This window comes from Paraburkholderia dipogonis (assembly GCF_046027395.1).
Classification (GTDB): domain Bacteria; phylum Pseudomonadota; class Gammaproteobacteria; order Burkholderiales; family Burkholderiaceae; genus Paraburkholderia; species Paraburkholderia dipogonis_A.
Genome location: NZ_JAQQEG010000056.1, coordinates 1 through 49287, shown reverse-complemented (window position 1 = coordinate 49287; position 49287 = coordinate 1). Strand labels below are relative to the sequence as shown.

General features: G+C 59.8%; 57 protein-coding genes and 4 tRNA genes. 56 read left to right on the top strand and 5 right to left on the bottom strand.

Annotated features, from left to right (window positions below; genetic code table 11):
- Positions 1 to 134: 134 nt before the first annotated feature.
- From PQR32_RS37745 to rplL, 11 genes are all read left to right on the top strand, one after another.
- Positions 135 to 220, top strand: a tRNA-Tyr gene (locus PQR32_RS37745).
- Positions 221 to 261: 41 nt separating this feature from the next.
- Positions 262 to 335 (top strand) — tRNA-Gly (locus tag PQR32_RS37740).
- Positions 336 to 351: 16 nt separating this feature from the next.
- A tRNA-Thr gene (locus PQR32_RS37735) sits at positions 352 to 426 on the top strand.
- Between the two features lie 63 nt (positions 427 to 489).
- Positions 490 to 1680: an elongation factor Tu gene (gene tuf, locus PQR32_RS37730; protein ID WP_012434572.1), complete on the top strand. Its 1191-nt coding sequence runs from the start codon at positions 490 to 492 to the stop codon at positions 1678 to 1680.
- A gap of 64 nt (positions 1681 to 1744) precedes the next feature.
- Positions 1745 to 1820 (top strand) — tRNA-Trp (locus tag PQR32_RS37725).
- A 36-nt stretch (positions 1821 to 1856) separates the two neighbouring features.
- On the top strand, positions 1857 to 2237 hold the full coding sequence (secE, locus tag PQR32_RS37720; RefSeq protein ID WP_011490062.1) for a preprotein translocase subunit SecE: 381 nt from the start codon (positions 1857 to 1859) through the stop codon (positions 2235 to 2237).
- 1 nt (position 2238) lies between these two features.
- Positions 2239 to 2796 carry a transcription termination/antitermination protein NusG gene (nusG, locus tag PQR32_RS37715; RefSeq protein WP_007180147.1) on the top strand — a complete coding sequence of 186 codons (558 nt, stop codon included), beginning with the start codon at positions 2239 to 2241 and terminating at the stop codon, positions 2794 to 2796.
- 165 nt (positions 2797 to 2961) lie between these two features.
- Entirely contained in the window at positions 2962 to 3393 is a 432-nt protein-coding gene (rplK, locus tag PQR32_RS37710) for a 50S ribosomal protein L11 (protein ID WP_007180146.1), read from the top strand.
- Positions 3394 to 4092, top strand: a complete 699-nt coding sequence (gene rplA / locus PQR32_RS37705; protein WP_007180145.1) for a 50S ribosomal protein L1 — start codon at positions 3394 to 3396, stop codon at positions 4090 to 4092.
- Positions 4093 to 4394: 302 nt separating this feature from the next.
- Positions 4395 to 4898 carry a 50S ribosomal protein L10 gene (rplJ, locus tag PQR32_RS37700; RefSeq protein ID WP_007180144.1) on the top strand — a complete coding sequence of 168 codons (504 nt, stop codon included), beginning with the start codon at positions 4395 to 4397 and terminating at the stop codon, positions 4896 to 4898.
- Between the two features lie 63 nt (positions 4899 to 4961).
- Positions 4962 to 5333 (top strand): 50S ribosomal protein L7/L12, encoded by a 372-nt coding sequence (gene rplL, locus PQR32_RS37695; RefSeq protein ID WP_035554731.1) that lies wholly within the window; start codon positions 4962 to 4964, stop codon positions 5331 to 5333.
- A gap of 3 nt (positions 5334 to 5336) precedes the next feature.
- Here the strand turns inward: rplL and PQR32_RS37690 are convergent, their stop codons facing one another.
- Positions 5337 to 5579 (bottom strand): hypothetical protein, encoded by a 243-nt coding sequence (locus PQR32_RS37690; RefSeq protein WP_408239620.1) that lies wholly within the window; start codon positions 5577 to 5579, stop codon positions 5337 to 5339.
- A 124-nt stretch (positions 5580 to 5703) separates the two neighbouring features.
- Here PQR32_RS37690 and rpoB point away from each other — a divergent pair, with 124 nt between their 5' ends.
- The 39 genes from rpoB to PQR32_RS37495 all read left to right on the top strand — a co-directional run bounded on the left by rpoB (position 5704) and on the right by PQR32_RS37495 (position 38702).
- On the top strand, positions 5704 to 9810 hold the full coding sequence (gene rpoB / locus PQR32_RS37685) for a DNA-directed RNA polymerase subunit beta (RefSeq protein WP_106284137.1): 4107 nt from the start codon (positions 5704 to 5706) through the stop codon (positions 9808 to 9810).
- Positions 9811 to 9831: 21 nt separating this feature from the next.
- Positions 9832 to 14070 carry a DNA-directed RNA polymerase subunit beta' gene (gene rpoC, locus PQR32_RS37680; protein WP_408239617.1) on the top strand — a complete coding sequence of 1413 codons (4239 nt, stop codon included), beginning with the start codon at positions 9832 to 9834 and terminating at the stop codon, positions 14068 to 14070.
- Positions 14071 to 14273: 203 nt separating this feature from the next.
- Positions 14274 to 16121, top strand: a complete 1848-nt coding sequence (gene recQ / locus PQR32_RS37675) for a DNA helicase RecQ (protein ID WP_408239615.1) — start codon at positions 14274 to 14276, stop codon at positions 16119 to 16121.
- A 219-nt stretch (positions 16122 to 16340) separates the two neighbouring features.
- Complete coding sequence (gene rpsL, locus PQR32_RS37670) at positions 16341 to 16721, top strand: 30S ribosomal protein S12 (RefSeq protein WP_006998493.1); 381 nt, start codon at positions 16341 to 16343, stop codon at positions 16719 to 16721.
- A gap of 180 nt (positions 16722 to 16901) precedes the next feature.
- Positions 16902 to 17372, top strand: a complete 471-nt coding sequence (rpsG, locus tag PQR32_RS37665; RefSeq protein ID WP_006053291.1) for a 30S ribosomal protein S7 — start codon at positions 16902 to 16904, stop codon at positions 17370 to 17372.
- 133 nt (positions 17373 to 17505) lie between these two features.
- On the top strand, positions 17506 to 19608 hold the full coding sequence (fusA, locus tag PQR32_RS37660; protein ID WP_007180139.1) for an elongation factor G: 2103 nt from the start codon (positions 17506 to 17508) through the stop codon (positions 19606 to 19608).
- A 47-nt stretch (positions 19609 to 19655) separates the two neighbouring features.
- A complete protein-coding gene (gene tuf / locus PQR32_RS37655; protein WP_012434572.1) occupies positions 19656 to 20846 on the top strand; it encodes an elongation factor Tu in 1191 nt (396 codons plus the stop codon).
- A gap of 130 nt (positions 20847 to 20976) precedes the next feature.
- The gene (rpsJ, locus tag PQR32_RS37650; RefSeq protein ID WP_006998489.1) at positions 20977 to 21288 is read left to right on the top strand and encodes a 30S ribosomal protein S10; all 312 of its coding nucleotides are present in this window, start codon (positions 20977 to 20979) and stop codon (positions 21286 to 21288) included.
- A gap of 201 nt (positions 21289 to 21489) precedes the next feature.
- Positions 21490 to 22149 (top strand): 50S ribosomal protein L3, encoded by a 660-nt coding sequence (rplC, locus tag PQR32_RS37645; RefSeq protein WP_007180137.1) that lies wholly within the window; start codon positions 21490 to 21492, stop codon positions 22147 to 22149.
- Complete coding sequence (rplD, locus tag PQR32_RS37640; RefSeq protein ID WP_007180136.1) at positions 22149 to 22769, top strand: 50S ribosomal protein L4; 621 nt, start codon at positions 22149 to 22151, stop codon at positions 22767 to 22769. Before rplC ends, rplD begins: the two co-directional genes overlap by 1 nt.
- Positions 22766 to 23080, top strand: coding sequence for a 50S ribosomal protein L23 (gene rplW / locus PQR32_RS37635; RefSeq protein ID WP_007180135.1), 315 nt, complete (start codon positions 22766 to 22768; stop codon positions 23078 to 23080). Before rplD ends, rplW begins: the two co-directional genes overlap by 4 nt.
- A 2-nt stretch (positions 23081 to 23082) precedes the next feature.
- On the top strand, positions 23083 to 23910 hold the full coding sequence (gene rplB / locus PQR32_RS37630; protein ID WP_408239611.1) for a 50S ribosomal protein L2: 828 nt from the start codon (positions 23083 to 23085) through the stop codon (positions 23908 to 23910).
- Positions 23911 to 23920: 10 nt separating this feature from the next.
- Positions 23921 to 24196: a 30S ribosomal protein S19 gene (gene rpsS / locus PQR32_RS37625; RefSeq protein WP_004199273.1), complete on the top strand. Its 276-nt coding sequence runs from the start codon at positions 23921 to 23923 to the stop codon at positions 24194 to 24196.
- 7 nt (positions 24197 to 24203) lie between these two features.
- On the top strand, positions 24204 to 24536 hold the full coding sequence (gene rplV, locus PQR32_RS37620; RefSeq protein WP_007180133.1) for a 50S ribosomal protein L22: 333 nt from the start codon (positions 24204 to 24206) through the stop codon (positions 24534 to 24536).
- A gap of 11 nt (positions 24537 to 24547) precedes the next feature.
- The gene (rpsC, locus tag PQR32_RS37615) at positions 24548 to 25354 is read left to right on the top strand and encodes a 30S ribosomal protein S3 (RefSeq protein ID WP_011490053.1); all 807 of its coding nucleotides are present in this window, start codon (positions 24548 to 24550) and stop codon (positions 25352 to 25354) included.
- Positions 25355 to 25356: 2 nt separating this feature from the next.
- Entirely contained in the window at positions 25357 to 25773 is a 417-nt protein-coding gene (gene rplP, locus PQR32_RS37610; protein WP_007180131.1) for a 50S ribosomal protein L16, read from the top strand.
- A gap of 11 nt (positions 25774 to 25784) precedes the next feature.
- A complete protein-coding gene (gene rpmC / locus PQR32_RS37605) occupies positions 25785 to 25979 on the top strand; it encodes a 50S ribosomal protein L29 (protein WP_007180130.1) in 195 nt (64 codons plus the stop codon).
- Positions 25976 to 26248: a 30S ribosomal protein S17 gene (gene rpsQ, locus PQR32_RS37600; RefSeq protein WP_007180129.1), complete on the top strand. Its 273-nt coding sequence runs from the start codon at positions 25976 to 25978 to the stop codon at positions 26246 to 26248. Before rpmC ends, rpsQ begins: the two co-directional genes overlap by 4 nt.
- A 289-nt stretch (positions 26249 to 26537) precedes the next feature.
- Entirely contained in the window at positions 26538 to 26906 is a 369-nt protein-coding gene (gene rplN / locus PQR32_RS37595) for a 50S ribosomal protein L14 (RefSeq protein ID WP_006052212.1), read from the top strand.
- Positions 26907 to 26915: 9 nt separating this feature from the next.
- On the top strand, positions 26916 to 27224 hold the full coding sequence (gene rplX / locus PQR32_RS37590; protein WP_006052213.1) for a 50S ribosomal protein L24: 309 nt from the start codon (positions 26916 to 26918) through the stop codon (positions 27222 to 27224).
- 17 nt (positions 27225 to 27241) lie between these two features.
- Positions 27242 to 27781: a 50S ribosomal protein L5 gene (gene rplE, locus PQR32_RS37585; protein ID WP_006052214.1), complete on the top strand. Its 540-nt coding sequence runs from the start codon at positions 27242 to 27244 to the stop codon at positions 27779 to 27781.
- Between the two features lie 7 nt (positions 27782 to 27788).
- Complete coding sequence (rpsN, locus tag PQR32_RS37580) at positions 27789 to 28094, top strand: 30S ribosomal protein S14 (protein ID WP_408216892.1); 306 nt, start codon at positions 27789 to 27791, stop codon at positions 28092 to 28094.
- Between the two features lie 14 nt (positions 28095 to 28108).
- Positions 28109 to 28504, top strand: a complete 396-nt coding sequence (gene rpsH, locus PQR32_RS37575; RefSeq protein WP_006052216.1) for a 30S ribosomal protein S8 — start codon at positions 28109 to 28111, stop codon at positions 28502 to 28504.
- Positions 28505 to 28522: 18 nt separating this feature from the next.
- Positions 28523 to 29053, top strand: coding sequence for a 50S ribosomal protein L6 (gene rplF / locus PQR32_RS37570; RefSeq protein ID WP_012434569.1), 531 nt, complete (start codon positions 28523 to 28525; stop codon positions 29051 to 29053).
- A gap of 12 nt (positions 29054 to 29065) precedes the next feature.
- The gene (rplR, locus tag PQR32_RS37565) at positions 29066 to 29431 is read left to right on the top strand and encodes a 50S ribosomal protein L18 (protein ID WP_012434568.1); all 366 of its coding nucleotides are present in this window, start codon (positions 29066 to 29068) and stop codon (positions 29429 to 29431) included.
- 14 nt (positions 29432 to 29445) lie between these two features.
- Positions 29446 to 29964, top strand: a complete 519-nt coding sequence (gene rpsE, locus PQR32_RS37560) for a 30S ribosomal protein S5 (protein ID WP_006052219.1) — start codon at positions 29446 to 29448, stop codon at positions 29962 to 29964.
- Positions 29965 to 29974: 10 nt separating this feature from the next.
- The gene (gene rpmD / locus PQR32_RS37555) at positions 29975 to 30157 is read left to right on the top strand and encodes a 50S ribosomal protein L30 (RefSeq protein ID WP_007180126.1); all 183 of its coding nucleotides are present in this window, start codon (positions 29975 to 29977) and stop codon (positions 30155 to 30157) included.
- A 29-nt stretch (positions 30158 to 30186) separates the two neighbouring features.
- Positions 30187 to 30621, top strand: a complete 435-nt coding sequence (gene rplO / locus PQR32_RS37550; protein ID WP_007180125.1) for a 50S ribosomal protein L15 — start codon at positions 30187 to 30189, stop codon at positions 30619 to 30621.
- A gap of 46 nt (positions 30622 to 30667) precedes the next feature.
- On the top strand, positions 30668 to 32014 hold the full coding sequence (gene secY / locus PQR32_RS37545) for a preprotein translocase subunit SecY (protein WP_007180124.1): 1347 nt from the start codon (positions 30668 to 30670) through the stop codon (positions 32012 to 32014).
- A gap of 8 nt (positions 32015 to 32022) precedes the next feature.
- Complete coding sequence (gene infA, locus PQR32_RS37540) at positions 32023 to 32241, top strand: translation initiation factor IF-1 (RefSeq protein ID WP_004521905.1); 219 nt, start codon at positions 32023 to 32025, stop codon at positions 32239 to 32241.
- 20 nt (positions 32242 to 32261) lie between these two features.
- Positions 32262 to 32378 (top strand): 50S ribosomal protein L36, encoded by a 117-nt coding sequence (rpmJ, locus tag PQR32_RS37535; protein WP_004199844.1) that lies wholly within the window; start codon positions 32262 to 32264, stop codon positions 32376 to 32378.
- A gap of 41 nt (positions 32379 to 32419) precedes the next feature.
- On the top strand, positions 32420 to 32785 hold the full coding sequence (gene rpsM, locus PQR32_RS37530) for a 30S ribosomal protein S13 (RefSeq protein WP_012434566.1): 366 nt from the start codon (positions 32420 to 32422) through the stop codon (positions 32783 to 32785).
- A 28-nt stretch (positions 32786 to 32813) separates the two neighbouring features.
- A complete protein-coding gene (gene rpsK, locus PQR32_RS37525; RefSeq protein ID WP_006052224.1) occupies positions 32814 to 33218 on the top strand; it encodes a 30S ribosomal protein S11 in 405 nt (134 codons plus the stop codon).
- 147 nt (positions 33219 to 33365) lie between these two features.
- Positions 33366 to 33989, top strand: coding sequence for a 30S ribosomal protein S4 (gene rpsD / locus PQR32_RS37520; protein ID WP_027800372.1), 624 nt, complete (start codon positions 33366 to 33368; stop codon positions 33987 to 33989).
- Between the two features lie 124 nt (positions 33990 to 34113).
- Positions 34114 to 35091: a DNA-directed RNA polymerase subunit alpha gene (locus tag PQR32_RS37515; RefSeq protein ID WP_006052226.1), complete on the top strand. Its 978-nt coding sequence runs from the start codon at positions 34114 to 34116 to the stop codon at positions 35089 to 35091.
- Between the two features lie 157 nt (positions 35092 to 35248).
- A complete protein-coding gene (gene rplQ, locus PQR32_RS37510) occupies positions 35249 to 35641 on the top strand; it encodes a 50S ribosomal protein L17 (RefSeq protein ID WP_006052227.1) in 393 nt (130 codons plus the stop codon).
- Positions 35642 to 35798: 157 nt separating this feature from the next.
- The gene (cutA, locus tag PQR32_RS37505; RefSeq protein WP_408239604.1) at positions 35799 to 36146 is read left to right on the top strand and encodes a divalent-cation tolerance protein CutA; all 348 of its coding nucleotides are present in this window, start codon (positions 35799 to 35801) and stop codon (positions 36144 to 36146) included.
- Positions 36139 to 38016, top strand: coding sequence for a protein-disulfide reductase DsbD (gene dsbD, locus PQR32_RS37500; RefSeq protein ID WP_408239601.1), 1878 nt, complete (start codon positions 36139 to 36141; stop codon positions 38014 to 38016). Before cutA ends, dsbD begins: the two co-directional genes overlap by 8 nt.
- A gap of 374 nt (positions 38017 to 38390) precedes the next feature.
- The gene (locus PQR32_RS37495; protein ID WP_408239598.1) at positions 38391 to 38702 is read left to right on the top strand and encodes a PDZ domain-containing protein; all 312 of its coding nucleotides are present in this window, start codon (positions 38391 to 38393) and stop codon (positions 38700 to 38702) included.
- Positions 38703 to 38870: 168 nt separating this feature from the next.
- On the opposite strand, the gene hemB is transcribed toward PQR32_RS37495, so the two are convergent.
- Positions 38871 to 39869, bottom strand: coding sequence for a porphobilinogen synthase (gene hemB, locus PQR32_RS37490; protein ID WP_408239595.1), 999 nt, complete (start codon positions 39867 to 39869; stop codon positions 38871 to 38873).
- 248 nt (positions 39870 to 40117) lie between these two features.
- Entirely contained in the window at positions 40118 to 40771 is a 654-nt protein-coding gene (gene yihA / locus PQR32_RS37485) for a ribosome biogenesis GTP-binding protein YihA/YsxC (RefSeq protein ID WP_408239593.1), read from the bottom strand.
- 265 nt (positions 40772 to 41036) lie between these two features.
- Between yihA and PQR32_RS37480 the strand changes: the two genes are divergently transcribed.
- The 5 genes from PQR32_RS37480 to msrQ all read left to right on the top strand — a co-directional run bounded on the left by PQR32_RS37480 (position 41037) and on the right by msrQ (position 47137).
- Entirely contained in the window at positions 41037 to 41690 is a 654-nt protein-coding gene (locus tag PQR32_RS37480) for a c-type cytochrome (RefSeq protein WP_408239590.1), read from the top strand.
- A gap of 116 nt (positions 41691 to 41806) precedes the next feature.
- Positions 41807 to 44029: a cytochrome c biogenesis protein ResB gene (locus tag PQR32_RS37475; RefSeq protein WP_408239587.1), complete on the top strand. Its 2223-nt coding sequence runs from the start codon at positions 41807 to 41809 to the stop codon at positions 44027 to 44029.
- Between the two features lie 4 nt (positions 44030 to 44033).
- The gene (gene ccsB / locus PQR32_RS37470; RefSeq protein ID WP_408239584.1) at positions 44034 to 45239 is read left to right on the top strand and encodes a c-type cytochrome biogenesis protein CcsB; all 1206 of its coding nucleotides are present in this window, start codon (positions 44034 to 44036) and stop codon (positions 45237 to 45239) included.
- A gap of 189 nt (positions 45240 to 45428) precedes the next feature.
- Entirely contained in the window at positions 45429 to 46424 is a 996-nt protein-coding gene (msrP, locus tag PQR32_RS37465) for a protein-methionine-sulfoxide reductase catalytic subunit MsrP (RefSeq protein WP_408239581.1), read from the top strand.
- Positions 46425 to 46435: 11 nt separating this feature from the next.
- Entirely contained in the window at positions 46436 to 47137 is a 702-nt protein-coding gene (msrQ, locus tag PQR32_RS37460; RefSeq protein ID WP_408239578.1) for a protein-methionine-sulfoxide reductase heme-binding subunit MsrQ, read from the top strand.
- Positions 47138 to 47240: 103 nt separating this feature from the next.
- Here the strand turns inward: msrQ and lysA are convergent, their stop codons facing one another.
- Positions 47241 to 48503, bottom strand: coding sequence for a diaminopimelate decarboxylase (gene lysA, locus PQR32_RS37455; RefSeq protein WP_408239575.1), 1263 nt, complete (start codon positions 48501 to 48503; stop codon positions 47241 to 47243).
- 9 nt (positions 48504 to 48512) lie between these two features.
- Complete coding sequence (gene lptM / locus PQR32_RS37450; RefSeq protein WP_408239572.1) at positions 48513 to 48854, bottom strand: LPS translocon maturation chaperone LptM; 342 nt, start codon at positions 48852 to 48854, stop codon at positions 48513 to 48515.
- A gap of 35 nt (positions 48855 to 48889) precedes the next feature.
- On the opposite strand from lptM, the gene cyaY reads away from it, so the two are divergent.
- A complete protein-coding gene (cyaY, locus tag PQR32_RS37445) occupies positions 48890 to 49207 on the top strand; it encodes an iron donor protein CyaY (protein ID WP_011490036.1) in 318 nt (105 codons plus the stop codon).
- Positions 49208 to 49287: the final 80 nt, after the last annotated feature.

The window sequence follows — 49287 nt, the reverse complement described above, 5'->3', positions numbered from 1 at the left end:
CCACCCCACAACGGTGGGGTTTCTGCGTTTACGGCTGCGCTGCGATCACTATATAAGTGAGAGCTTTGGGTTTGGAACAGTCAAGCGAGACTTGACAACAAGCGGTTGTTCCCCCATAATCATCAGTTCTCTGCGGAGGGGTGCCCGAGTGGCTAAAGGGGGCAGACTGTAAATCTGTTGGCTTACGCCTACGTTGGTTCGAATCCAACCTCCTCCACCAGAATGCAGGCTGTAGCAGTTGTTGGGAATCCATGGATCCTTGCGGGTGTAGCTCAATGGTAGAGCAGAAGCCTTCCAAGCTTACGACGAGGGTTCGATTCCCTTCACCCGCTCCAGCAATACAGAAGTAGCGCCCATGTGGCTCAGTGGTAGAGCACTCCCTTGGTAAGGGAGAGGTCGGCAGTTCGATCCTGCCCATGGGCACCAGAAGTACTCGGTGATTGTTTGCGCCCGGCGCAACGTACGGAAAAATCCTCTTAGGAGTCGAAAATGGCCAAGGGTAAGTTTGAGCGGACCAAGCCGCACGTGAACGTCGGCACGATCGGTCACGTTGACCACGGCAAGACCACGCTGACGGCAGCGATCACGACGGTTCTGACGCAGAAGTTTGGCGGCGAAGCGAAGGCATACGACCAGATCGACGCGGCGCCGGAAGAAAAGGCACGTGGTATCACGATCAACACGGCACACGTCGAGTACGAAACGGCTAACCGCCACTATGCACACGTCGACTGCCCGGGCCACGCTGACTATGTGAAGAACATGATCACGGGCGCAGCGCAGATGGACGGCGCGATCCTGGTGTGTTCGGCCGCTGACGGCCCGATGCCGCAAACGCGCGAGCACATCCTGTTGGCGCGTCAGGTTGGCGTGCCGTACATCATCGTGTTCCTGAACAAGTGCGACATGGTGGACGACGCTGAGCTGCTGGAACTGGTCGAGATGGAAGTTCGCGAACTTCTGTCGAAGTACGACTTCCCGGGCGACGACACGCCGATCATCAAGGGTTCGGCCAAACTGGCGCTGGAAGGCGACAAGGGCGAGCTGGGCGAAGTGGCGATCATGAATCTGGCCGACGCGCTGGACACGTACATCCCGACGCCGGAGCGCGCAGTGGACGGTGCGTTCCTGATGCCGGTGGAAGACGTGTTCTCGATCTCGGGTCGCGGCACGGTGGTGACGGGTCGCGTTGAGCGCGGCGTCGTGAAGGTCGGCGAGGAAATCGAAATTGTCGGTATCAAGCCGACGGTGAAGACGACCTGCACGGGCGTGGAAATGTTCCGCAAGCTGTTGGACCAGGGTCAGGCAGGCGACAACGTGGGTATCCTGCTGCGCGGCACGAAGCGTGAAGACGTGGAGCGTGGCCAGGTGCTGGCGAAGCCGGGTTCGATCAACCCGCACACGCACTTCACGGCTGAAGTGTACGTGCTGAGCAAGGACGAAGGTGGCCGTCATACGCCGTTCTTCAACAACTATCGTCCGCAGTTCTACTTCCGTACGACGGACGTGACGGGCTCGATCGAGTTGCCGAAGGACAAGGAAATGGTCATGCCGGGCGACAACGTGTCGATCACGGTGAAGCTGATCAACCCGATCGCGATGGAAGAAGGTCTGCGTTTCGCAATCCGCGAAGGCGGCCGTACGGTCGGTGCAGGTGTGGTTGCCAAGATTCTCGAGTAACGCCAGATAGTTCTCGTTGATCGGTGGTTTCGGGGTTGGCGGTGTCGTCAACCCCAAATGGTTTAGGGGTATAGCTCAACTGGCAGAGCGTCGGTCTCCAAAACCGAAGGTTGGGGGTTCGATTCCCTCTGCCCCTGCCAACTCTCGCGCCGTATGTGGCGCTTCGTTAAGGTGTTATGGCGAATCCTTCCGTCGAAACTGTAAATACATCCGGCGACAAGCTGATGCTCGTCGCGGGCGTATTGTTGGTCTTGGCCGGGTTCGTGGGGTTCTTCTGGCTTAGCGGCCAGGAATGGTACGTCCGCGGAGCCGCCTTGGCTGTTGGTGCGATCGCGGGTGTTGCAGTCGGTCTTCTCTCCGCGCCTGGCAAGGGTTTCATCGCTTTCGCCAAAGATTCGTACAAGGAAGTCCGTAAGGTTGTTTGGCCGACTCGCAAAGAGGCGACGCAAACAACGCTCGTAGTGTTCGGCTTCGTGTTCGTCATGGCGATCTTTCTTTGGGTGAGTGATAAATCCATCGAATGGGCGATTTTCTCGGTGATTCTGGGTTGGAAATGATATGAGTGATACTCCGGCATCCCCGAGCGGCAAGCGTTGGTACGTCGTGCACGCCTACTCCGGCATGGAGAAGAGCGTGCAACGTGCGCTTCAGGAGCGCATCGAACGTGCTGGCATGCAAGACCAGTTTGGTCAAATCCTCGTTCCGACTGAAGAAGTGGTCGAGGTAAAGGGCGGTCACAAATCGGTGACCGAGCGTCGTTTCTTCCCAGGCTATGTGCTCGTGGAGATGGAAATGACTGACGAGACATGGCACCTCGTGAAAAACACGGCAAAGGTGACAGGTTTCGTAGGCGGTGCGCGTAATCGTCCGAGTCCGATTTCCCCGCGGGAAGTCGAGAAGATCATGTCGCAGATGCAGGAAGGCGTAGAAAAGCCGCGTCCGAAGACCCTGTTCGAAGTCGGCGAGATGGTGCGGGTGAAGGACGGTCCGTTCACGGATTTCAACGGCAGCGTCGAAGAAGTGAACTACGAAAAGTCGCGCGTCCGGGTTTCCGTTACAATCTTCGGCCGCGCAACGCCGGTCGAGCTGGAATTCGGCCAGGTCGAAAAGCTGTAATCCAGAATTCTACGGGGCGCACCAGTCGGTGCGTTCCGTATTTCGCGCTTACGGTCCGCGTAATGGCCGTTGAGGAGCGTAAGTACCCAATTTTTCGGCGAACGCGCGCTACTACTCACTGAACGCCCGCATGTACCCATGCGGTGTTCCAAAGAGGTTTTCAACATGGCAAAGAAAATCATCGGCTTTATCAAGCTGCAGATTCCTGCAGGTAAAGCCAATCCGTCGCCGCCGGTCGGTCCGGCACTGGGTCAACGCGGCCTGAACATCATGGAGTTCTGCAAGGCGTTTAACGCGCAGACTCAAGCACTGGAACCGGGTCTGCCGATTCCGGTCGTGATCACCGCATTCGCGGACAAGAGCTTCACGTTCGTTCTGAAGACTCCGCCGGCAACGGTTCTGATCAAGAAGGCAGCGAAGATCGACAAGGGTTCGAGCAAGCCGCATACCGATAAGGTCGGCAAGATCACCCGCGCTCAAGCTGAAGACATCGCCAAGACCAAGATGCCCGATCTGACGGCAGCTGATCTGGACGCAGCGGTTCGTACGATCGCTGGTAGCGCCCGCTCGATGGGCATCACCGTGGAGGGCGTGTAAATGGCTAAGCTTTCAAAGCGTCTGCAAGCATTTGCAGCCAAGGTCGATCGTCAAAAACTGTACGCAATCGACGAAGCTTTGTCGCTCGTGAAGGAATGCGCAAGCGCGAAGTTCGACGAGTCGATCGACGTTGCCGTGCAGCTCGGCATCGACGCAAAGAAGTCGGACCAAGTGGTTCGTGGCTCGGTCGTTCTGCCGGCTGGTACCGGTAAGTCGGTCCGCGTCGCTGTGTTCGCACAAGGCGAAAAGGCTGAGCAAGCCCGCGCAGCCGGCGCAGAAGTCGTCGGTATGGAAGACTTGGCTGAACAAGTCAAGGCCGGCAAGCTGGACTTCGACATCGTGATCGCTTCACCCGACACGATGCGCGTTGTCGGTACGCTCGGTCAGATCCTCGGCCCGCGTGGCCTGATGCCGAACCCGAAGGTCGGTACGGTTACGCCGGACGTCGCAACGGCAGTGAAGAACGCCAAGGCTGGTCAAGTGCAATTCCGTGTCGACAAGGCCGGTATCATCCACGCCACCATTGGCCGCGCTTCGTTCGAGCCGACGGCTCTGCGTAGCAACCTGAACGCTCTCGTCGACGCGCTGCAAAAGGCGAAGCCGGCAACGAGCAAGGGTGTGTACCTGCGCAAAGTTGCGCTGTCGAGCACGATGGGTGTTGGCGTTCGCGTCGACCAGGCATCGATCGCAGCACAGTAAAAGATTTCATCGCCTCGGCGTGAGTCGGGGCGGTTTTATGGGCTTTGGGCGGTCGCAAGATGGCAGTCTGCATCGAACGACCGGTTGTCAAAGACCGTTGGCGGGCACGCAGCAGGTAGGCGAGTCCTTAATGTAAAGCCAACGCAGATGGCGAACCCGAAAAGGTTTTGTAGTGATGAAGCCGGTCGATGTCCGCAGCAATGCGAATGCCGGGCGGTCGAAATACTCCTGACTGGTCGGACGCCGTTATTGAACGCGGTACACAAGGCGCACGCTGCGTGTATCGAATCTGGAGGTTAACCGTGCCACTTAACAAAGAAAGCAAGCAGGCCGTCGTCGCTGAGGTTGCCGCGCAAGTCGCGAAAGCCCAGACCGTGGTTCTGGCTGAGTATCGTGGAATCGCGGTTGGCGATCTGACCAAGCTGCGCGCGAAAGCGCGTGAGCAACAGGTTTATCTTCGAGTGTTGAAAAACACGTTGGCGCGTCGCGCCGTCGAAGGTACCCCGTTTGCTCCGCTGGCAGAGCAGATGACTGGCCCCCTGATCTACGGCATCTCGGAAGATGCAATTGCAGCTGCTAAGGTCGTCAACGACTTCGGCAAAACCAATGACAAGTTGATCATCAAGGCTGGTTCCTACGAAGGCAAGGTGATGGACAAGGCTGGCGTGCAAGCGCTGGCAAACATCCCGAGCCGCGAAGAACTGCTCTCCAAGCTGTTGTACGTTATGCAAGCACCTGTTTCCGGCTTTGCGCGCGCTCTGGCCGCGCTGGCAGAAAAGAAACAAGGCGAAGAAACCGCTGCGTAATGCACTTCAGTCGAGCGTGATTGATCGCTGGCTGTATCCGAATTCAATTTAGGAGTATTTCAAATGGCAATCGCAAAAGAAGACATCCTCGAGGCAGTAAGCTCGATGTCGGTTCTGGAACTGAACGAACTGGTCAAGGCGTTCGAAGAAAAGTTTGGCGTGTCGGCAGCTGCTGTTGCAGTGGCAGGCCCGGCAGGCGCAGCTGCCGCTGTCGCTGAAGAGCAAACCGAATTCACGGTCAACCTGACGGAAGTCGGCGCGAACAAGGTTTCGGTCATTAAGGCTGTTCGTGAACTGACGGGTCTCGGCCTGAAGGAAGCGAAGGACCTGGTCGACGGTGCACCGAAGCCTGTTAAGGAAGCGGTACCGAAGGCTGCTGCTGAAGAAGCCAAGAAGAAGCTGGAAGAAGCCGGCGCGAAAGCTGAAATCAAGTAAGTTTCAGCGCGCTGTGCGAAGGCTGGCGGTTTTCCACCGCCGGCCTTTTTGTGCTTTGTGGGGACCACGTTTTTGCCAGCGAACTTCGGCAAGAATAGAAGCCCCAGAGGCCAAAGAAAACCGCCATTCGGCAACATTGACCGGCGTTTCTCTTTGTCTTCTGAAGCGACTGCAGAAGGCAAGTTTGGTCGGGTAGCGGGCAACATAGGCATCCGCTGCCGTCAGCCAGCGGTTGGTAGCGGCCAACCACCAAGCTTCTAGGCTCGTTCAAGCCATCGGACGGCCATCGGGTCTCAGTCGGTGAACACTCGGGTTGTCTCATCAAGGTATCCTGCCTCGACAACAATGCCCGCCGTGATTCGGAGATCGTATGCAATATTCCTTCACCGAGAAGAAGCGTATTCGCAAGAGTTTTGCGAAGCGCCCCATCGTTCACCAAGTACCTTTCCTGCTGGCTACCCAGCTTGAATCATTCAGCACGTTTCTGCAAGCAGACACGTCGTCTACGCAACGCAAGCCGGAAGGCCTGCAAGCTGCGTTTACCTCCGTTTTCCCGATTGTTTCGCATAACGGGTTCGCTCGTCTAGAGTTCGTCAGCTACATGCTGTCGCCGCCGGCATTCAACATCAAGGAATGTCAGCAGCGCGGTTTGACGTACTGTTCGGCCCTGCGCGCGAAAGTGCGTCTGGTGCTGCTCGACAAGGAATCGCCGAGCAAGCCGGTCGTCAAGGAAGTCAAGGAACAGGAAGTGTACATGGGCGAAATTCCGCTCATGACGCCGACGGGTTCGTTCGTCATCAACGGTACGGAACGTGTGATCGTTTCGCAGCTGCACCGTTCGCCGGGCGTGTTCTTCGAACACGACAAGGGCAAGACGCACAGCTCGGGCAAGCTCCTGTTCTCGGCACGTATCATTCCTTACCGCGGTTCGTGGCTCGATTTCGAGTTTGACCCGAAGGACGTGCTGTACTTCCGCGTCGACCGTCGCCGTAAGATGCCGGTCACGATCCTGCTCAAGGCAATCGGCCTCACGCCGGAACAGATCCTCGCAAACTTCTTCGTGTTCGACAATTTCACGCTGATGCCGGAAGGCGCGCAGATGGAATTCGTGCCGGAGCGTCTGCGTGGTGAAGTCGCGCGTTTCGACATCACGGACCGTGATGGCAACGTGATCGTCCAGAAGGACAAGCGGATCAACGCGAAGCACATTCGCGACCTCGACAACGCCAAGACCAAGTTCATCTCGGTCCCGGAAGACTATCTGCTCGGCCGCGTGCTGGCGAAGAACGTCGTTGACGGCGACACAGGTGAAGTCATCGCTAACGCGAACGACGAAATCACGGAAACTGTGCTCGAGAAGCTGCGCGAGTCGAAGATCAAAGACATCCAGACGCTCTACACGAACGATCTGGATCAAGGTCCGTACATCTCGTCGACGCTGCGTATCGACGAAACCGCGGACAAGATGGCCGCACGCATCGCGATCTACCGCATGATGCGTCCGGGCGAACCGCCGACCGAAGAAGCGGTCGAGGCGTTGTTCAACCGTCTGTTCTATAGCGAAGACGCATACGACCTCTCGAAGGTGGGTCGTATGAAGTTCAATCGCCGTGTCGGCCGCGACGAAATTGTCGGTCCGATGACGCTGCAGGACGACGACATCCTCGCCACGATCAAGATCCTGGTCGAACTGCGTAACGGCAAGGGCGAAGTGGACGACATCGACCACTTGGGCAATCGTCGTGTGCGTTGCGTCGGCGAACTGGCGGAAAACCAGTTCCGCGCAGGTCTCGTGCGTGTCGAACGTGCTGTGAAGGAACGCCTCGGCCAGGCCGAAAGCGAAAACCTGATGCCGCACGACCTGATCAACTCGAAGCCGATTTCGTCGGCGATTCGCGAGTTCTTCGGTTCGTCGCAGCTGTCGCAGTTCATGGACCAAACGAACCCGCTGTCGGAAATCACCCACAAGCGCCGTGTTTCGGCACTTGGCCCGGGCGGTTTGACGCGTGAGCGCGCTGGCTTTGAAGTCCGCGACGTGCACCCGACTCACTACGGTCGTGTGTGCCCGATTGAAACGCCGGAAGGTCCGAACATCGGCCTGATCAACTCGCTCGCTCTGTACGCGCACTTGAACGAATACGGCTTCCTCGAAACGCCGTATCGCAAGGTCGTGGACAGCAAGGTGACCGATCAGATCGACTATCTGTCGGCGATCGAAGAAGGCCGTTACGTGATCGCTCAGGCGAACGCGGCGGTGGCTGAAGACGGCTCGCTGACCGACGAACTGGTGTCGTCGCGTGAAGCAGGCGAAACGCTGATGGTCACGCCGGACCGCATCCAGTACATGGACGTGGCGCCGTCGCAGATCGTGTCGGTGGCAGCATCGCTGATTCCGTTCCTCGAGCACGATGACGCGAACCGCGCATTGATGGGTTCGAACATGCAGCGTCAGGCTGTGCCGTGTCTGCGTCCTGAAAAGGCCGTGGTCGGTACGGGTATCGAGCGCACGGTGGCAGTCGACTCGGGTACGACGGTTCAGGCATTCCGCGGCGGTGTGGTCGATTACGTCGACGCAGGCCGTATGGTGATCCGCGTGAACGACGATGAAGCCGTTGCTGGCGACGTCGGCGTAGACATCTACAACCTGATCAAGTACACGCGTTCGAACCAGAACACGAACATCAACCAGCGCCCGATCGTGAAGGTCGGCGACATCGTGTCGCGTGGCGACGTGCTGGCGGATGGTGCATCGACCGACCTCGGCGAACTGGCGCTCGGCCAGAACATGCTGGTCGCGTTCATGCCGTGGAACGGCTACAACTTCGAAGACTCGATTTTGATCTCGGAGAAGGTGGTTGCCGACGACCGTTACACGTCGATCCACATCGAAGAACTGAACGTCGTTGCTCGCGATACGAAGCTCGGACCGGAAGAAATCACGCGCGACATCTCGAACCTGGCTGAAGTGCAACTCGGCCGTCTCGATGAGTCGGGCATCGTCTACATCGGCGCTGAAGTCGAAGCAGGCGACGTGCTGGTCGGTAAGGTCACGCCGAAGGGCGAAACCCAACTGACGCCGGAAGAAAAGCTGCTGCGCGCGATCTTCGGTGAAAAGGCTTCGGACGTGAAGGACACGTCGCTGCGCGTGCCGTCGGGCATGAGCGGCACCGTGATCGACGTTCAAGTGTTTACGCGTGAAGGTATTCAGCGCGACAAGCGTGCGCAACAGATCATCGACGATGAACTGAAGCGCTATCGCCTCGACCTGAACGACCAGTTGCGTATCGTGGAAGGCGACGCGTTCCAGCGTCTCGCACGTATGCTCGACGGCAAGGTCGCGAACGGCGGTCCGAAGAAACTGGCCAAGGGCACGAAGATCGAACAGGCTTACCTGCAAGATCTGGATCACTACCACTGGTTCGACATCCGCCTCGCGGACGAAGAAGCAGCGGCACAGCTCGAAGCCATCAAGGACTCGATCGAACAGAAGCGTCACCAGTTCGATCTGGCGTTCGAAGAAAAGCGCAAGAAGCTCACGCAAGGCGACGAACTGCCGCCGGGCGTGTTGAAGATGGTCAAGGTGTATCTGGCAGTCAAGCGCCGCCTGCAGCCTGGTGACAAGATGGCCGGCCGTCACGGTAACAAGGGTGTGGTGTCGAAGATTGTTCCGATCGAAGACATGCCGTACATGGCCGACGGCCGTCCGGCTGACGTCGTTCTGAACCCGCTCGGCGTGCCGTCGCGGATGAACGTGGGTCAGGTTCTCGAAGTGCATCTGGGTTGGGCCGCGAAGGGTCTCGGCTGGCGTATCGGCGAAATGCTGCAGCGTCAGGCGAAGATCGCTGAACTGCGCGAATTCCTGACCAAGATCTACAACGAGTCGGGCCGCGCCGAAGAGCTGGACAGCTTCACCGACGACGAAATCGTCGAACTGGCGAAGAACCTGCGCGAAGGCGTGCCGTTCGCTACGCCGGTGTTCGACGGCGCGACGGAAGAAGAAATGTCGCGCGCGCTGGATCTGGCATTCCCGGACGACATCGCGAAGAACCTCGGCATGACGCCGTCGAAGAATCAGGTGCGTCTGTACGACGGCCGCACGGGCGAAATGTTCGAACGTACGGTGACGGTCGGCTACATGCACTACCTGAAGCTGCACCACTTGGTCGACGACAAGATGCACGCGCGTTCCACGGGCCCGTACTCGCTCGTGACGCAGCAGCCGTTGGGCGGTAAGGCGCAATTCGGTGGCCAGCGTTTCGGTGAAATGGAAGTGTGGGCGCTCGAAGCGTACGGCGCATCGTACGTGCTGCAGGAAATGCTGACGGTGAAGTCGGACGACGTGACAGGCCGGACCAAGGTTTATGAAAACCTGGTCAAGGGCGATCACGTGATCGACGCCGGCATGCCGGAATCCTTCAACGTGTTGGTGAAGGAAATCCGCTCGCTCGGTATCGACATCGACCTCGACCGCAACTAATCGGACTACGGAGAGAAAGCAATGAAAGCTCTGCTCGATCTATTCAAGCAAGTCCAACAGCCTGAAGTTTTTGACGCGATCAAGATCGGTCTGGCTTCGCCGGACAAGATCCGTTCGTGGTCGTTCGGTGAAGTCAAGAAGCCGGAAACCATCAACTACCGGACGTTCAAGCCGGAACGCGATGGTTTGTTCTGCGCGAAGATCTTCGGGCCGATCAAAGACTACGAATGCCTTTGCGGCAAGTACAAGCGCCTGAAGCACCGTGGCGTGATCTGCGAGAAGTGCGGCGTCGAAGTGACGCTGGCGAAGGTGCGTCGCGAACGGATGGGCCACATTGAACTGGCCTCGCCAGTTGCGCACATCTGGTTTCTGAAGTCGCTGCCGTCGCGTCTGGGCATGGTGCTCGACATGACGCTGCGCGACATCGAACGCGTGCTGTACTTCGAAGCATATGTGGTGATCGATCCGGGCATGACGCCGCTGAAAGCGCGGCAGATCATGACCGAAGAGGATTACTACAACAAGGTCGAAGAATACGGTGACGAATTCCGTGCCGAGATGGGCGCGGAAGGCGTTCGCGAACTGCTGCGCGCGATCAACATCGACGAACAGGTCGAGATGCTGCGCACCGAACTCAAGAACACGGGTTCGGAAGCGAAGATCAAAAAGTACGCGAAGCGCCTGAAGGTGCTCGAGGCTTTCCAGCGTTCGGGCATCAAGCCTGACTGGATGGTGCTCGAAGTGCTGCCGGTGCTGCCGCCGGAACTGCGTCCGCTGGTGCCGCTGGATGGCGGCCGCTTTGCGACGTCGGACCTGAACGACCTGTATCGCCGCGTTATCAACCGTAACAACCGGTTGAAGCGTCTGCTCGAACTGAAGGCGCCTGAAATCATCGTCCGTAACGAAAAGCGGATGCTGCAGGAAGCCGTCGATTCGCTGCTCGACAACGGCCGTCGCGGTAAGGCCATGACCGGCGCGAACAAGCGTCCGCTGAAGTCGCTCGCTGACATGATCAAGGGTAAGGGCGGTCGTTTCCGTCAGAACTTGCTCGGTAAGCGCGTTGACTATTCGGGCCGTTCGGTGATCGTGGTCGGCCCGACGCTCAAGCTGCATCAGTGCGGTCTGCCGAAGCTGATGGCGCTCGAACTGTTCAAGCCGTTCATCTTCAACAAGCTCGAAGTGATGGGTGTCGCTACCACCATCAAGGCTGCGAAGAAGGAAGTCGAGAACCAGACGCCGGTGGTGTGGGACATTCTCGAAGAAGTCATTCGCGAACATCCGGTGATGCTGAACCGTGCACCTACGCTGCACCGTCTTGGCATTCAGGCTTTTGAGCCGGTGCTGATCGAAGGTAAGGCAATCCAGCTGCATCCGCTCGTTTGTGCGGCGTTCAACGCCGACTTCGACGGTGACCAGATGGCTGTTCACGTGCCGCTGTCGCTGGAAGCGCAGATGGAAGCGCGCACGCTGATGCTGGCGTCGAACAACGTCCTGTTCCCGGCCAACGGCGATCCGTCGATCGTGCCGTCGCAGGATATCGTGCTCGGTTTGTACTACGCGACTCGTGAAGCCGTGAACGCAAAGGGCGAAGGCCTGACGTTCACCGGCGTTTCGGAAGCGCTGCGTGCCTACGAGAACAAGGAAGTCGAGCTCGCCTCGCGCGTCAACGTGCGGATCACCGAAATGGTCCACAACGAAGACAAGTCGGAAGGTGCGCCGGCGTTCGTGCCGAAGATCACGCTGTACCCGACCACCGTCGGCCGTGCAATCCTGTCGGAAATTCTTCCGCCGGGCCTGCCGTTCTCGGTGCTCAACAAGCCGCTGAAGAAGAAGGAAATCTCGCGCCTCATCAACACCGCATTCCGCAAGTGCGGTCTGCGTGAAACGGTGATTTTCGCCGACCAGTTGATGCAGTCGGGTTTCCGTCTGGCAACGCGCGCTGGTATCTCGATTTGCGTCGACGACATGCTCGTGCCGCCGCAGAAGGAAACCATCGTCGGCGACGCCGCGAAGAAGGTGAAGGAATACGACCGTCAGTACATGTCGGGTCTCGTCACGTCGCAAGAGCGCTACAACAACGTGGTCGACATCTGGTCGGCAACGTCGGAAGCGGTCGGCAAGGCGATGATGGAACAGCTGTCGACGGAACCGGTCACGGATCGCGACGGCAACGAAACGCGTCAGGAATCGTTCAACTCGATTTACATGATGGCGGACTCGGGTGCTCGTGGTTCCGCGGTTCAGATTCGTCAGCTGGCCGGTATGCGTGGCCTGATGGCGAAGCCGGACGGCTCGATCATCGAGACGCCGATTACGGCGAACTTCCGTGAAGGCCTGAACGTGTTGCAGTACTTCATCTCGACCCACGGCGCACGTAAGGGTCTGGCTGATACGGCACTGAAGACGGCAAACTCGGGTTACCTGACGCGTCGTCTCGTCGACGTGACGCAGGATCTGGTGGTGGTCGAGGACGATTGCGGTACGTCCAACGGCGTCGCCATGAAGGCGTTGGTCGAAGGCGGTGAAGTCGTCGAAGCGCTGCGTGACCGTATCCTCGGTCGCGTGACGGTGGCTGACGTCGTCAATCCGGAATCGCAGGAAACGCTGTACGAAACGGGCACGTTGCTCGACGAAGACGCGGTCGAAGAAATCGAACGCCTCGGCATCGACGAAGTGCGTGTGCGTACGCCGCTGACTTGCGAAACGCGTTACGGTCTGTGCGCAGCCTGCTACGGCCGCGACCTGGGCCGCGGCTCGTCGGTCAACGTCGGTGAAGCAGTCGGCGTGATCGCTGCGCAGTCGATCGGTGAACCGGGCACGCAGCTCACGATGCGTACGTTCCACATCGGTGGTGCGGCATCGCGTGCGGCAGTGGCTTCGTCGGTTGAAGCCAAGTCGAACGGCACGGTGCGTTTCACGGCAACGATGCGTTACGTCACCAACGCGAAGGGCGAGCAGATCGTCATCTCGCGTTCAGGCGAAGCGATGATCACCGACGACCACGGTCGCGAGCGCGAACGTCACAAGGTGCCGTACGGCGCGACGCTGTTGCAACTGGACGGCGCGCAGATCAAGGCCGGCACGCAACTGGCAACGTGGGATCCGCTGACGCGTCCGATCATCACCGAGTGGGGCGGTACGGTGAAGTTCGAAAACGTCGAAGAAGGCGTGACCGTTGCGAAGCAGATCGACGATGTGACGGGTCTGTCCACGCTGGTCGTGATCGACGTGAAGCGTCGTGGTTCGCAAGCGTCGAAGACGGTGCGTCCGCAGGTCAAGCTGCTCGATGCGAACGGCGAAGAAGTCAAGATCCCGAACACCGAGCACTCGGTGCAGATCGGCTTCCAGGTCGGCGCTCTGATCACTGTGAAGGATGGTCAGCAAGTGCAGGTCGGTGAAGTGCTGGCACGTATCCCGGTTGAATCGCAGAAGACGCGTGACATTACCGGTGGTCTGCCGCGTGTGGCCGAACTGTTCGAAGCACGTTCGCCTAAGGACGCAGGTATCCTGGCGGAAGTCACGGGTACGACATCGTTCGGTAAGGACACGAAGGGCAAGCAGCGTCTCGTTATCACGGACCTCGAGGGCAACCAGCACGAGTTCCTGATCGCGAAGGAAAAGCAGGTTCTGGTGCACGATGGTCAGGTCGTCAACAAGGGCGAAATGATTGTCGACGGTCCTGCCGATCCGCACGACATCTTGCGTCTGCAAGGTATCGAAGCGCTGTCGCGTTACATCGTGGACGAAGTGCAGGACGTGTACCGTCTGCAAGGCGTGAAGATCAACGACAAGCACATTGAAGTGATTGTTCGTCAGATGCTGCGTCGCGTGCAGATTTCGGACAACGGCGATACGCGTTTCATCCCGGGCGAACAGGTCGAGCGGTCGGATATGCTCGACGAGAACGACCGTATGATCGCGGAAGACAAGCGTCCGGCAACGTACGAAAACGTCTTGCTCGGTATCACGAAGGCTTCGTTGTCGACCGATTCGTTCATCTCGGCGGCGTCGTTCCAGGAAACGACCCGCGTGCTGACCGAAGCGGCGATCATGGGCAAGCGCGATGACCTGCGTGGTCTGAAGGAAAACGTGATCGTCGGCCGTCTGATTCCGGCCGGTACGGGTCTCGCGTTCCACAAGGCGCGCAAGAGCAAGGAACTGTCCGACCGCGAGCGTTTCGATCAGATCGCAGCGGAAGAGTCGTTCGAATTCGGTACGCCGGAAACCCCGGCCGCCGAACAGCAGCACTCAGGCGAGTAAGTCCCGGCGGCACAAGCCGCTTGGGGCTCTAGCCAGCGAAGCCGCTCAGTTTCGACTGAGCGGCTTTTTTTATGCGCTTTTCTTTTTTGCGTTTCTTTGCGGATTAGTAGGCCAAACGGCTAACGCTGCATCAAAGCGCGGGCGCAGCACGAATGCGTTGGTAAAATTCGTGTCACCGGCATCACGCTGCTTCTATCAAATTCATGTCCCGTCCGCTCGAAATCCTCAACGAAGTCTTCGGTTACCCCGCGTTCAGAGGGCAACAGGGCGAAATTGTCGAGCACGTCGCCGGCGGCGGCGATTGTCTCGTGCTGATGCCGACCGGCGGCGGCAAGTCACTCTGCTATCAGATCCCGTCGCTGGTGCGCCGCGAAGGCGGCTTCGGCACGGGCATCGTCGTTTCTCCGCTGATCGCGCTGATGCAGGATCAGGTGGCCGCGCTCACCGAGGTGGGCGTGCGCGCGGCGTATCTGAATTCGACGCTGTCGAGCGCCGAGGCGATGGCCACCGAGCGCGCATTGCGAGAAGGTGAGATCGACTTGCTTTACGTGGCGCCGGAGCGTCTGATGACCCCCCGTTTCCAGGAGTTGCTGGAGCGCACGCGCGTCGGCTTGTTCGCCATCGACGAAGCGCATTGCGTGTCGCAATGGGGGCACGATTTTCGGCCGGAATACATTCAGCTGTCGGTGCTTCACGAGCGCTTCCCGAACGTGCCGCGAATCGCGCTCACGGCCACCGCGGATGCCATCACGCGAGACGAGATCATCCACCGCCTCGCGTTGGACGACGCGCGCATTTTCGTGTCGAGCTTCGACAGGCCGAACATCCGCTATCGCATCGTCGAAAAGGACAACGCCCGCACGCAATTGCTGGACTTCATCCGCGCCGAGCATTCGAAACCCGACGGCACGACTGACGCCGGCGTCGTCTATTGCCTGTCGCGTCGCAAGGTCGAAGAGACGGCGGAGTGGCTGAAGGAAAAAGGGATGCGCGCGCTGCCGTATCACGCCGGCATGGAGTTCGAAATCCGCCAGAAGCATCAGGAGATGTTTCAGCGTGAGGAAGGGATCGTGATGTGCGCGACGATCGCCTTCGGCATGGGCATCGACAAGCCGGATGTGCGCTTCGTTGCTCACCTCGACTTGCCGAAGAGCGTCGAAGGCTATTACCAGGAAACGGGCCGCGCGGGCCGCGACGGCATGCCGGCGAACGCCTGGATGACCTACGGTCTCGGCGACGTCGTGCAGCAGCGCAAAATGATCGACGAATCCGACGCCGACGACGCGCACAAACGCGTGCAGACGGGAAAGTTGGACGCGCTTCTCGGTCTGTGCGAGGCGGCGACCTGCCGGCGAGTGCGGTTGCTCGCGTATTTCGGCGAGTCGAGCAAGCCATGCGGCAACTGCGACAACTGTCTCGAACCGCCGGATACATGGGATGCGACGCGCGAGGCCCGGATGGCGCTGTCGTGCGTGTTCCGCGCGCAGCGGGCGAGCGGCTTTCATTTCGGCGCCGGTCATCTGATCGATATCCTGCGCGGCAACAGCAGCGAGAAAATCTTGCAGCGCGGTCACGAGAAGCTGACCACGTTCGGCATCGGTTCGGCACTGGGCGAGTCGGAATGGCGCGCAATATTTCGCCAGTTGGTCGCGTTCGGCTATCTGACGGTCGATCATGAAGGATTCGGCTCGCTGGTCCTGACCGAAGCAAGCAAGCCGGTGCTCAAGGGCGAGCAGAACGTCACGATGCGCCGCTATGTCAAGCCGACGCGCACGCGTCAATCGTCCGGCCGCACTAGCGAGCGCGCCGATCCGACGATCGGCATGGGCCCGCGTGAACGCGCGCGCTGGGAGCGCCTGCGCGCATGGCGCACCGAAATGGCGAAGAGCGATGGCGTGCCGGCCTACGTGATCTTCCACGATGCGACCTTGGCGGAAATTGCCCGCAACGGCCCCGACTCAATTGAGGATTTGCGCGGCATTCCGGGCATGGGCGCGCGCAAACTGGACCGTTTCGGCGACGAATTGCTGGAAGTCGTCGCCGCCGACTGAGCTCAGCGAGTGCCTGAGCGGGTCGACAGGGGTGCGAAACATCGCAACCTGTTGACTCCCTTAGTAATTTCGGAATATTATGCTAGGTTCCGGTTCTTGGGATGCCTGCGCGCGAAGTCAATTCGTACGCCGGGCGCCCGTCCGGAAGTTCGATGCGCAATCGTTTCTGCTTTGCCCGGAAACATATGCGTCGATTTTGTTCAATTTCAGGAATAAACAATGCCAACCATCAATCAACTGGTTCGCAAAGGCCGCGCGTCGGAAACGACGAAGAGCAAGAGCCCGGCTTTGCAGGACTGCCCCCAGCGTCGCGGCGTGTGCACCCGTGTGTACACCACGACGCCGAAGAAGCCGAACTCGGCACTCCGTAAGGTTGCGAAGGTGCGCCTGACGAACGGCTTCGAAGTCATTTCGTACATCGGTGGCGAAGGCCACAACCTGCAGGAACACTCGGTCGTGCTGATTCGCGGCGGCCGTGTCAAGGACTTGCCGGGTGTGCGTTACCACATGGTTCGCGGCTCGCTGGATACCCAGGGCGTCAAGGATCGTAAGCAGGCTCGCTCGAAGTACGGTGCGAAGCGTGCCAAGGCTGGCAAGTAAATAGCCGGTCAGTAGTTTCAGGTCGTCTGCAAAGGCGGTAATAGCGGTGGTGCCGGAATCGCCGGTGCTGTCGAGTAAGTGGTCACCCGACCAGGCTGGTAAGTCGTTAGAGATGAATCGGGTTAGTTGGTGGCCGCGGGGCTAAAAGTAGCTCCAACTGAAAAAGTTAAAGGAAGAAACATGCCGCGTCGTCGCGAAGTCCCCAAGCGGGAAGTGTTGCCGGATCCGAAGTTCGGTAACGTTGATGTAGCTAAGTTCATGAACGTGCTGATGCTCTCCGGCAAGAAGTCGGTTGCCGAGCGTATCGTGTACGGCGCTTTCGAACAGATCCAGACCAAGGGTGGCAAGGACCCGCTGGAAGTGTTCACGGTAGCGCTCAACAACGTCAAGCCGGTGGTCGAAGTGAAGAGCCGCCGCGTTGGTGGTGCGAACTATCAGGTTCCGGTCGAAGTGCGCCCGTCGCGTCGTATGGCATTGGCGATGCGTTGGCTGCGTGAAGCCGCGAAGAAGCGCAGCGAGAAGTCGATGGCCCTGCGTCTGGCAGGTGAACTCTCCGAAGCGGCCGAAGGCCGTGGCGGCGCAATGAAGAAGCGCGACGAAGTTCACCGGATGGCAGAAGCCAACAAGGCGTTCTCGCACTTCCGTTTCTAAGCTTCCCGAACCCGGGTTTAGCAGAAAAACGGAAAGAAATTCCGGGCGGGTGCGCTTACAAAGCGCCTCGCCCGTTTGTGTTACAGCGCGATGGGTATTTTCTCGCATCGCGTCATCCCAATAGAGGATCAAAGTGGCTCGCAAGACACCTATCGAGCGCTACCGTAACATCGGTATTAGCGCTCACATCGACGCCGGCAAAACGACGACGACCGAGCGCATCTTGTTCTACACCGGCGTGAACCACAAGATTGGTGAAGTTCACGACGGCGCTGCCACCATGGACTGGATGGAGCAGGAGCAGGAACGCGGCATCACGATCACGTCCGCTGCTACCACGGCGTTCTGGAAAGGCATGGCCGGCGACCGCGCTGAGCACCGCATTAACATCATCGACACCCCGGGCCACGTCGACTTCACGATTGAAGTCGAGCGCTCGATGCGCGTGCTCGACGGCGCATGCATGGTCTACTGTGCTGTGGGCGGCGTGCAGCCCCAGTCGGAAACCGTGTGGCGTCAGGCTAACAAGTACAAGGTTCCCCGTCTCGCGTTCATCAACAAGATGGACCGTACCGGCGCGAACTTCTTCAAGGTTTACGACCAGCTCAAGCTGCGTCTGAAGGCGAATCCGGTTCCGGTCGTGGTGCCTATCGGCGCGGAAGAAAACTTCACGGGCGTCGTCGATCTGCTGAAGATGAAAGCGATCATTTGGGACGAAGCGTCCCAAGGCACGAAGTTCTCGTACGAAGAAATCCCGGCGGAACTGGTTGACTCGTGCAACGAGTGGCGCGAAAAGATGGTCGAAGCGGCTGCCGAGTCTAGCGAAGAGCTGATGAACAAGTACCTGGAAGAGGGCGAGCTCTCCGAAGCGGAAATCGTCAAGGGTATCCGCGACCGTACGATCGCTTGCGAAATCCAGCCGATGCTGTGCGGCACCGCGTTCAAGAACAAGGGCGTGCAACGTATGCTGGACGCCGTGCTCGACTTCCTGCCGTCGCCGATCGACATCCCGCCGGTTACCGGCGAGCTGGAAAACGGTGAAAAGGGCGAGCGCCGCGCTGCCGACGACGAAAAGTTCTCGGCACTGGCATTCAAGATCATGACCGACCCGTTCGTCGGCCAGCTGATCTTCTTCCGCGTGTACTCGGGCGTCGTGAATTCGGGCGACACCGTGCTGAACGCGACCAAAGACAAGAAAGAACGTCTGGGTCGTATTCTGCAGATGCACGCGAACCAGCGCGAAGAAATCAAGGAAGTCCGCGCGGGCGACATCGCTGCCGCCGTCGGCCTGAAAGACGCGACGACCGGCGACACGCTGTGCGATCCGCAAAGCCCGATCGTGCTCGAACGCATGATTTTCCCGGAGCCGGTGATTTCGCAGGCTGTTGAGCCGAAGACGAAGCCTGACCAGGAAAAGATGGGTCTGGCGCTGAACCGTCTGGCACAAGAAGATCCGTCGTTCCGCGTTCAAACGGACGAAGAATCGGGCCAAACCATTATTTCGGGCATGGGCGAGCTCCACCTGGAAATTCTGGTTGACCGTATGAAGCGCGAATTCGGCGTGGAAGCAACTGTCGGCAAGCCGCAGGTTGCATACCGCGAAACGATCCGCGGCAAGGCGGAAGACGTTGACGGCAAGTTCGTCAAGCAGTCGGGTGGTCGAGGCCAGTACGGTCACGCGGTCATCACGCTCGAGCCGAATGAGCAAGGCAAGGGCTACGAGTTCCTCGACGAGATCAAGGGCGGTGTGATTCCGCGCGAATACATCCCGGCGGTGGACAAGGGTATCCAGGAAACGCTGAAGGCAGGCGTGCTGGCAGGCTTCCCGGTCGTCGACGTCAAGGTTCACCTGACGTTCGGTTCGTACCACGACGTTGACTCGAACGAAAATGCGTTCCGCATGGCCGGCTCGATGGCGTTCAAGGAGGCAATGCGCAAGGCTCAACCGGTCATCCTCGAACCGATGATGGCTGTGGAAGTCGAAACGCCTGAAGATTACATGGGCAACGTGATGGGCGATCTGTCGGGTCGTCGCGGCATCGTTCAGGGCATGGACGACATGGTTGGCGGCGGCAAGATCGTTCGCGCCGAAGTGCCGCTGTCGGAAATGTTCGGCTACTCGACGTCGCTGCGTTCGCTGACCCAAGGTCGTGCAACGTACACGATGGAGTTCAAGCACTACTCCGAAGCACCGCGTAACGTGTCCGAAGCGATCATCAACGCGAAGTCGAAGTAATCGCGCGGCAAGTCATTCAACGATTAACTTTTTGAAAGAAGAGAAACATGGCTAAAGGTAAATTCGAACGGACCAAGCCGCACGTGAACGTCGGCACGATCGGTCACGTTGACCACGGCAAGACCACGCTGACGGCAGCGATCACGACGGTTCTGACGCAGAAGTTTGGCGGCGAAGCGAAGGCATACGACCAGATCGACGCGGCGCCGGAAGAAAAGGCACGTGGTATCACGATCAACACGGCACACGTCGAGTACGAAACGGCTAACCGCCACTACGCGCACGTCGACTGCCCGGGCCACGCTGACTATGTGAAGAACATGATCACGGGCGCAGCGCAGATGGACGGCGCGATCCTGGTGTGTTCGGCCGCTGACGGCCCGATGCCGCAAACGCGCGAGCACATCCTGCTGGCGCGTCAGGTTGGCGTGCCGTACATCATCGTGTTCCTGAACAAGTGCGACATGGTGGACGACGCTGAGCTGCTGGAACTGGTCGAGATGGAAGTTCGCGAGCTTCTGTCGAAGTACGACTTCCCGGGCGACGACACGCCGATCATCAAGGGTTCGGCCAAACTGGCGCTGGAAGGCGACAAGGGCGAGCTGGGCGAAGTGGCGATCATGAATCTGGCCGACGCGCTGGACACGTACATCCCGACGCCGGAGCGCGCAGTGGACGGTGCGTTCCTGATGCCGGTGGAAGACGTGTTCTCGATCTCGGGTCGCGGCACGGTGGTGACGGGTCGCGTTGAGCGCGGCGTCGTGAAGGTCGGCGAGGAAATCGAAATTGTCGGTATCAAGCCGACGGTGAAGACGACCTGCACGGGCGTGGAAATGTTCCGCAAGCTGTTGGACCAGGGTCAGGCAGGCGACAACGTGGGTATCCTGCTGCGCGGCACGAAGCGTGAAGACGTGGAGCGTGGCCAGGTGCTGGCGAAGCCGGGTTCGATCAACCCGCACACGCACTTCACGGCTGAAGTGTACGTGCTGAGCAAGGACGAAGGTGGCCGTCATACGCCGTTCTTCAACAACTATCGTCCGCAGTTCTACTTCCGTACGACGGACGTGACGGGCTCGATCGAGTTGCCGAAGGACAAGGAAATGGTCATGCCGGGCGACAACGTGTCGATCACGGTGAAGCTGATCAACCCGATCGCGATGGAAGAAGGTCTGCGTTTCGCAATCCGCGAAGGCGGCCGTACGGTCGGTGCAGGTGTGGTTGCCAAGATTCTCGAGTAAAATCGCGGATTGACGTATTTGCTGTAAGTGGTGCCCGGAGCCGGGCGCCGGCCCCCAGCGGGCGCCCGGCTCTACGTTCTTTTATCGTCTGGCGGTGCAACACCGCCTCGCTCTTTTCCAAGGAATTGTCATGCAGAACCAGAAAATCCGCATTCGCCTGAAGGCTTTCGACTATCGCCTGATCGATCAATCGGCAGCTGAAATCGTCGACACGGCAAAGCGGACTGGCGCAATCGTTCGTGGTCCGGTGCCCCTGCCGACCCGCATTCAACGCTTCGACATCCTGCGCTCGCCGCACGTCAACAAGACGTCGCGCGATCAGCTCGAAATCCGTACGCACCAACGCCTGATGGACATCGTCGATCCGACGGACAAGACCGTTGACGCACTGATGAAGCTGGACTTGCCGGCTGGCGTGGACGTGGAAATCAAGCTGCAATAAGGCTCCCAGCGGTTGTCCGGTCTGCCGGACAACGCTAAGTCATTGATTGCTTGCGGAAAACGAAAAGCCTCGCTATAATGCAAGGCTTTTCGCGCATTGGCGCAAAAAAGTCGGTGTGCTGCAGCATGAATTCATGCCCGAAACGGCACCGGCATTTTGTAAATTAGCCCCGACCAATCGCAGTCGGGAATGGAGAAAACGATGAGCCTTGGACTCGTAGGTCGCAAGGTTGGCATGACCCGTATCTTCACGGCAGAAGGGGATTCGATTCCCGTTACCGTGCTGGACGTGTCCGACAACCGCGTGACGCAGATCAAGACTGTTGAAACCGACGGCTACACGGCCGTGCAGGTTGCATTCGGTACGCGCCGTGCATCGCGTGTGACGAAGCCGTTGGCCGGTCATCTCGCCAAAGCCGGTGTTCAAGCCGGTGAAATCCTCAAAGAATTCCAGATCGATGCTGCCAAGGCTGCCGAGTTGTCGAACGGCACCGTGGTCGGTCCCGACCTGTTCGAAGTAGGCCAGAAGGTCGACGTGCAAGGCGTGTCGATCGGTAAGGGCTACGCCGGTACCATCAAGCGTTACAACTTCGCATCCGGCCGTGCATCGCACGGTAACTCGCGCTCGCACAACGTGCCGGGCTCGATCGGTATGGCGCAGGATCCGGGTCGTGTTTTCCCGGGTAAGCGCATGACCGGTCACATGGGTGACGATACGGTAACCGTGCAAAACCTCGAAATCGCTCGTATCGACGCTGACCGCAAGCTGTTGCTGGTCAAGGGCGCCGTTCCGGGTGCGAAGGGCGGCAAGGTATTCGTTACGCCGGCCGTGAAGACGCGTGCCGTGAAAGGAGCGAAATAATGGAACTTAAGCTCCTGAATGCCAATGGTCAGGAAGGTGCAGGCGTTAGCGCGTCGGACGTCGTGTTCGGCCGCGATTACAACGAAGCCCTGATTCACCAGGTAGTGGTTGCGTACCAGGCGAATGCCCGTAGCGGCAACCGCGCGCAGAAGGATCGTGAGCAAGTCAAGCACACGACCAAGAAGCCGTGGCGCCAGAAGGGTACGGGCCGCGCTCGCGCCGGTATGTCGTCGAGCCCGCTGTGGCGCGGCGGTGGCCGTATCTTCCCGAATTCGCCGGAAGAAAACTTTTCGCACAAGGTCAACAAGAAGATGCATCGCGCAGGTCTCTGCTCGATCTTCTCGCAGCTGGCCCGCGAAGGCCGCATCTCGGTGGTCGACGAGCTGACGCTCGAAGCGCCGAAGACGAAGCTGCTGGCCGAAAAATTCAAGGCGATGGGTCTCGACTCCGTGCTGGTGATTACCGACACGGTTGACGAAAACCTGTACCTCGCGTCGCGCAACCTCGCCCATGTGGCAGTTGTCGAGCCGCGTTACGCCGACCCGCTGTCGCTGATCTACTTCAAGAAGATCCTGATCACGAAGGCTGCGGTCGCCCAGATCGAGGAGTTGCTGTCATGAGCGAGATTCGCAAGAACGATCATCGTTTGATGCAGGTCCTGCTCGCGCCGGTGATCTCCGAAAAGGCGACGCTGGTGGCCGACAAGAACGAGCAAGTCGTGTTCGAAGTCGCGCCCGATGCCACGAAGCAGGAAGTGAAAGCCGCAGTCGAGCTGCTGTTCAAGGTGGAAGTCAATTCCGTCAACGTGCTGGTCTCGAAGGGCAAAGCCAAGCGCTTTGGCCGCTTCATGGGCAAGCGCAAGGACGTGAAGAAGGCGTACGTCTGCCTGAAGCCCGGCCAGGAAATCAACTTTGAAGCGGAGGCCAAGTAATCATGGCAATCGTTAAAGTTAAGCCGACTTCGCCGGGCCGCCGTGCGATGGTCAAGGTGGTCAACAAGGATCTGCATAAGGGCAAGCCGTACGCACCGCTGCTCGACGCGCAATCCACGACTGCCGGCCGTAACAACAACGGTCACATCACCACCCGTCATAAGGGCGGTGGTCACAAGCATCACTATCGTGTCGTCGATTTCCGTCGCACGAAGGATGGCATTCCGGCCAAGGTCGAACGTCTTGAGTACGATCCGAACCGTAGCGCGAACATCGCGCTGGTTCTGTACGCAGACGGCGAACGCCGCTACATCATTGCACCGAAGGGCGTTACTGTCGGTCAGCAACTGATGTCGGGTTCGGAAGCGCCGATCCGCGCAGGCAACACGCTGCCGATCCGCAACATCCCGGTTGGTACGACGATCCACTGCATCGAAATGCTGCCGGGCAAGGGCGCGCAAATGGCGCGTTCAGCTGGTACGTCGGCGATGTTGCTGGCTCGTGAAGGCATCTACGCACAGGTCCGCCTGCGCTCGGGTGAAATCCGCCGCGTCCACGTCGAGTGCCGCGCGACGATTGGTGAAGTTGGCAACGAAGAGCATAGCCTCCGTCAAATCGGTAAGGCTGGCGCGAACCGCTGGCGCGGTATCCGCCCGACGGTGCGTGGCGTTGCAATGAACCCGGTCGATCACCCGCACGGTGGTGGTGAAGGCAAGACGGCTGCAGGTCGCGATCCGGTGAGCCCGTGGGGCACGCCTGCTAAGGGTTATCGCACCCGCAGCAACAAGCGCACGACGAGCATGATCGTCCAGCGCCGTCACAAGCGTTAAGGAGTAGGCAATGGCACGTTCTGTAAAAAAAGGTCCGTTCTGCGACGCCCATTTGCTGAAGAAAGTTGAGGCGGCAGCAGCTTCGCGGGATAAGAAGCCGATCAAAACCTGGTCGCGCCGTTCGACGATCCTCCCGGATTTCATCGGTCTGACGATCGCCGTTCATAACGGCCGTCAACACGTTCCGGTGTACATCTCGGAAAACATGGTCGGCCACAAGCTTGGCGAGTTTGCATTGACCCGTACGTTCAAGGGTCACGCAGCCGACAAGAAGGCTAAGAAATAAGGGGCTCATGATGGAAGTGAAAGCAATTCATCGCGGTGCCCGCATCTCGGCGCAGAAAACGCGCCTTGTGGCTGACCAGATCCGCGGTTTGCCGGTCGACAAGGCGCTGAACGTTCTGACGTTCTCGCCGAAGAAGGCTGCGGGAATCGTGAAAAAGGTCGTGCTGTCGGCGATCGCGAATGCGGAGCATAACGAAGGCGCCGATATCGATGAGCTCAAGATCACGAGCATCTACATCGACAAGGCGGCGTCGCTCAAGCGTTTTACCGCGCGCGCTAAAGGCCGTGGTAACCGCATCGAGAAGCAATCCTGTCACATCACTGTGACGGTCGGGAATTAAGGGGTCATACGATGGGACAGAAAATTCATCCGACTGGCTTCCGTTTGGCCGTCAGCCGCAATTGGGCGTCGCGTTGGTACGCGAACAACAACAATTTCGCGGCGATGTTGCAGGAAGACATCGGTGTTCGTGAATACCTGAAGAAGAAGCTGAAGAATGCTTCGGTTGGTCGCGTCGTTATCGAGCGTCCGGCGAAAAACGCGCGCATCACGATTTATAGCTCGCGTCCGGGTGTGGTCATCGGTAAGAAGGGCGAGGACATCGAGCTGCTGAAGTCGGAACTGCAACGCCGCATGGGCGTTCCGGTCCACGTCAACATCGAAGAAATCCGCAAGCCGGAAACCGATGCGCAACTGATCGCGGATTCGATCACGCAACAGCTCGAGCGCCGGATTATGTTCCGCCGCGCGATGAAGCGTGCGATGCAAAACGCAATGCGTCTGGGTGCTCAAGGCATCAAGATCATGAGCGCTGGCCGCCTGAACGGTATCGAAATCGCTCGTACGGAATGGTATCGCGAAGGTCGCGTGCCGCTTCATACGCTGCGTGCTGATATCGACTACGCAACTTCGGAAGCGAAGACGACGTACGGCATCATTGGCGTGAAGGTGTGGGTCTACAAGGGCGACACGCTCGGCCGCAACGACGCACCGGTGGTTGAAGAAGTCGCCGAAGAAAAGCGTCCGCGCCGCAACGCACGTCCGGGTGGCGATCGCCGTCCGCGCCGTGATGGTGAAGGTGGTGGCCCGGCAGGTGCACGCCGTGGCGCTCCTCGTCGTGCTGGCGGTGCCGGCGACGGCGGGAAGACTGGAGAATAACGATGCTGCAACCGAAACGCAGAAAGTATCGCAAAGAGCAGAAGGGTCGTAACACCGGTATCGCTACCCGCGGCAACGCGGTGTCGTTCGGTGAGTTCGGCCTGAAGGCTATCGGTCGTGGTCGTTTGACCGCGCGCCAGATTGAAGCGGCACGTCGTGCAATGACGCGTCACATCAAGCGTGGTGGCCGCATCTGGATCCGCATCTTCCCGGACAAGCCGATCTCGCACAAGCCGGCTGAAGTACGGATGGGTAACGGTAAAGGTAACCCTGAGTACTACGTCGCAGAGATTCAACCGGGCAAGATGCTGTACGAAATGGACGGCGTAACCGAAGAGCTGGCACGCGAAGCGTTCCGTCTGGCTGCAGCTAAGCTGCCGCTCAAGACGACGTTTATCGTGCGTCAGCTCGGCGCCTAAGGAGCAAAATGATGAAGGCTTCCGAACTTCACCAGAAAGATCAGGCCGCGCTCAACAAGGAGCTGTCGGACCTGTTGAAGGCGCAATTCGGCCTGCGCATGCAACTCGCGACCCAGCAGCTCACGAACACGAGCCAGCTGAAGAAGGTTCGTCGCGACATCGCACGTGTGCGGACCGTCCTGACTGAGAAGGCGAACCAGAAATGAACGATAGCGTAAAAACCTCGCTCAAGCGGACGCTGGTCGGCAAGGTCGTCAGCAACAAGATGGACAAGACGGTCACCGTGCTGGTTGAGCACCGCGTGAAGCACCCGATCTACGGCAAGTACGTTGTGCGCTCGAAGAAGTACCACGCGCACGACGATGCGAACACGTACAACGAGGGCGACCTCGTTGAAATCCAGGAAACCCGTCCGATTTCGAAGACGAAAGCTTGGGTTGTGGCTCGCCTGGTCGAGGCTGCTCGCGTCATCTGACGCCGCGACGTAGTAGAAGTTGTTGAAATCGCAGTAGATTTCGCTTGCAAGACCGAGATTATTTGTTATAATCTTGGTCTTCCCTCTTTATGGGAGCCCCGTCGCGGGCGAAGTTGGTGGGGGAAGCGGTTCGGGCGCCAGCCTGTTCCGAAGGATTCACCGGATTGCGATGGCGGGTTTCGTTTGCCGTCGCTGCTGTTCATACCCAAGCAGCCGATTGGCTGACGGGACCAAGACTGACCGGGTACGCCATGGTGGTGTGACCGGATTAAGTTGGGAAAGATAAACCATGATCCAGACCGAAACTCGGCTTGAAGTGGCCGACAACACGGGTGCGCGTGAAGTCATGTGCATCAAGGTGCTCGGCGGCTCGAAGCGTCGTTATGCCAGCATTGGCGACATCATCAAGGTGACCGTCAAAGAGGCAACGCCGCGCGGGCGCGTGAAGAAAGGCGAAATTTATAACGCCGTGGTGGTTCGCACCGCCAAGGGCGTGCGCCGTCAGGACGGCTCGCTGATCAAGTTCGATGGCAATGCCGCTGTGTTGTTGAATGCCAAGCTCGAACCTATTGGCACCCGTATTTTCGGGCCTGTCACGCGCGAGTTGCGCAGCGAACGATTCATGAAGATCGTTTCGTTGGCACCTGAAGTGCTGTAAGGAGTCGCGATGAACAAGATTCGCAAAGGTGACGAAGTTATCGTCATCACCGGCAAAGATAAAGGCAAGCGCGGCGTCGTGCTGTCCGTTGGCGAAGGCAAAGTGATTGTCGAGGGCATCAATCTCGTCAAGAAACACGTCAAGCCGAACCCGATGAAGGGTACGACGGGCGGTGTGGAAGCCAAGACGATGCCGCTGCAAATTTCGAACGTCGCATTGGTCGACGCGAATGGCAAGGCGTCGCGTGTAGGCATCAAGGTCGAAGGAGACAAGAAAGTCCGTTTCCTTAAGACGACCGGTGCCGAGCTGAGCGCCTGACGCTGCGGAGTAAAAAAATGGCTCGTTTGCAAGAGTTTTACAAAGAGAAGGTTGTACCCGGCCTCATCGAGAAGTTCGGTTACAAGTCCGTGATGGAAGTGCCGCGCATCACCAAGATCACCCTGAACATGGGCCTTGGCGAAGCGGTTGCTGACAAGAAGATCATCGAAAACGCCGTTGGCGACCTGACGAAGATCGCAGGCCAGAAGCCGGTGATAACGAAGGCACGCAAGGCAATCGCTGGCTTCAAGATCCGTCAGGGCTATCCGATCGGTGCAATGGTCACGTTGCGTGGTCAAGCAATGTACGAATTCCTGGACCGTTTCGTGACGGTCGCGCTCCCCCGTGTGCGTGACTTCCGTGGCGTGTCGGGTCGTGCGTTCGATGGTCGCGGCAACTACAACATCGGTGTGAAAGAGCAGATCATTTTCCCCGAAATCGACTACGACAAGATCGACGCACTGCGTGGGCTGAACATCAGCATCACGACGACTGCGAAGACCGACGACGAAGCAAAGGCTCTGCTCGCCAGCTTCAAGTTCCCGTTCAGAAACTGAGGTTACCGTGGCTAAACTGGCACTGATCGAACGTGAAAAGAAGCGTGCTCGCCTGGCCGCTAAGTACGCTCCCAAGCGTACTGAGCTGAAAGCGATTATCGGCGATATGAGCAAGTCGGACGAAGAGCATTACGCAGCACGTCTGGAACTGCAACAACTGCCGCGCAACTCTAACCCGACCCGTAAGCGCAATCGTTGTGCAATTACCGGTCGCCCGCGTGGCACGTTCCGTAAATTCGGGCTGGCGCGTAACAAGATTCGCGAAATCGCGTTCCGCGGCGAGATCCCTGGCCTGACCAAGGCGAGCTGGTAATAGGAGAAACGTAAATGAGTATGAGTGATCCTATCGCCGATATGCTGACTCGCATCCGCAATGCGCAGATGGTTGAGAAAGTCTCGGTGACTATGCCCTCGTCGAAAGTCAAGGTTGCGATTGCGCAGGTCCTGAAGGACGAAGGCTATATCGATGATTTCGCAGTGAAGTCCGAAGGTGCGAAGTCTGAATTGAACATCGTGTTGAAGTACTACGCTGGCCGTCCGGTCATCGAACGCATTGAACGCGTTTCGAAGCCTGGTCTGCGTGTGTACCGCGGCCGTAACGACATCCCCGTGGTCATGAATGGCCTCGGCGTGGCAATCGTGTCGACGCCGAAGGGCGTGATGACGGACCGCAAGGCGCGTGCAACGGGCGTTGGCGGCGAAGTCATCTGCTACGTCGCTTAAGGCCGAAAGGAGAGAAACATGTCTCGAGTAGGTAAAAGCCCGGTCGCGCTGCAAGGCGCAGAAGTGGCCCTGAGCGACGATCGCATCACCGTCAAGGGCCCGCTGGGTACGATTACGCAGGCGGCAAACCGCCTCGTGAAAGTGGTGAACGACAACGGCACGCTGAATTTCGAGCCGGTTGACGAAAGCCGCGAAGCGAATGCGATGTCGGGCACGATGCGCGCACTGGTTGCGAACATGGTGAACGGCGTGACGAAGGGTTTCGAGCGCAAGCTGACGCTGGTTGGCGTTGGTTACCGCGCACAGGCGCAAGGCGACAAGCTGAACCTGTCGCTGGGTTTCTCGCACCCCGTGGTGCACCAGATGCCGGAAGGCGTCAAGGCTGAAACCCCGACGCAAACCGAAATCGTGATCAAGGGGATCAATAAACAACAAGTTGGCCAAGTCGCTGCAGAAGTGCGCGGCTATCGCCCGCCGGAGCCCTACAAGGGCAAGGGTGTGCGTTACGCCAATGAGGTTGTGATCCTCAAAGAAACGAAGAAGAAGTAAGGGTGCGCAATCATGGATAAGACTCAATCTCGCCTGCGCCGCGCTCGTCAGACGCGTATCAAGATCGCTGAGCTGCAGGTCGCGCGTCTCGCCGTGCATCGCACGAACACGCACATCTACGCGCAAGTGTTCTCGCCGTGCGGCACCAAGGTGCTCGCCAGCGCGTCGACGCTCGAGGCCGAAGTGCGTGCGCAACTCGCTGATCAGACCGGCAAGGGCGGCAACGTCAATGCTGCGACCCTGATTGGTAAGCGCATCGCAGAAAAGGCTAAGGCTGCCGGCATCGAATCCGTCGCCTTCGACCGTTCGGGTTTCCGTTACCACGGCCGCGTGAAAGCGCTGGCTGATGCGGCGCGCGAAGCCGGACTCAAGTTCTAAGGGAAGAATTCGTCATGGCAAAGATGCAAGCGAAAGTTCAGGCTGACGAACGCGACGACGGCCTTCGTGAAAAAATGATTTCGGTCAATCGCGTGACCAAGGTCGTGAAGGGTGGCCGGATTCTCGGTTTCGCCGCACTGACCGTGGTTGGCGACGGTGATGGCCGCGTCGGTATGGGCAAGGGCAAGGCGAAGGAAGTGCCGGTCGCTGTTCAGAAGGCGATGGAACAGGCTCGCCGCAACATGTTCAAGGTGCCGCTCAAGAACGGTACCCTGCAACACGAAGTGCACGGTAAGCACGGCGCATCGATGGTCCTCCTGGCTCCGGCCAAGGACGGTACCGGCGTGATCGCTGGCGGTCCGATGCGCGCAGTGTTCGACGTGATGGGCGTGCAGAACGTTGTGGCCAAGAGCCACGGTTCGACGAACCCGTATAACCTCGTTCGTGCAACGCTCGACGGTCTGCGCAAGCAGTCCACGCCGGGCGACATCGCGGCGAAGCGCGGCAAGTCCGTCGAAGATATTCTGGGCTAAGGTGGACACTATGTCTGATAAAACTGTCAAGGTCCAGCTCGTCAAGAGCCTGATCGGCACCCGTGAAACGCACCGTGCAACGGTGCGTGGCTTGGGCCTGCGCCGACTCAACTCGGTTAGCGAGTTGCAGGACACGCCGGCTGTGCGCGGCATGATCAACAAGGTTTCGTACCTCGTTAAGGTCATCAGCTAAGCGGCTGACCAGGACTCAAGGAGTTGATAATGGAATTGAATAACCTGAAGCCGGCTGAAGGCTCGAAGCACGCTAAGCGTCGCGTCGGCCGTGGCATCGGCTCCGGTCTGGGCAAGACGGCTGGCCGCGGTCACAAGGGTCAGAAGTCGCGTTCGGGCGGCTTTCACAAGGTTGGCTTCGAAGGCGGTCAAATGCCGCTGCAACGTCGCCTGCCGAAGCGTGGCTTCACCTCGCTGACGAAGGAATTCGTCGGTGAAGTGCGTCTCTCGGATCTGGAAAAGCTGCCGGTCGACGAAATCGATCTGCTGGCTCTGAAGCAAGCCGGCTTGGTCGGCGAGCTGATCAAGAGCGCCAAGATCATCGCGACGGGCGAGCTCAAGCGCAAGGTCGTTGTGAAGGGTCTGGGTGCGACGAAGGGTGCGCGCGCTGCTATCGAAGCAGCCGGCGGCTCTTTTGCCGAGTAACGCGCAAGTTATTTGCCGTCACTAGCATTTGCATCGGAGAAGGTACTTGGCTAACAGCCCGAGTCTCGCAAAACCCGGTCGCAGCGCGGCGAAGTTCGGCGATCTGCGTCGGCGGGCAGTGTTCCTGCTGCTGGCGCTGATCGTCTACCGTATCGGCGCGCATATTCCGGTGCCGGGTATTGACCCGGACCAGCTGGCAAAGTTGTTCCAAAGCCAGTCGGGCGGCATCCTTGGCATGTTCAACATGTTCTCGGGTGGCGCACTTTCGCGGTTCACGATTTTTGCGCTGGGGATCATGCCGTATATTTCGGCGTCGATCATCATGCAGTTGCTGGCGATTGTCTCGCCGCAGCTCGAAGCGCTGAAAAAGGAAGGGCAGGCGGGTCAGCGGAAGATTACGCAGTACACGCGTATCTTCACGGTCCTGCTGGCGACGTTCCAGGCGTTCGGCATTGCCGTCGCGTTGGAAAATCAGCCGGGCCTGGTGATCGATCCGGGGATGGTTTTTCGGTTGACGACGGTCGTGACGCTGGTGACCGGCACGATGTTCCTGATGTGGCTGGGTGAGCAGATCACGGAGCGCGGGCTTGGCAACGGTATCTCGATCATTATTTTCGGCGGGATTGCAGCGGGTTTCCCGAATGCGATCGGTGGTCTCGTTTCGCTGGTGCAAACCGGTTCGATGAGCCCGATATCCGCGATTATCGTCGTCGCGCTGATTGCCGCTGTGACGTATCTGGTGGTGTTCATCGAACGCGGCCAGCGCAAGATTCTTGTGAACTACGCAAAGCGGCAAGTCGGTAACAAGATTTACGGCGGTCAGTCTTCGCATCTGCCGCTGAAGTTGAACATGTCGGGCGTGATTCCGCCGATCTTTGCATCGTCGATCATTCTCTTCCCGGCAACCATCCTGAACTGGTTTAGTTCGGGGTCGCGTACCAGCTGGTTCGCAGACACGTTGCACAACGTGGCCGAAGCCCTCAAGCCCGGTCAACCCGTGTACGTGTTGCTGTACGCGTTGGCGATCGTTTTCTTCTGTTTCTTCTACACCGCACTGGTGTTCAACAGCAGAGAGACGGCCGACAACCTGAAAAAGAGTGGCGCTTTCGTCCCAGGCATCCGCCCGGGCGATCAAACGGCGCGATACATCGACCGCATCTTGACGCGTCTGACGCTGGCCGGTGCGATCTACATCGTGTTTGTTTGTCTGCTGCCCGAGTTTCTGGTGCTGCGCTGGAACGTGCCGTTTTATTTTGGTGGAACGTCGCTGCTGATCATTGTCGTCGTCACAATGGATTTCATGGCGCAGGTGCAGTCGTACGTTATGTCGCAACAGTATGAATCGCTGCTGAAGAAAGCTAATTTCAAAGGCGGCGGCGTCCCGATGCGTTGAAAGGACTTATGGCCAAAGACGATGTTATCCAGATGCAGGGTGAAGTCATCGAAAACCTGCCTAACGCTACCTTCAGGGTGAAGCTGGAAAACGGCCATGTCGTATTGGGACACATATCCGGCAAGATGCGGATGCACTACATCCGAATCTTGCCGGGCGACAAGGTGACGGTTGAATTGACGCCTTACGATCTGTCGCGTGCGCGGATCGTGTTCCGGGCGAAGTGATTTGAAAAAAGGGTAATATCATGAAAGTGATGGCATCGGTTAAGCGCATTTGCCGCAATTGCAAGATCATCAAGCGCAAAGGCGTTGTGCGCGTGATTTGCAGCTCTGATCCGCGCCACAAACAGCGTCAAGGCTGAACGCCGCGCTTTTTGCTGCGCTTTTTGTTTGAGGAAAAACAATGGCTCGTATCGCAGGGGTTAACATCCCGAATCACCAGCATACCGAAATCGGCCTGACGGCTATTTACGGTGTCGGCCGCACGCGCTCGCGCGACATCTGCGTCGCTGCTGGTGTGGCATTTTCGAAGAAGGTCAAAGACCTGAACGACGCAGACCTCGAAAAGCTGCGTGAAGAAGTCGGCAAGTTCATCGTTGAAGGCGATTTGCGCCGTGAAACGACGATGAACATCAAGCGCCTGATGGATCTCGGCTGCTACCGTGGCGTTCGGCATCGTAAGGGCTTACCCCTGCGCGGCCAACGTACGCGTACGAATGCCCGTACGCGCAAGGGTCCGCGTCGTGCAGCGCAATCGCTGAAGAAGTAAGCGGAACTGACAGTTACAGGAAAACGTAATGGCTAAGGCTTCGAACAACTCCGCGGCGCAACGCGTTCGCAAGAAGGTCAAGAAGAACGTCGCCGAGGGCGTGGTTCACGTTCACGCGTCGTTCAACAACACCATCATCACGATCACCGATCGTCAAGGCAATGCACTAGCCTGGGCAACGTCGGGTGGTCAGGGCTTCAAGGGTTCGCGTAAATCGACCCCGTTTGCAGCCCAGGTGGCAGCCGAATCGGCTGGCCGCGTGGCGATGGAATACGGCGTCAAGAACCTCGAAGTGCGGATCAAGGGCCCCGGTCCTGGCCGTGAATCGGCGGTGCGCGCGTTGCATGGTCTTGGCATCAAGATCACCGCGATCTCCGACGTGACCCCGGTCCCGCACAACGGCTGCCGTCCGCCGAAGCGTCGTCGTATCTAAGACGCTAGTATTGCTTGCGCCTGTTGCCGCCCTGCGCGGTGGCAGGCTGCTTGCGCTATTGAATTGACTAAGCCCACCGTTCGACCCAAAGGGTTCGGACTAGCGCGAGTGCACGCATTCGCGTGATTAATCACTGAAGGAATCAACGTGGCACGTTATATCGGCCCTAAGGCCAAGCTGTCCCGCCGTGAAGGCACTGACCTTTTCCTGAAAAGCGCCCGTCGTTCACTCGCTGACAAGTGCAAGCTTGACAGCAAGCCCGGCCAACACGGCCGCACCTCGGGCGCACGTACGTCCGACTACGGCACGCAGCTGCGCGAGAAGCAAAAAGTGAAGCGCATCTACGGTGTCCTCGAGCGTCAATTCCGCCGTTACTTCGCCGAAGCCGACCGCCTGAAGGGCAATACGGGTGAAAACCTGCTGCAATTGCTCGAATCGCGTCTGGATAACGTCGTGTATCGCATGGGCTTCGGTTCGACGCGCGCTGAAGCGCGTCAGCTGGTGAGCCACAAGGCGATCACGGTGAACGGCGTCGTGTCGAACATCCCGTCGATGCAAGTGAAGGCAGGCGACGTCGTCGCAGTGCGCGAACAAAAGAAGAAGCAGGCGCGTATTCTCGAAGCGCTGTCGCTGGCCGAGCAAGGCGGCCTGCCGAGCTGGGTCGCTGTCGATTCGAAGAAGTTCGAAGGCACGTTCAAGTCGAAGCCGGAACGCAGCGACATCGCTGGCGATATCAACGAAAGCCTGATCGTCGAATTGTATTCGCGGTAATCGGATTAACGGCCGGGGCACCCCGATTGCGCTAAGCAAGGGGGCGTCTCGGCTGTTTATTTTCAGGTTGTTACCGGTCAGCCTTATCGGTGTAACGAGCCGAGGGTATTGAAAAGGAAAACCTATGCAAACCAGTTTGTTGAAGCCCAAGATCATCGCTGTTGAATCGCTTGGTGAGAGCCATGCGAAAGTGGTCATGGAACCGTTTGAACGCGGTTACGGCCACACCTTGGGTAACGCGCTCCGGCGTGTGCTGCTGTCGTCGATGATCGGCTACGCGCCGACCGAAGTGACGATCGCAGGCGTCGTACACGAGTATTCGACGCTCGACGGTGTGCAAGAGGATGTGGTCAACCTGTTGTTGAACCTGAAGGGCGTGGTCTTCAAGCTGCATAACCGTGACGAAGTGACGGTTACGCTGCGCAAGGAAGGCGAAGGCGTTGTCACCGCTGGCGACATCGAACTCGCGCACGATTGCGAAGTGATCAACCCGGATCACGTGATTGCGCATCTGTCGAAGGGCGGCAAGCTCGACGTGCAGATCAAGGTTGAAAAGGGCCGCGGCTATGTGCCGGGCAATGTGCGTCGTTATGGCGAAGAGTCGGCCAAGATCATCGGCCGTATCGTGCTGGACGCGTCGTTCTCGCCGGTTCGCCGCGTGAGCTACGCCGTTGAAAGCGCTCGCGTCGAACAGCGTACCGACCTCGACAAGCTCGTGATGAACATCGAAACCAACGGTGTGATTTCGCCGGAAGAAGCGATCCGTCAATCGGCGCGCATTCTGGTCGATCAACTGTCGGTTTTCGCTGCACTGGAAGGCACCGAAGCAACGGCTGAAGCGCCGTCGCGTGCGCCGCAGATCGATCCGATTCTGCTGCGTCCGGTCGATGATCTCGAACTGACGGTTCGTTCCGCGAACTGCCTGAAGGCCGAGAACATTTACTACATCGGCGACCTGATCCAGCGCACGGAAAACGAACTGCTGAAGACGCCGAATCTGGGCCGCAAGTCGCTGAACGAAATCAAGGAAGTACTGGCGTCGCGTGGTTTGACGCTCGGCATGAAGCTCGAAAACTGGCCGCCGGCTGGTCTCGACAAGTAATCCCGGGACGGAACCCGCCGCTGCACTGGCAAAGACGCGGATTTTCCTTTAAAATCCGCGTCTTGTTTTTTTTACTACCGGCCCGTGCACTCACACCTTCGGGTGAACTGAGTGCGATAGAAGAGCTGGACCAAAACTTTGAATCAAAGGAATTAACATGCGTCACCGTCATGGTTTGCGGAAACTGAACCGCACGAGCAGCCACCGTCTGGCAATGCTCCGTAATATGTCCAACTCGCTGATCGAGCACGAAGTCATCAAGACCACGCTGCCGAAGGCGAAAGAACTCCGTAAAGTTGTCGAGCCGCTGATCACGCTCGGCAAGAAGCCGTCGCTGGCAAATCGTCGTCTGGCGTTCAACCGCCTGCGCGATCGTGACTCGGTCACGAAGCTGTTCGAAGTTCTGGGCCCGCGTTACGCTACCCGTCCGGGCGGCTACCTGCGCGTCCTGAAGTTCGGCTTCCGCGTCGGCGACAACGCTCCGATGGCACTCGTCGAACTGCTCGACCGTCCGGAAGTTGAAGAAGTTGAAGTGCAAGAAGCTGAGTAAGCTTCCTAGCATCTAAAAAAGCCAGGCGCGAAGCCTGGCTTTTTTTATTTGTAGCGCCACAACGCGATGGCCGCGGCTATCTGCCGCATGGCGGCTGCGGAGCCGTCAGCGGTCGGATAAGGCTAGGTGATACGATATTGGCACCTGAATCGTGCCTATGCCGGAGCCATCTGTGAGCGTGAATGTGACTTTGATTCTGACGACGGTGCCCGACGCGGCCGTGGCTCAGAAGCTTGCCGCGGATGCCCTGGCCGCGCGGCTATGCGCCTGTGTCACTCAGTTAGGCACAGTGCGGTCCAGCTATCACTGGCAGGGCGCCATCGAAACAGCGCAGGAAATCCAGTTGCTGTTCAAGACTAGCGCGGCACGCACGCTCGAACTCGAGCAGTACATTCAGGCTCACCATCCCTACGACACGCCGGAAATCCTCTCGTGGCAAGCGACGGCGTCGGCCGCGTACGGCCAGTGGATCACTGCCGAAACCCAACGTCCTCTTCATGTTTAACGGCCTCGATCGGCGCGCGCGCAATGCGCTGCGCACCGTATTCTTCCTGTTTGGTTGCCTGATCTTCGCGCAGTTCGGCACGCTCGCCCGCGCGGCGGACGATTTTCTGGATCCGGCGGTCGCGTTCAAATTCAGCGCGTCGGAGAAACCGGGCGAAGTCGACGTAACCTACAAAATTGCGGACGGGTACTACATGTACCGCGAACGCTTCGCCTTCGCGACGCGCAACGGCACGACCACGATCGGTGAGCCGCAATTGCCGGCTGGCCACGTCAAGTTCGATCAGACCTTTAACAAGAACGTCGAGACGTATCGGAGCGAGTTGACGATCCGGATACCCGTTAAACAGGCGGCCGGACCGTTCGATCTGGCTGTGACGTCGCAAGGCTGTGCCGATGCCGGCATCTGCTATCCGCCGATGGAGCGCGTGTACCACGTGAGCGGCGCGGCTCTGCAGGCCGCCGGCAGCGCGGCGGCCCCCGGCGCCGAAGTCTCCCAGCAATCGGCTGCCACGGGCACCTCGTGGTACGACCGCGCCACCAGCGCCGACTACGCGCAGTCGCTGCTGCAAGGCGGCGGTTTCTTCGCGATTGTCGGACTCTATTTCGTCGCCGGCGCCGTGCTCAGTCTGCTCCCCTGTTCTTATCCGATGATTCCGATTCTTTCGGCGATCATCATCGGCGAAGGCGCGCGCGTGACGCGTGCACGCGGATTCGCGCTGTCGCTGGCCTATGTGATCGGCATGGCGCTCGTATACACGGCGCTCGGCATCGCTGCTGCGCTGGTCGGGCAGAGTCTCGGGGCGTGGCTGCAAAGCCCGTGGGTGCTCGGTGCTTTTGGCGTACTGCTGGCCATTTTCGCGCTGACCCTGATTGCGGGCTTCGACGTCGCGCTGCCGCAGCGTTGGCAGGACGGCGTCTCGCGCGCGTCGACGGGGCGCTCCGGGGGCAAGTTTGCGGCCGTTGCCGTGATGGGCGCGCTGTCCGCGCTGGTGGTCGGCGCCTGCATGACTGCACCGCTCTTTGCGGTATTGGCGTTCATTGCGCATACGGGCGACGCGGTGCTCGGCGGTGCGGCGCTGTTTTCGATGGGACTGGGATTGGGCGCGCCGCTGCTGATCCTCGGTCTTGGCGCGGGAACGCTGCTGCCGCGCGCCGGCGCGTGGATGGACGGCGTCAAGGTGTTCTTCGGCGTCGTCTTGCTCGCGGCCGCGTTGTGGATCGTCTGGCCGGTGCTCGGCGCGACTGCGACGATGCTACTGAGCGCGCTTTGGCTGCTGATCGCCGCGGCCTCGCTCGGCTTGTTTTCGGCACCCACTGCGGAGGCTTCCGTGTGGCGCCGGCTTGGCCGAGGCATCGGTGCCGCGCTCGCCATCTGGGCGGCGGTCCTATTGGTCGGGCTGGCGGCAGGCTCATCCGATCCGCTGCGCCCGCTTGCGGTGTTGGCGGCGCGTGGAGGTGCAGCGGGCGTCGCGAACGCTTCGAATAAGCCGGACAGCCCGCCGCAGAGCGATTTGACGTTCGCCCCGGTGCGCTCATCGAATGAACTCGACCAGGCCGTCAAAGCGGCTGCACAGCCCGCCATGCTCGATTTTTACGCGGACTGGTGCGTCAGCTGCAAGGAGATGGAGAAATTCACCTTCAGCGACCCGCGCGTTCAGGCGAAATTAAAGCAGATGAACCTGTTGCGCGCCGACGTGACCGCTAACAATGTCGACGATCAGACGCTGCTCAAGCGCTTCAGTTTGTTCGGTCCGCCGGGGATCATCTTTTTCGATCAGAGCGGCAAGGAAGTGCTGCGCGTCGTCGGCTACGAGTCCGCGGATAAATTCCTGCGCAGTCTGGATCGGGCGAGCGCGCTTGGAGCGTAACGGATAACGGGTGGTTCATCGCGGCGCCCGGCCTGCCGCTGACAAGGAGCGACACGCGGCGGCTCCGGCGCGCCTCAGCCAAGGAGCGACACGCGGCGGCGCCCGGCCTGCCGCTGACAAGGAGCGACACGCGGCGGCTCCGGCGCGCCTCAGCCAAGGAGCGACACGCGGTGGCGCCCGGCCTGGCGCCGGCAACACAGTGACACGCGGTGGCATCCGGCGCGCCTCAGACGAGGAGCGGCACGCAGCGGCATCCGACTTGCCTCCCACAACGAGAGGCACGCAGCGCCGTTCAACGTGCCTCCCAACAACTGATACATGGGGCACCAGCGCACGACAGGCCACGGGCACGGCGCACGCGCCGCTGTGCCGGCATGCCGGACAAATTGCAAAAACTGCCGGCGGCGACGCAATCGCTCGTCGGCATCGGCATTGCCAAGCTGATGAATAGCACGGGTGCTCGTGCGTGCCGCGATGCCCGGCGCGCGGCTGAACTCGCTGGCGTGAAACCCGGCGAGTGGATCGCGACAATCGACGGCCGGTCGACCGCCGAGATGTCGCTCATTCAGATCACGGATCTGATTCGAGACCAGCCGGCGACCTCCGTGAACCTGGAAATCGAGCGCGAAGCTCAGCGTCCGGCAGTGAGTGTCGAGCGCAAGGCAATCGTGGTGGAAGCGGACTAGCGGCCGGGTCGCCGCGGCGTGACTGCGGCTCCGCAAAAACTGACGGCACGCGCGGAGCAAACACCAAGCTTCTGACGCCAGCCGCCAAATAAAAAACGGAGGCACGACCCACCAGTCGTCCTCCGTTCATTCCACCGCCCAACCCGCTCCGCGAGGCAGCGCGTCGAATTACTTCTGCGAGCGTAAAATCCGCGCGGCATCCAACGCGAAATAGGTCAGCACGCCGTCCGCGCCCGCCCGCTTGAACGCCAGCAGCGATTCCATCATCGCCTTGTCGTGATCGAGCCAGCCATTCTGCGCGGCCGCCTTCAGCATGGCGTACTCACCGCTCACCTGGTACACGTACGTCGGGAACTGGAACTCGTCCTTCACGCGACGCACGATGTCCAGATACGGCATGCCAGGCTTGACCATCACCATGTCCGCTCCTTCGTTGATGTCCGCTTGCACTTCGCGCAGCGCTTCATTCGAATTGGCCGGGTCCATCTGATAGGTCATCTTGTTGCTCTTGCCAAGGTTCGTCGCGGAACCGACGGCATCGCGGAACGGGCCGTAAAACGCCGACGCGAACTTGGCCGCATAAGCCATGATGCGCGTGTGGATAAGGCCTTCGCTCTCGAGCATTTCGCGGATCGCGCCGATGCGGCCGTCCATCATGTCCGAAGGCGCAACGATGTCGACACCCGCTTCAGCCTGCGCACGCGTCTGTTCGACCAGAATCTCGATGGTCTCGTCGTTGATGACATAGCCGGCTTCGTCGAGCACGCCGTCCTGACCGTGGCTCGTGTACGGATCGAGCGCCACATCGGTCAGCACGCCCAGTGCAGGGAAATTCTTTTTCAGTTCGCGAACGGCGCGCGGAATCAGCCCGGCGGGGTTGGTCGCTTCGCGGCCATCGGGCGTTTTCAGCGACGGCTCGATCGCCGGGAACAGCGACAGCACGGGCACGCCCAGTTCGACGCATTGTTCAGCCACGCCCATCAGCAGATCGACCGACACGCGCTCGACGCCCGGCATCGACGGCACGGCTTGCCGCACGTTGGTGCCTTCGACGATAAAGACTGGATAAATCAGATCGTTGGTGGTGAGGATGTTTTCCCGCATCAGACGGCGCGAGAAGTCGTCGCGGCGCATGCGGCGCGGACGGTAATGGGGATAGAAGCTCATAGCGAATCGAAGAACCGTGGATGTGTGGAGTGGACAAGTGACGCCTGCCTCCGCTCCGGAAACTTTTCGAGACAATGGTATATCATACCGATCGAGCAAGGCGCCTTGCGCTGACCTCCCCGCTTCTCCTCCCTGAGCGGGTGCCTGTCGTTTTTCGATTAGGCTGTTTGACCCGCCGTTAAAGCGGCGGGTTTTTTTATGGGCGGCCGGAAAGGCGTTTTTGTCCTAGCCGGCGGCGCTCGCGTTGCTTACTGAGCGGCGTCCGTTTCGCCCTTCGCCTCGGGGATCAGCCAGCTTTCGATCAGCTCGTGCGCTTCGTCGATGCCGATGCGCTTGAGCGCCGAGAACAACTGGGCGGTCAGTTCACCCTGGTAGCCGGCGGCGCGATATTCAGCCAGACCTTTCTGCGTCGCGCGCAACGCGTTCACGCTTTCCTGTCGCGTCAATTTGTCGCACTTGGTCAAGAGCGTGTGGATCGGCTTGCCGGTTGGCGCGAACCACTCGATCATGCGGCGGTCCAGATCCGTCAGCGGGCGGCGCGAGTCCATCATCAGGATCATGCCTCGCAATTGCGAGCGCGATTGCAGATAAGTGGACAGCAGCGCTTCCCAGTGCGCCTTGGCCGCGCCCGGCACTTCCGCGTAGCCGTAGCCCGGCAGATCGACCAGATGCGCGGTCGGTTCGTCCGCCTTGCCCACCGAAAAGTAATTGATATGCTGCGTGCGTCCCGGCGTCTTACTGGCGAAGGCCAACCGCTTCTGATTGCACAGAATATTGATGGCCGTCGACTTGCCCGCGTTCGAGCGTCCCGCAAAAGCGATCTCGGGTTGCGAAGTGGCCGGCAGATCACGCAAGTGATTGACGGTCGTGAAAAAGCGGGATTGGTGGAGCAGGAAGGACATGATCAGGCCAGGATTCGAGACGCCGGGGAACCCGGAGTGGGGACGGGTCAAGCCCGACTGGCGTCTTAGCGATTAGCGAGTTATTGTACAATACGATGGTTTACTGAAAACCTGAGGGGGCCAGCCCGCGTGCCTTGGCGGCTCCTGGCGGTCACTCGGTCGCCGTCGTATTTTGCAAAACCTTCAAGAAAAACGCCGGGCCTGGCGCAAAGCGGCAGGTTTGGGGGCGCTCTAAAAATCCCACAAGACGAGACAGGGTGTGCGAATGAATCGACTGAGCAAGACTCTGATGGTGCTTCATGTAGCGGCAGGTCTTTCAGGTTTGGCAATTCAGGCACGAGCAGCAGAACCGGCAAAGCCGGATGTCAATCGGGGGCAGGCAATCGCGGTGCAGGTGTGCGCGTCATGCCATGGGGCAGACGGCAACAGTGCCGGCGGCGCATATCCGAAGCTGGCGGGCCAGCACCCTGAGTATCTCGTCAAGCAACTCAAGGACTTCAAGACCCAGCCGGGCGCCAAGCAGCCAGCGCGCAACAATGCGATCATGGCGGGCATGGCGGCGGCGCTGTCCGATCAGGATATGGTCAACGTCGCGGCCTATTTCGCGGCGCAGACCCCGAAGCCGGGCTACGCGCACAACAAGGACACCGTTCCGCTCGGTCAGAAGATTTATCGCGGCGGGATTGCCGACAAGGGCATACCGGCGTGTGCGAGTTGCCATGGGCCGACCGGGCAAGGGATTCCGTCGCAGTATCCACGGCTGTCGGGGCAGTGGGCGGAATACACGGTGGCGCAGTTGCTGGCGTTCACGCAAGGTCCTGGCGCACGTAACAACAACGAGCCGATGCATGCGATTGCCACGCGTCTGTCGGACAGTGAGATCAAGGCAGTAGCCGATTACATCGCGGGCTTGCACTAGAAGGCCCGCACGCAAGTGCAACCGGTCCGACGAGGCCGGTACAAAACAAGAAAAGGGTGAGGGCGTCGTGTCTACGACAGCCCTTCACCCTTTTTTGCTGTTCAGTCGGAGTATGAATGAGCGTCACCACGTCGGGTTTGCAGTCGAAGTCGGGCAATCGCATTACGCGCAGCGTCGTCGAAGTTTTGAGTTCGATGCGTTTTGCCATTTCGTTGCTTGTGATTCTGTCGATCGCCAGCATCATCGGCACCGTCCTCACGCAGGACGATCCGTATCCCAACTACGTCAATCAGTTCGGCCCGTTCTGGGCGGACATCTTCCGCTCGCTGAGCCTGTACACGGTGTACAGCTCGTGGTGGTTCATGCTGATTCTCGGCTTCCTGATGGTGTCGGTGTCGCTGTGCGTGATCCGCAACGCGCCGAAAATGGTCGCCGACGCCAAGAGCTGGAAGGACAAGGTCCGCGAAGGCAGCCTGCGCGCCTTCCATCACAAGGGCGAATTCGCGGTGCATGGCTCCCGCGCGCAGACCGCGGCTTTGCTCGCCAAGCTCTCGGCGAAGCTCGGCTACAAGTTCGTCACGCGTGAGTCCGAAGGCGCGACCCTGATCGCCGCCAAGCGCGGCGCCCTGACCAAGTTCGGCTACATCTCCGCTCACCTTGCGATCGTGGTGATCTGCCTCGGCGGCCTGCTCGACAGCAATCTGCCGATCAAGCTGCAAATGTGGCTGTTCGACAAGTCGCCGATCCGCGCCAACACGGTGATCAACGACATCACGCCGGACCATCGCCTGTCGCAATCCAACCCGACGTTCCGCGGCTACGCATGGGTGCCGGAAGGCCAGCATGTGTCCACGGCGATCCTCAACCAGCCGGATGGTTCGCTGATCCAGGACCTGCCGTTTTCGATCGAGCTGAACAAGTTCATCGTCGATTACTACTCGACGGGCATGCCGAAGCTGTTCGCGAGCGACATCGTAGTGGTGGATCACAAGACCGGCGCGCGCGTGCCGGCGCGAGTCGAAGTGAACAAGCCGTTCACCTACGACGGCGTCTCGATCTATCAGTCGAGCTTCCAGGACGGCGGCTCGCAAATGCAGATGACGGCCTACCCGATGAGCGGCGCAAGCGCGAAGACCGCACCGTTCGGCGGCGCGATCGGCGGCAATGCGCCGTTGAACACGGCCTCGCCGCTGGCCGACGGCCAGACAGTCGAATTCACCGATTTCCGCGCGATCAACGTCGAGAACATCCAGAACGGCAGCGGCCAGACCGACGCCCGCGGCGTCGCGGCGCACCGCACGCTGAAAGAAGCGTTCGACGAGCGCCTCGGCTCCGGCGCGAAGACCTCGAAGCCGCTCGATCTGCACAACGTCGGCCCGTCGGTGCAATACAAGGTGCGCGACAAGGACGGCCAGGCGCGCGAATACAACAACTACATGCTGCCGGTCGATGTCTCCGGCGAGAAGATGTTCCTCGCCGGCATGCGAGTGAATCCGGACGACCCATTCCGCTACCTGCGTATTCCGGCCGACAGCGGCGGCACCGTCAAGGAATGGATGAACCTGCGCGCCACGCTCGAGGACCCGGCCATGCGCGCCTCGGCGGCTCATCGTTTCGCGCTGCGCTCGGTGCCCGGCTCGAACGCCGAACTGCAACAGCATCTGGAAGAAAGTGCGCTGCGCGTGCTGACCCTTTTTGCCGGCGCGGACAACAGCATCAAGATGCCGAACGGCCAGCCGGTCGGCGGCTTCCAGGCTATTGCTGGTTTTATCGACCATTCGGTGCCGAAGGGCGAGCAGGAAAAGGCCGCGGGTCTGCTGCTGCGCATGCTGGAAGGCTCGACGTGGGACCTCTATCAGCTGTCCCGCCAGCAGCTCGGCGAGCCCGAGGCGACGGCCAATGCGGACGCCAGTCGCTTCATCCAAAGCTCGATCAACGCGATATCCGACAGCTTTTTGTATGGATCGCCGGTCTATTTGCAGCTTGACTCATTCAAGCAGGTGCAAGCTTCGGTATTTCAGTTGACGCGCGCGCCGGGCAAAAAAGTCGTGTATCTTGGCAGCCTGCTCCTCGTGTTGGGCATCTTTTCGATGTTCTACGTCCGCGAACGGCGCCTCTGGTTCTGGCTCAAAGACACCGAGCACGGCACGAATGTCGTGATGGCGATGTCGAGCGCGCGCAAGACGCTCGATTTCGAGAAGGAGTTCGTTCAGACGCGCGACGCAGTAGGCGCCGCGCTGGGCGCCAGACTCGTTGAAGCACCCGACGCCGCCGGCGCCTCCGATAAATCCGGCAACGCCGGCGCGCCGTCCGCAAGCTCACAAGATTCGACCCGGTAAGATCATGGACTTGACTCAGGTTTCCCAATCTCCCTCCTCGCGGCCCCAAAAGGCGCTGGCAGGAGAGTCACTCAACATCGGCGAGTACGACGAGCGTCCGTTCCTGAAACGGCTCGGCATTGTCGACTGGCTGTTTGCCCTCGCGATGGTCGCGGGTGCCGGGTTCGCGCTGTCGCGCTATCACCCGTTCATGAATTACTACGACAAGCTGGTGCTCTGTTGCGCCGTGCCGGTGTTCGTGGTGCTCGGCTGGCGCTGGAAACCGGTGCGTCCGCTGATGGTGGGCATCGCAGCGCTGTCGCTGCTGGCCATCCAGATCTACCACGGCGATCTCAGCCGCGCGGATAACGCCTTCTTCCTCAAATATTTCCTGTCGAGCCAGTCCGCGATTCTGTGGATGAGCGCGCTCTTCGTGTTCGCCACGGTGTTCTACTGGATCGGCTTGCTGTCGCGCTCGCCGACCGGCGCCGCGATCGGCTCGAAAATGACGTGGGCGGCGGTGCTGATGGGCTTTGTCGGCCTGATGGTGCGTTGGTACGAGTCGTATCTGATCGGTGCTGACGTCGGCCATATTCCTATCTCGAACCTGTACGAAGTGTTCGTGCTGTTCAGCCTGATCACCGCGCTTTTCTATCTGTACTACGAGCAGCACTACAACACCCGCGCGCTCGGCGCGTTCGTGCTGCTGGTGATCAGCGCCGCGGTCGGTTTCCTGATGTGGTACTCGGTGGCGCGCGACGCGCAGCAGATCCAGCCGCTGGTTCCGGCGCTGCAAAGCTGGTGGATGAAGATTCACGTGCCGGCGAACTTCATCGGCTATGGCAGCTTCGCGCTGTCGGCCATGGTGGGTGTCGCCTATCTGGCGAAAGAGCGCGGCATTCTGGCCGACCGTCTGCCGGCGTTGGAAGTGCTCGACGACGTGATGTACAAGTCGATCGCCGTCGGTTTCGCGTTCTTCACGATCGCGACGATTCTTGGCGCATTGTGGGCGGCGGAAGCCTGGGGTGGCTACTGGAGCTGGGACCCGAAGGAAACGTGGGCGCTGATCGTCTGGCTGAACTATGCAGCGTGGCTGCACATGCGCCTGATGAAGGGTCTGCGCGGCGCGGTCGCAGCATGGTGGGCGCTGACTGGCCTGCTGGTGACGACCTTCGCCTTCCTCGGCGTCAACATGTTCCTGTCGGGCCTGCATAGTTACGGCAAGCTGTAAGATCTGCCGTTCTGAACCGACTCAAAACCGCCGTGTGCTTCGCACCGGCGGTTTTTTTATTGCCGATGGAATATTGGCTGCATCCGAAGTGTTCGCCCTCATAGTACCTACAGATGGCAGAACAGACGACCGATCATCAATATGGCCCCTTAAGATGCACGGACCAATGGGCCGGCAAGGAGCAGCACGATGTGGATCAAACGTAGCGACAGAATTCAACTGAGTGGCGACGACATCGCGCGCAGCGAAATCACGCCGCAACGTGTTTTTCAGAACCGGCGGCGCGTGTTGCAGGCGGCCGGCGCAATGGCGCTCGGCAGTCTGATCGGAGTGAATGGCGAGGCGCTGGCGGCTTACACGTCGCCCGACCCGAAGGCGCAGAAGCTGGCGGCTAAGACCAACGCCAAATTCGTCGCGCTCGACAAGATCGCGCCGTTCAAGGACATCACCACGTACAACAACTACTACGAGTTCGGCACCGACAAGGCCGATCCCGCGCACAACGCCGCGACGCTGCGGCCGCATCCGTGGAAGGTGAGCGTCGAGGGCGAGATCAAGAATCCGAAGGTCTACGACATCGACGAATTGCTCAAGCTCGCGCCGCTTGAGGAGCGCGTGTACAGAATGCGCTGCGTCGAAGGATGGTCGATGGTGATTCCGTGGATCGGTGTGCCGCTCGCGGAGTTGATCAAACGTGTGCAGCCGACCGGCAACGCCAAATACGTTCAATTCATCACGCTGGCCGATCCGTCGCAAATGCCCGGACTGTCGGAGCCCGTGCTTAATTGGCCGTACTCCGAAGGGCTGCGCATGGACGAAGCGATGAATCCGCTGACCTTGCTGACGATGGGCCTCTACGGCCAGGTGCTGCCCAATCAGAACGGCGCGCCGGTGCGCGTCGTGGTGCCCTGGAAGTATGGCTTCAAGAGCGCGAAGTCGCTGGTGAAAATCCGCTTCCTCGACAAACAGCCGTCGACCAGTTGGAACACGTACGCGTCGAACGAATATGGGTTTTATTCGAACGTGAATCCGAACGTCGATCATCCGCGCTGGAGTCAGGCTACCGAGCGGCGCATCGGCGAAGACGGTTTCTTTACGCCCAAGCGCAAGACGTTGATGTTCAACGGCTACGGCGATCAGGTCGCGTCGCTTTATCAGGGCATGGACCTGAAGAAGAATTTTTGAGCGGCGCGAACATGGCTTCTGATACGCAATCCGCTACACAGACCGAACGGAAAGCGCCGCGTGCGCAGGCGTCTGCATTGCCGCCGGCGGCGAAGCGGCCCGCAGCCGGCGCGCGCTGGATCGTGCCGGCCAAGATCGCGGTGTTTATCGCGGCGTGGTATCCGCTCGCGCGCATCGTGCTATTTGGCTTGACCGACCGGCTCGGCGCGAATCCGATCGAGTTCATCACGCGCTCGACGGGTCTCTGGACGCTCGTCTTCCTCTGCATCGCGCTGGCCGTGACGCCGTTGCGCCGACTCACTGGCGTTGCCGCGTTCGTGCGTTTTCGCCGGATGCTCGGACTCTATGCGTTCTTCTACGCGACGCTGCATTTCACCACTTACCTGTGGTTCGATAAGTGGTTCGACGTCGCCGCGATCATCAAGGACATCGGCAAGCGGCCGTTCATCACGGTGGGCTTCGCGGCGTTCGTCTTGCTGATCGCCTTGGCCGTGACATCGCCGCGCGCAATGGTGCGCAAACTCGGGCGCCGCTGGCAAACGCTGCATCGTTCGATCTATGCGATCGGTGCGCTCGCGATTCTGCACTTCTGGTGGATGAAGGCAGGCAAACACGATCTGGTCCTGCCGAAGATTTATGGCGCGATCATGGTGGCGTTGCTGGGTTGGCGTTTGATCGTTTGGGTGCGTGACAGGATATCGAAGACGCGCTGACCGGCGCTGCGCTGGCGTAGCTCGCGCGCAGCGATCACGTAAACACAAAAAGGCGATGCCGCGGCGGCATCGCCTTTTTTGATGCTGGCGCAACTATTGAAGGTTATGCCGGCAGAATGTTTTCGCCCGCAAACAGCTGCTTCACCTCTTCGCGTGCGCGAACCACATGCACCTGTGTACCATCAACCATCACCTCCGCCGCACGCGGACGTGTGTTGTAGTTGGAACTCATCACGAAGCCGTAAGCGCCGGCCGAGCGGATCGCCAGCAGATCGCCCGGTTCGACCGCCAGCAGGCGTTCGCGGCCGAGCCAGTCGCCGCTCTCGCAAACCGGACCGACTACGTCATACACGTGCGCCGGCACGTCGCGCTTCACGACGGGATCGATCGCGTGATACGCCTCGTACATGGCAGGGCGAGCGAGATCGGTCATGGCCGCGTCGACGATAGCGAAATTCTTTTCCGCACCCGGCTTCAGAAACTCGACGCGCGTGAGCAGCACGCCCGCATTGCCGACCAGCGAACGGCCCGGCTCAAAATACACTTCACGATGGCCGTGACCGCGCGCTTCGATGCGATCGAGCAAGGTGCGCACGAACTCGCCGATTTCCGGCGGCGTTTCATCGTCGTAAGTGATGCCGAGACCGCCGCCCACGTCGATGTGGCGAATCTTCACGCCGTCCTGTTCGATCTGCTCGACCAGCTCCAGCACTTTGTCGACCGCGTCGAGATACGGCGCGACTTCGGTGATCTGCGAGCCGATATGGCAGTCGATGCCGACCACCTCGAGATTCGCCATGGCCGCGGCCGCCTGATACGTGGCGCGCGCGTCTTCGAACGCGACGCCGAACTTGTTCGACTTCAGGCCCGTGGAAATATACGGATGCGTCTTCGCGTCGACGTCCGGATTCACGCGCAGTGAGACGGGTGCCTTCTTGCCCATGTCCGCGGCGACCGCATTCAGGCGGTCGAGCTCGGGAATCGATTCGACGTTGAAGCACTTCACGCCGGCCGCGAGCGCGTCGCGCATTTCGTCCGCGTTCTTGCCGACGCCGGAAAACACGGTGTTCTCCGCCTTGCCGCCAGCGGCCAGCACACGCGCCAGTTCGCCGCCCGACACGATGTCGAAGCCCGCGCCGAGGCGCGCGAACACATTCAGCACCGCGAGATTGCTATTGGCCTTGACGGCGACGTGCACGCTCGCGCGGCGGCCGGCGCAAGCGCCTGCATAGGCGTTCCACGCCTCGGTGAGCGCGGCGCGCGAATACACGTACAGCGGCGTGCCGAACTGCTCGGCAAGGGAGACGGCGGACACGCCTTCGGCGTGCAGCACGCCGTCGACGTAGTCAAATGCGGATCGAGTCATGCGAAAGTCTTATTGAACAGGTGTGGCGTCAGAAGCAGGCAGCGGCGCCGCCGTAGCGGATGCAGCGGAGGCGGGCGGCGTGGCAAGTTCGTTTTCCGGCGCTAACGAAAGCGGTGTGCCGGAGGTATCCGGGACGGTGCTCATATCGGTGGATGTTGCGGAGGCGGGTGGCGCGACGTCCGGCGGCGTTTGCGTGCGATCGATCGGCTTGGCCGGTAGCGGCGGCACGGTGGGCAAATAGAGCGAACCGCGTTGTCCGCAGCCGGCAAGTGCACAACCTGCGAGAATGGCTAAAACCGCTACAATCGCGCGGCCGGGCGCCGCCGCGCGCATCCGAGATACGACTCGCATGACTGTCCCTGAATAAATAATCGATGGAGTTTAGCATGTCCGATAGTGAATACCTGACCCGCGCGGAAGCCGCGCTAGCCGCCATCGAACGCGCGCTCGACGACACGGATGCCGACATCGAACTGGAGCGCAGCGGCAACGTCCTGACCCTCGAATTCGAGAATCGCTCGAAGATCATCGTCAACCTTCAGCCGCCCATGAGCGAGATCTGGATCGCCGCGAAAGCGGGCGGTTTCCACTTCCGTTTCGTCGATGGTGAATGGCGCGACACGCGCAGCGGCACGGAGTTTTTCGCCGCGCTGTCGGAGTACGCGACGCAGCAGGCCGGGGAGCCGGTTCACTTCGAAGCGTAAGACTCGCTGGTTGGGCGAGGGCCGCGTAAGTGGCGGAATCGGTCACCCAGACCGCACAAGCAAAACGGCCGCGCTGAAAA

Coding starts and splice junctions, on each gene's coding strand:
- tuf (WP_012434572.1), top strand. CDS start 490: ATGGCCAAGGGTAAGTTTGAGCGGACCAAGCCGCACGTGAACGTCGGC.
- secE (WP_011490062.1), top strand. CDS start 1,857: ATGGCGAATCCTTCCGTCGAAACTGTAAATACATCCGGCGACAAGCTG.
- nusG (WP_007180147.1), top strand. CDS start 2,239: ATGAGTGATACTCCGGCATCCCCGAGCGGCAAGCGTTGGTACGTCGTG.
- rplK (WP_007180146.1), top strand. CDS start 2,962: ATGGCAAAGAAAATCATCGGCTTTATCAAGCTGCAGATTCCTGCAGGT.
- rplA (WP_007180145.1), top strand. CDS start 3,394: ATGGCTAAGCTTTCAAAGCGTCTGCAAGCATTTGCAGCCAAGGTCGAT.
- rplL (WP_035554731.1), top strand. CDS start 4,962: ATGGCAATCGCAAAAGAAGACATCCTCGAGGCAGTAAGCTCGATGTCG.
- rpoB (WP_106284137.1), top strand. CDS start 5,704: ATGCAATATTCCTTCACCGAGAAGAAGCGTATTCGCAAGAGTTTTGCG.
- rpoC (WP_408239617.1), top strand. CDS start 9,832: ATGAAAGCTCTGCTCGATCTATTCAAGCAAGTCCAACAGCCTGAAGTT.
- recQ (WP_408239615.1), top strand. CDS start 14,274: ATGTCCCGTCCGCTCGAAATCCTCAACGAAGTCTTCGGTTACCCCGCG.
- rpsL (WP_006998493.1), top strand. CDS start 16,341: ATGCCAACCATCAATCAACTGGTTCGCAAAGGCCGCGCGTCGGAAACG.
- rpsG (WP_006053291.1), top strand. CDS start 16,902: ATGCCGCGTCGTCGCGAAGTCCCCAAGCGGGAAGTGTTGCCGGATCCG.
- tuf (WP_012434572.1), top strand. CDS start 19,656: ATGGCTAAAGGTAAATTCGAACGGACCAAGCCGCACGTGAACGTCGGC.
- rpsJ (WP_006998489.1), top strand. CDS start 20,977: ATGCAGAACCAGAAAATCCGCATTCGCCTGAAGGCTTTCGACTATCGC.
- rplC (WP_007180137.1), top strand. CDS start 21,490: ATGAGCCTTGGACTCGTAGGTCGCAAGGTTGGCATGACCCGTATCTTC.
- rplD (WP_007180136.1), top strand. CDS start 22,149: ATGGAACTTAAGCTCCTGAATGCCAATGGTCAGGAAGGTGCAGGCGTT.
- rplW (WP_007180135.1), top strand. CDS start 22,766: ATGAGCGAGATTCGCAAGAACGATCATCGTTTGATGCAGGTCCTGCTC.
- rplB (WP_408239611.1), top strand. CDS start 23,083: ATGGCAATCGTTAAAGTTAAGCCGACTTCGCCGGGCCGCCGTGCGATG.
- rpsS (WP_004199273.1), top strand. CDS start 23,921: ATGGCACGTTCTGTAAAAAAAGGTCCGTTCTGCGACGCCCATTTGCTG.
- rplV (WP_007180133.1), top strand. CDS start 24,204: ATGATGGAAGTGAAAGCAATTCATCGCGGTGCCCGCATCTCGGCGCAG.
- rpsC (WP_011490053.1), top strand. CDS start 24,548: ATGGGACAGAAAATTCATCCGACTGGCTTCCGTTTGGCCGTCAGCCGC.
- rplP (WP_007180131.1), top strand. CDS start 25,357: ATGCTGCAACCGAAACGCAGAAAGTATCGCAAAGAGCAGAAGGGTCGT.
- rpmC (WP_007180130.1), top strand. CDS start 25,785: ATGAAGGCTTCCGAACTTCACCAGAAAGATCAGGCCGCGCTCAACAAG.
- rpsQ (WP_007180129.1), top strand. CDS start 25,976: ATGAACGATAGCGTAAAAACCTCGCTCAAGCGGACGCTGGTCGGCAAG.
- rplN (WP_006052212.1), top strand. CDS start 26,538: ATGATCCAGACCGAAACTCGGCTTGAAGTGGCCGACAACACGGGTGCG.
- rplX (WP_006052213.1), top strand. CDS start 26,916: ATGAACAAGATTCGCAAAGGTGACGAAGTTATCGTCATCACCGGCAAA.
- rplE (WP_006052214.1), top strand. CDS start 27,242: ATGGCTCGTTTGCAAGAGTTTTACAAAGAGAAGGTTGTACCCGGCCTC.
- rpsH (WP_006052216.1), top strand. CDS start 28,109: ATGAGTATGAGTGATCCTATCGCCGATATGCTGACTCGCATCCGCAAT.
- rplF (WP_012434569.1), top strand. CDS start 28,523: ATGTCTCGAGTAGGTAAAAGCCCGGTCGCGCTGCAAGGCGCAGAAGTG.
- rplR (WP_012434568.1), top strand. CDS start 29,066: ATGGATAAGACTCAATCTCGCCTGCGCCGCGCTCGTCAGACGCGTATC.
- rpsE (WP_006052219.1), top strand. CDS start 29,446: ATGGCAAAGATGCAAGCGAAAGTTCAGGCTGACGAACGCGACGACGGC.
- rpmD (WP_007180126.1), top strand. CDS start 29,975: ATGTCTGATAAAACTGTCAAGGTCCAGCTCGTCAAGAGCCTGATCGGC.
- rplO (WP_007180125.1), top strand. CDS start 30,187: ATGGAATTGAATAACCTGAAGCCGGCTGAAGGCTCGAAGCACGCTAAG.
- infA (WP_004521905.1), top strand. CDS start 32,023: ATGGCCAAAGACGATGTTATCCAGATGCAGGGTGAAGTCATCGAAAAC.
- rpmJ (WP_004199844.1), top strand. CDS start 32,262: ATGAAAGTGATGGCATCGGTTAAGCGCATTTGCCGCAATTGCAAGATC.
- rpsM (WP_012434566.1), top strand. CDS start 32,420: ATGGCTCGTATCGCAGGGGTTAACATCCCGAATCACCAGCATACCGAA.
- rpsK (WP_006052224.1), top strand. CDS start 32,814: ATGGCTAAGGCTTCGAACAACTCCGCGGCGCAACGCGTTCGCAAGAAG.
- PQR32_RS37515 (WP_006052226.1), top strand. CDS start 34,114: ATGCAAACCAGTTTGTTGAAGCCCAAGATCATCGCTGTTGAATCGCTT.
- rplQ (WP_006052227.1), top strand. CDS start 35,249: ATGCGTCACCGTCATGGTTTGCGGAAACTGAACCGCACGAGCAGCCAC.
- cutA (WP_408239604.1), top strand. CDS start 35,799: ATGCCGGAGCCATCTGTGAGCGTGAATGTGACTTTGATTCTGACGACG.
- dsbD (WP_408239601.1), top strand. CDS start 36,139: ATGTTTAACGGCCTCGATCGGCGCGCGCGCAATGCGCTGCGCACCGTA.
- PQR32_RS37495 (WP_408239598.1), top strand. CDS start 38,391: ATGCCGGACAAATTGCAAAAACTGCCGGCGGCGACGCAATCGCTCGTC.
- hemB (WP_408239595.1), bottom strand. CDS start 39,869: ATGAGCTTCTATCCCCATTACCGTCCGCGCCGCATGCGCCGCGACGAC.
- yihA (WP_408239593.1), bottom strand. CDS start 40,771: ATGTCCTTCCTGCTCCACCAATCCCGCTTTTTCACGACCGTCAATCAC.
- PQR32_RS37480 (WP_408239590.1), top strand. CDS start 41,037: ATGAATCGACTGAGCAAGACTCTGATGGTGCTTCATGTAGCGGCAGGT.
- PQR32_RS37475 (WP_408239587.1), top strand. CDS start 41,807: ATGAGCGTCACCACGTCGGGTTTGCAGTCGAAGTCGGGCAATCGCATT.
- ccsB (WP_408239584.1), top strand. CDS start 44,034: ATGGACTTGACTCAGGTTTCCCAATCTCCCTCCTCGCGGCCCCAAAAG.
- msrP (WP_408239581.1), top strand. CDS start 45,429: ATGTGGATCAAACGTAGCGACAGAATTCAACTGAGTGGCGACGACATC.
- msrQ (WP_408239578.1), top strand. CDS start 46,436: ATGGCTTCTGATACGCAATCCGCTACACAGACCGAACGGAAAGCGCCG.
- lysA (WP_408239575.1), bottom strand. CDS start 48,503: ATGACTCGATCCGCATTTGACTACGTCGACGGCGTGCTGCACGCCGAA.
- lptM (WP_408239572.1), bottom strand. CDS start 48,854: ATGCGAGTCGTATCTCGGATGCGCGCGGCGGCGCCCGGCCGCGCGATT.
- cyaY (WP_011490036.1), top strand. CDS start 48,890: ATGTCCGATAGTGAATACCTGACCCGCGCGGAAGCCGCGCTAGCCGCC.